The sequence below is a fragment of the Sphingomonas sp. BLCC-B65 genome (assembly GCF_028550675.1).
In the GTDB taxonomy this organism is placed as follows: Bacteria; Actinomycetota; Actinomycetes; order Actinomycetales; family Microbacteriaceae; genus Microbacterium.
The window spans coordinates 1-57375 of the sequence record NZ_JAQQGL010000002.1 but is presented as its reverse complement, the minus strand read 5'-3'; the positions used below and the strand labels follow the sequence as shown (position 1 = coordinate 57375).

Sequence of the window (57375 nt, the reverse complement as noted above, 5' to 3'; positions counted from 1 at the left end):
GCGCATCGTCGACGCGTCGGTAGACGTGGGGGACCGCCGTGTACAGGGTCTCGTCGAAGACCGCCATGATGGCGCGCACCTCGTCGACGGGAGTCGGCTTCTCCGCCCGTAGCGGCGCGGTGCGCCACAGCGTGTCGATCTCTTCGAGCATGCGCCGCTCCGCGCGTCGCTCGTCGGCCCCACCCTCCAGCGAGGCGTCGCGCTCGGTCAGCAGCGTGACCAGGCGTCGGATGCTGGTCGACACCGCGCGGCGGCGGGCCTCGGTGGGATGAGCCGTGAACACGGGGTGGAAGCGCATCGCCTGCAGGCGCGCCAGGGCGGTGTCGTCGCCGACCTCCGCCGCGAGGCGCACGAACGCCGCGGCCACCGAGTCGGCCGCATCTTCACGCTCCGGGCGTCCGTCGCGCTCACGGAGGACACGCACGCGCTGATGTTCTTCGGCGAGGTTGACGAGATGGAAGTAGACCGTGAAGGCGCGGGCGACCTCGTCGGCGCGTTCCACGGAGAAGGACTCGGCGATCTGTGCCGCTCGCTCGAAGGCCTCGGGCGACTCATCGCTGTACGCGGCGATGGTCGCGAGGCGCAGACGCTCGACGTCGTCGTACAGGCCGGGGGAGCCGCTTTCGCGCAGGACGCGACCGAGCAGCGCGCCGAGCATGCGCACGTCGGCACGCAAGCGCTCGGGCAGTTCGTTCTCGGCCTCATCGCGGCCGACGAGGTCGATCGCTTCGGTTCGGGTGAGTTCGCGCATGAGACCACGGTAATGGCACGGTGTTTCACATTTGTCACGGGGTAGTCTGGAAGCTCGGGGTGACGACGTTTTATGACGCCCCGACGTCGACGCGACGGCGTGCTGTGCCCTGCGCGTCGTCGGACGGTGTGCCGGGAAGTCTGGTCGGCGAGTCCCGTTCGTCGATCCCCCGGAGTGACCGTGTCCTTGTTGCGATCCGCCCGTTTCCCCGCCGTCCTGCTGCTCGCCGCCGCCTCGATCGGCCTGATCGTGGCCAATGGCCCGGCCGCGCCGATCGCTTTCGCCGTCGCGGATGCGCATCTCGGCATTCCCGGCATCGTCGACCTGTCCGTACGTCACTGGATCTCCGACGGCCTGCTCGCCGTCTTCTTCTTCATCGCCGCGGTCGAGCTGCAGTTCGAGCTGACCAGCGGTCAGCTGGCCTCCCCACGACGTGCCGTCCTGCCCGCCATCGCCGCGGCCGGCGGCGTGATCGTACCCGTGGTGCTGTACGTGCTGATCGCCGGCGGGGAGGCGACCAGCGCCGGATGGCCCATTCCCACGGCCACCGATATCGCCTTCGCGCTGGGCGTGCTCGCCGTCTTCGGTCGAGGTCTGCCCTCCGGAGTGCGCATCTTCCTCCTTGCGCTGGCCATCTTGGACGACATCGTCGGGATCGTCTTCATCGCGGTGCTGTTCACGGCCGACGTCGACTTCGCCATGATGCTGCTCGCGCTGGTGTTCGTCGTCGTTTTCGCGGCCTGCAGCCGGCTCCTCGACACCCGCGCCCGTCCGGTTGCCGTCGTCGGTCTCGTCGTGAGCGCGATCGGCACCTGGTATGCGGTGCACGAGTCGGGCGTGCACGCGACGATCGCGGGCGTCGTGCTCGGGCTGGCGATGGCCCAGCAGCCCGCTCTGCGGGCACGACACGCACTCGAACCGTGGGTCAACGCGATCGTGCTGCCGCTGTTCGCGCTGTGCGCGGCCCTGGTCGCGATCCCCGCCGTGTCTGCCGGAGAGCTCTCGCCGGCCTTCTGGGGAGTCTTGGTCGCCTTGCCGGTCGGCAAGATCATCGGAATCGCCGTGGCCGGCGGCCTGGCGCAGCGCCTTCTGCGGGTACCGAAGAACGATCGACTCGCCGGTGGTGACCTCCTCGCGGCGGGTGCTCTGGGCGGAATCGGCTTCACGGTGTCGCTGCTGCTCAGCGAACTCGCGTTCTCCGGGGCGCCGGACATCCGCGATCAGGCCACTCTCGGGGTGCTTGCCGGCTCGGCGATCTCGCTCGTGATCGCCGGGATCCTCGTATCGTGGCGGGCATGGCATCATCGACGTCGGAGCACGGCGACCGTCTGAGTCCGATCGACCCGGCGTCGACCTCCACCGGCGACGCCCTGCGACGCGCCGCCGACGTCATGGCAGCAGTGCGGGCGCGATGCGTGTGGTCGGCGCGGATCACGCACGAGGACCTCGTGCCGTACCTCGTGGAAGAGGCGGCCGAACTGATCGACGCCGTCGAAGCCGGCACGCGCGCCGATCTGCGCGAGGAACTCGGTGACCTGCTCTGGCAAGTGCTGTTCCACGCCGCGGTCGCGGCGGACGCGACGGAGGATCCCTTCGACATCGAAGACGTCGCCGACGCGCTCGCCGAGAAGATGATCCGTCGGCACCCGCACGTGTTCGGGGATGCCGTCGCCACCACTCCCGAGGAAGTGCTCGTCCACTGGAACGCAGCCAAGGCCGCCGAGAAGCAGGATCGGCGGTCCGTGCTCGACGGCGTCTCGGCCCACATGCCCTCCCTCGCGCTGGCGCAGAAGCTGCTGGGCCGCGCGGCAGCGCTGCCGTTGTCGTCGCCTCGCCCGGACCACGGGCGGGACGACGGTGACGCGGGTACGCAGAGCGAGGAGCAGCTGGGCGCGGAGCTGCTCGGGCTCGTGGCGCGCGCTCAGCGCCGCGGGTGGGATGCCGAGCGTGCGCTGCGAGGCGCGATCCGCCGACTCGAGGACGAAGTGCGAGCCGTCGAGTCCGCGTCGGCATCCGGCGACCTGGAAGAATGATCGCGTGGCATCCGTGAACCCGCCGCGCGGCATGCGCGACTTCCTCCCCGCCGACAAGACCCGTCGCGAGCGCGTGCTCGCCGTCATCCGCGATCGCTACCGCGCCCATGGATTCGACGAGATCGAGACGCCGGTCATGGAGGACTACGACCGGCTGCACGCGGGCATCGGGGGCGACAACGAGAAGCTCGCCTTCAACGTTCTCAAGCGTGGACTGGATGCCGACGCGATCCGCGCCGCGGCCGACGACGCCGCCGCACTCAGCGACCTCGGCCTGCGCTACGACCTCACCGTTCCCCTCGCGCGCTTCTACGCGACGCACCGCGCCGAGCTGCCGTCGGTCTTCCGCTCCATCCAGATGGCGCCGGTGTGGCGTGCCGAACGGCCGCAGAAGGGCCGCTACCGCCAGTTCGTGCAGTGCGACATCGACATCATCGGTGACCCGACGGGTCGGGCCGAGGCCGAGCTGCTGGTGGCGAGCCTCGATGCGCTCGACGCGCTCGGTCTGGTCGGCGGCAGCATCCGCGTCAACGACCGTCGCGTGCTCGATTGGATGCTCGGAAGCTTCGGCTTCGCCGCGGAAGAGCGTGCCGGGGTGCTGATCACCATCGACAAGCTCGACAAGATCGGGGCCGACGGCATCGTCGCCGAGCTGCGCGAGCGAGGCGCCACGTCCGAAGCCGTCGACGCGTTCGACGCCTTCCTGCGCCGGCCGCAGACGCGCGAATACCGTCCCTACGGTCAGGGGCAGATCCGCGCGGCGCTGCCCGAGGACGTGCCGGACGACATCGTGGCCGATCTCGTGGCCATCGGCGCGGCGGTGTCGGCGGCCCGCGGCGTCTGTGCAGAAGACGCGCAGGGCGCGCCGCTCGTGTTCGACCCGTTCCTCGTGCGCGGCATGGGCTATTACACCGGCACGATCTTCGAGCTCGCCCATCCGAGCGTGCCCTACTCACTCGGCGGCGGTGGTCGCTACGACGGGATGATCGGGCGCTTCTTGGGCCAGCAGGTACCCGCGGTGGGCTTCTCCCTCGGCTTCGAGCGCATCGTCGATCTTCTCGAGGATGCCGACGATGCGGGAACGTCCTCCATCGTCCTCGTGCACGAGCGCGACGTGCCGGTCGGCGAGCTCGTCGCTCTGAAGGCCGCACTGGTCGCGGACGGCTCGCGGGTGCGTCTGGAGCAGCGCACCAAGAACCTCAAGGCGCTGCTTGAGCGTGCTGCCGCCGACGGGTATTCGTCCTTCGCGACGGTGGCGGCGGGTCAAGCGCCGGAGACGCTGGAGATCAAGCCGCTCGGCTGAGAGGTCGCGGGCGACAAACCCGACAGCACCGGCTCCTCGGTGGCGAAGCGGGCGAGGACGTCGAGTCGGCGCGCCGTCGCCGCATCCTGCGGGGAGAACCAGACCACCCGCTGCCCGCCCGCCTCGCCCGTCCAGAGGCTCGTCATCGCCAACTGGAGCACTCCCCAGCGCGGATGAGCGAGGCGCTTCACCGCATTGTGCTCGGCGGCCACGTCGCCGCGGCGCCACAGCTCGGCGAACGGAGGAGACTGCTCCTCGAGCTGGGCGATGAAGCGTTGCCAGCCCGGCTCGTCGTGGTGGCGGCCGTATGCGGCGCGCAGACGCGCCACGATCCGCTGCTGGGCGTTGTCGAGGTCGGTGTGCGCGCGCTGCCATGCCGGATCGGTGAAGATCCGAACCGCACAGTTGCGGCCCTCGGGAGCGATCGTGTCCAGATCCGCGAAGAGAAACCGGTAGGAGCGGTTGTAGGCACGGATGTCGAAGCGAGCCGTCTGCACGGCGGCGGGATACGGCATGAGCTTGGACAGCAGATCGAGGTGCGCCGCGCTCACGCAGGCGTGCTCGTCCCGTTCGGGAGGCGTCGCGCCGGCCAGGGCGAACAGGTGGTCCCGCTCGTCCTCCGTCATGCGCAGCGCCCGCGCGATCGCTCCGAGCACCTGCTCCGACGCCGCGATCGGTCGGCCCTGCTCGAGCCAGGTGTACCAGGTGAGCCCGACCCCCGCGAGCGTGGCGACCTCCTCACGGCGAAGGCCGGCGACGCGCCCGCGGGTGCCCGGAGGAAGGCCGACGTCGTCGGGGCTCAGACGTTCACGGCGCGTGCGCAGGAAGGCGGCGAACTCGTCCCGGCGATCCGTGCGCATGTCTGCCAGCGTAGTGCGCTGGGCACGGGGGCGGCGTGCGCAGCGGGGTGGCGTTGATACCAGGATGAGCGCACTCCTGGTACCAGGATGACGCCGGCCTCAGGATGAACGCTATGACGACGACGGCCTCACTTCCCCTCGTGCCGGCAGGGCACGTGCGCACCCTTCCCATGGCGGTGCCCACCTGGCGCTACATCGGGTTTCTCATCGGCCCCGGGGCGGGATCTTTCGCCTTCAACGCCGTCACCGTGACGATGCCCCAACTTCGCGAGGCATTCACCGCATCCGAGGTCCAGCTCGAGCTCGTCGTCGCCGGCTACGGCATTCCCTTCGCCGTGCTCCTCATCCTTGGCGGGCGCCTCGGCGACCGCTTCGGGCGCCACCTGCTCTACGCCCTCGGAATGGCCCTCTTCCTGTTGTCGGCCGTGGCCTGTGCGGCCAGCCCCACGATCGAGGTCCTCATCGCCGCACGCGTCCTGCAGGGTGTCGGAGCGTCCCTGTGCACACCGCAGGTCCTGGCCACGATCCAAGCCACCTCGGCAGGGGGAGCGCGCGTGCGCGCCATCGCGGCCTTCGGTGCCAGCGGAGGCATCGGTGCCGCCGGCGGGCAGGTGCTGGGGGGCGCGTTGGCGGGCGCCACGCTGGCAGGCCTGGCCGGCTGGCGGGCGATCTACGTCGTGGTGGCGATCGCCGCTCTCGCGGCGATCGCCCTCGCCCCGCTCGCCCCGCGATCGCGCGTTCACGAAGCGGTGACGATCGATGTCGCCGGAACGGTCGAGCTCGGCGCAGGCGTTCTTCTGATCGCCTCCGCGCTCACCTTCGGACCGTCGGCGGGATGGTCATGGCCGACGTTCGTCGCCCTCGCCGCGGGGGCAGCGGCACTCGTCGCGCTCTGGGTGCACCAGGATCGCATCGAGCGCTCCGGTCGGGTGCCCCTGCTGCCGCCGAGCATTCTGCGACTGCGCGCCCTCCAGCTCGGGCTGGTGGCCGCTGCTCTGTTCTTCACCGGCTACGGTGCGGTGCTCTACGTCATCCCGCGCGCGGTCGAGGCCGGCCTCGGGTATGACTCGTTGACGGCGGGCCTGCTTCTGCTGCCGTTCGCGGTGGTGTTCGCGGTCGTGTCGCTCTCGCTGGCGCCGATCCAACGCCGGCTCGGCGTGCGCACACTCGTCTGGGGAGTCGTTCTGCAGCTGATCGCGCTCGTGGGGTTCCTTCTCGTCTCGCTCGTGGCATGGGGGCCGTCGCTGATCTGGTGGGCTCAGCCGGCGCTCGTACTGCTCGGAGCGGGTCAGGCGCTCGTCTTCTCTCCCCTCACCCAGGCGGTGGTTCGTGAGGTCCCCGTCGAAGCGGCGGGTCTGTCGGGCGGCATGTTCAGCACCGTTCAGCAGCTCGCGCTCTCGATCGGCGTCATCGCGATCGGAGCCGTGACGACGGCGACGGGGTGGAGGGGGCGTGATGAGGTGGTCGCGGGCTTCGTGCTGGATGTCGCCCTCGCGTGCGGCGTCCTTGCGCTGGCGCTCGTGCTCACCGCGGCGCTCCGGCGGGGCGCGCACCGCTGAGCCCGGCGTCCGTGGGAAGCACGGCCGGTCACCTTCCGGCCACCCGACGGGAGCGTGCCGTTCACGCAGGGGGAGTGTGATCGGTGCGTGACATCGCGTTCGCATGGTCTGCGTGCTCTCTGCCCGCGCGTGGCGGCGAGTGCGGCGCTGGGAGGTGCGATCGTGGTCGGCGTGATCGCCGCGCGGACTGTGCTGGCGCGCCAGGCCGCCCTGGCGCGGCTCCGTATCGGCAAGCCGCTGGGTGAGATCGCGCTGGATGCCGACCGCGTGTGGCGGCCGAAGCTGTCGGGCGCGCCGCTCGAGCTGCTGGTGCTGGGCGACTCGATCGCAGCCGGTCTCGGCGCACAGCGGCCCAAGGACGTTCTGGGGGCGCGACTGTGCAAGGGGCTCGCCGACTTCCTGCATCGACCCGTGCGCCTTCGCACCGTCGCCGTGGTGGGAGCCGAGTCGAAGGATCTCGCCACGCAACTCGATCGTCTGGCGCCGGACTATCGGGCGGATGCCGCGGTCATCATCGTCGGTGGCAACGACGTGACGCACCGTACCCCCGTCTCGTCGGCGGCGAGCGACCTCGAGGCGGCGGTGCGGCGGTTGCGCGAGTCGGGCGCGGCCGTCGTCGTCGGCACCTGTCCGGACCTGGGCGCGTTGCGCCCCGTGCCGCAGCCGCTGCGGGCGCTGGGTGCGCAGGCGTCGCGGCAGCTCGCCCACGCGCAGGCGGCGGCGGCTCGGCGCGCCGGCGCCCGGGTCGTCTCCCTGCGGCGCGCCGTCGGGGCGATGTTCATCGAGAACCCCGACGACATGTTCAGCGTCGACCGTTTTCACCCCAGTGCGCTCGGCTACCGGCGTACGGCCGATGCCCTGCTGCCGGAGATCGTCGCCGCGCTTGCCCAGGGGGTGCGCACCCGGGCGTGACCCGCGGATCGTCGAGACTCACATCGCGGCAACTGTTCTATTTGTCATAGAATGGATACAGGAGGCGTCATGTTGATCCGCACCGACCCCACGAGCGATGTGCCGTTGTTCACGCAGATCGCGGCGTCGGTGCGAGCGGATGCCGTCGCGGGCCGTCTGCGCCCCGGCGATCGCTTGCCGTCGGCGCGCGCCGTCGCGGCCGCGCTCGACGTCAACCTGCACACGGTTCTCCACGCGTATCAGCAGCTGAGGGAGGAGGGGCTGGTCTCCATGCATCGCGGGCGTGGCGCGGTCCTCACCGATGCCGCCGATCGGCTCGCCGAGCTCCAGCCCGATATTGCCGTCATCGTCACCCGAGCGCGCGAGCGTGGGCTGTCATCACAGGCGCTCGCCGCGCTCATCCATCACCACGGCGAACCGGAGGAATCATCATGACCACGACACGGCCCCGAGCCGTCACCCGCTTCGTCCTGGTCGCCGTCGCGCTGCCCGTGCTGGCGAGCGCGGTCGCTGTCGTGCTCCAGCTCGCCGCCGGCGACGCGCTGCCCGACCCGATCGCCATCCACTGGGGTGCGAACGGAGCACCCGACGGGTTCGGTCCCGCGGGGACCACGGTGCTGGCCACGGCGGCGCTCGGACTCGGGCTGCCCCTGCTGATCGCGGCATCCGCACTGAACGGGCTTCGCCGCGGCGACCGCGGCCCGGTCTACCGGCTGATGGGAGCGTTCGCCGCGGCGATGTCGGTGTTCACCGCGGTGCTGATGACCGCCTCGGTGCGGATGCAGAGCGGCGTGATGGACGCGGCGACCGGACCGTCCGTCCTGCCGTGGCTGGCCGCTGCCGCCGTCGCGGCACTCGTCGCCGGCGTCGCCGCGTGGGCGCTCCAGCCCGACGAGTGGGTCGCCGTCGTCGGAACCACCCCGACGATGAGCCCTCCGTTGAGCGTCGACGAGCGGGCGGTGTGGCTGCGCAGCGTGCGCCTCGCCCGCGGCGGCCTCATCGTGCTCGGCGCTGCGCTCGCGCTCCTCATCGCCGTGGCCGTGGTGAGCATCGCCGTGAGCGGCGGCCCGGTCACCACCACGGTTCTCATCGCGCTGGTCGTGCTGATGGCTGCGGTCATCGCCGCGACGGCGGTCTTCCACGTGCGGGTCGACGAGACGGGGCTGACCGTCATCTCCGCAACCGGCTTTCCCCGCGTGCACATCCCGATCACGGGGGTCGAACGCGTCGAGGTCGTCGACGTCAGCCCGATGGGCGAGTTCGGCGGCTGGGGTCTGCGGTGGGCGCCGGGCGGAGGCTTCGGTGTCGTCCTGCGGGCCGGCCCGGGCATCCGGGTTGTGCGTGCCGATCGTCGCGTGTTCACCGTCACCGTCGATGACGCCCAGACCGGTGCAGCTCTGCTCGCCGCCGAGGTCGCGCGCGCCGCGGGACGTTGACCCCGCATCGGCGACCGGGTTTGCTGGGGCTATGACCGAGCTCTCGCTGCCTGCCGCCCATGAGGTGGACCGTTACCTCGTCGACACCCTCGTCGGTACCGACGACGCCCTCGCGGCAGCGGTGGATGCCCAGCGCGCCGCGGGCATGCCCGCGATCGAGGTGGCGCCTACGGGGGGCAAGCTGCTGTGGCTGCTGGCGCGCCTGAGCGGCGCGCGGCGGGTGCTGGAGGTCGGCACGCTGGGGGGATACTCGACGATCTGGCTGGCCCGCGGCATCCCCGACGACGGTCGGGTGGTGACGATCGAGGCCGAAGCCCGCCACGCGGAGGTGGCCCGTGCCAGCGTCGACCGCGCCGGCGTGGGGGAGCGCGTCGACATCCGCATCGGACGGGGCGCAGACGTGCTGCCGACCCTCGCCTCTGAGGCGCCCTTCGATCTCGTCTTCATCGACGCCGACAAGGAGTCCAACACGCTCTACCTCGACTGGGCGGCGCGGTTGGGTCGGCCCGGCACGGTGATCGTCGTCGACAACGTCGTCCGCAGCGGTCGAGTCGCGGATGCCGAGGATTCCAATCCGCAGGTGCGCGGCGTGCGCGCGGGGTTGGAGATGCTGCGGGACGACCCGCGTTTCACGGCGACGGCGCTGCAGACCCTGGACGCGAAGGGGTGGGACGGCATCGCGCTCGCGCTGGTCGTTTGATCCGGTGCGGGTCATGTGGCGGTGCCGCCCAGGTCACTAGACTCGATGACGGAGCAGGAACACACCCGTGACGCTCCGAGATTCACCCTTCACAAGCAAGGAGTCCCCTGTGGCACTGATCGAGGCTGTAGGCGCACGCGAGATCCTGGATTCGCGTGGCAACCCGACCGTCGAGGTGGAGGTGCTGCTCGACGACGGGATCGTCCAGCGCGCGGCCGTCCCCTCCGGCGCGTCCACCGGCGCTTTCGAGGCGTACGAGCTGCGTGACGGCGACAAGAGCCGTTATGGCGGCAAGGGCGTTCTGAAGGCGGTCGCCGCCGTCATCGACGAGCTCGGTCCGGCCATCGAGGGCGTCGAGGCGAGCGAGCAGCGCGTCATCGACGAGATCCTCATCGCCACCGACGGCACCGAGAACAAGTCGCGCACGGGCGCCAACGCCATTCTCGGCGTCTCGCTCGCGGTGGCCAAGGCAGCGGCCGACAGCGCCGATCTGCCCCTGTTCCGCTACCTCGGCGGACCGAACGCGCACGTGCTGCCCGTTCCGCTGTTCAACGTCATCAACGGTGGAGAGCACGCCGACAACGGCATCGACTTCCAGGAGTACTTCCTCGCGCCGATCGGCGCCGAGACCTACGGAGAGTCGCTGCGTTGGGGCACCGAGGTGTACCACGTCCTCAAGGGCGAGCTGAAGGCGGCGGGCTACAACACCGGCCTCGGCGACGAGGGCGGCTTCGCCCCCGACCTTCCCAGCAACCGCGAGGGTCTCGACTTCCTCATCAAGGCGATCGAGAAGGCCGGGTTCACCCCCGGTACGGACGTCGCCGTCGGCCTGGACGTCGCCGCCACCGAGTTCTACAAGGACGGCGTCTACACGGTCGAGGGCAAGGCCTGGTCGGCCGAGAAGCTCACCGACTACTTCGCCGACCTCGTCGCCAACTACCCGGTCGTCACGATCGAGGACGCGCTCGCCGAGGACGACTGGGAGGCCTGGAAGCACCTCACCGATGCCATCGGCTCGAAGGTCCAGCTCGTCGGTGACGACCTGTTCGTGACGAACCCGGTTCGCCTGCAGAAGGGCATCGACCTGGGCGTCGCGAACGCTCTGCTCGTGAAGGTCAACCAGATCGGCACGCTGTCCGAGACGCTGGACGCGATCTCGCTGGCGACCCAGAACGGCTACCGCTCGATGCTGTCGCACCGTTCCGGTGAGACCGAGGACACGACCATCGCCGACCTCGCCGTCGCCGTCAACGCGGGCCAGATCAAGACGGGCGCCCCCGCCCGCAGCGAGCGCGTCGCGAAGTACAACCAGCTGCTGCGCATCGAGGAGGAGCTCGGCGACGCCGCGGTCTTCGCCGGTCGCGGCGCCTTCCCGCGCTTCAAGGGCTGACGCCGCTGGAGATTCGCTGAGCGATTCGGGGCGCCTCCCGTCGCACGTCCGCGTGCCACGTAGGCTGGTCCCATGACGAGAGAGGGAGCCGAGCGCACTGCGCCGGCTCCCTCTTCCGCGTCCCGCCCGTCGCGCGCGAGCCGAGGCGCGGGCCGCGTCGACGTGAGGGCGTGGGCCGGCGGCATCCGCTTTTCCGCGTTCACCGTGATCATGCTGGGGCTCGTGGTACTCGCCGTCTTCACATTGGTGCCCACGGTCGGCACCTACCTCGGCCAGCGCCAGCAGATCGCGGCTTTGGCGCACTCCGTCCAGGTGAGCGAAGCAGATGTCGCGGCACTGCAGCAGCAGAAGGATCGGTGGAACGACCCTGCCTACGTGAGCTCCCAGGCGCGGGAACGGCTGTATTACGTACGCCCCGGCGAGGTCGTCTATCTCGTCGACAACGACCTTCCGGCAACGGCGATGCCCCCGTCGCAGGCGGCCGTCAGCGCGCAGGTGCAGGAGACCCGCACCGATTGGATGGCGCAGCTCGTGCGCTCGGTGGCCGGCGCCGGGCTCGCCCAGACGGCGGCGGTGCCGCCGGTCGCGCCCACTCGCTGATCAGCAGTCGGTCAGCCCGCCCCGGTACCCTTGACGGGTGCCGCATCCCGCTCTCAGCCCCGCCTCCGCCGCCGACCTCGAGGTCATGCGGGCCCAGTTGGGACGTCCGATGCGTGGCGTCGTCGGCATCGCCGCGCGTTGCGTGTGCGGCAACCCGACGGTGGTCGCCACGGAACCGCGGCTCCCCGACGGCACGCCGTTTCCGACGTTCTACTACCTGACCCACCCCGGCGCGACGGCCGCGATGTCGGCGCTGGAGGCGAACCAGGTGATGCCCGAGTTGGCCGCCCTGCTCGCCGACGACGAGGAGATCGCCGCCGCCTATCTCGCGGCGCACGAGGCCTACCTGTCCGACCGGGCGGTGTACGGCGACGTGCCGGAGATCGCGGGCATCTCCGCGGGCGGGATGCCGACACGCGTCAAGTGTCTGCATGCCCTCGCGGGGCACGCGCTGGCCGCCGGAACCGGGGTTAACCCCATCGGCGACCTCGCGCTCGCGCGCGCCGACTGGTCGCCCGAGCGCTGCACGTGCGCCGACCCGCGGAGCGCGGTGTGAGCGCTCGCCGTCGGCGTCTCGTCGCCGTCGTCACCGCCGTTATGATCGGCCTGGGCGGGCAGGCGGCGGCGGGTGCGGCGAGCATTCCCGCGGTCGCCGTCGCCGCGGGCGACCCTGCCCCGGCGGCCGTCGCCGCTGGCGGCCCTGCCCCGGCGGCTCTCGCCGGGCCGTCGGCCCTCTCCGCGACGGCACCTCCGCCGGGAACGGGCGATCCCGCCCGCGCGGCGGAGTACTGGCTCGACGAGTACGGCATCCGGCAGGCGTGGCAGACCACCCGCGGCAAGGGGGTGACGATCGCTGTCATCGACACCGGCATCGGCCGATCCCCGGTGGAGTTCTCCGGTGCGGTCGTCGGGGGAGCGGACTTCTCCGGAGCCGGGTCGTCGGACGGGCGCACCCCGGTCGGGGCTGTCGATGCCAACCACGGCAGCTGGGTGGCCTCGTTGGCGGCCGCCCGCGGAACCGGTGCCGACACCGGGATGATCGGCGTCGCCCCCGAGGCGAGTCTGCTCTCGCTGTCGATCGGATTCGGCGCGGCATCCTCGGTGCCGTTCGTGCAGCAGGTCGCCGATGCGATGAAGTGGGCCGTCGATCACGGCGCCGACATCATCAACCTCTCGTTCACGACGAACACCCTGACCTGGGACCCGTCGTGGGACGATGCCTTCCAGTACGCGTTCGACCACGACGTTGTGGTCGTGGTGGCCGCCGGAAACAAGGGCAGCGGTACCGAAGAGGTGGGCGCGCCGGCGACCATCCCCGGGGTGCTGACCGTCGGCGGTGTCAACCGTGCCGGCACTGCCAGCGAACAGGCCTCGACGCAGGGCATCACCATCGGCATTTCCGCGCCGAGCGAGCAGCTGCTCGGCGTCTCCGCCGACGGGCAGCTCGTCGTCTGGGACGGGACCAGCGGGGCCGCGCCCATCGTGGCCGGCATCGCGGCGCTCGTGCGTTCGGCTCACCCCGACCTGGATGCCGACAACGTCATCAACCGCATCATCAAGACGGCGCGGCCCGCCGCCGCGGCGACCAAGGTGCCCGACGAGAAGTACGGCTACGGGCTCATCGATGCGAACGCCGCGGTGAGCGCGTCGGTCGCAAGCGTCAACAGCAACCCGATGGGAAGTCTGTCCGACTGGATCCGGCTGTACCGGCGCGCCGACGCCGGTCCCCAGCCCACCCCGACCTCCTCGCCCGTCACCATCGAACAGCTGCCGGCGGCCGAGACGCTGGATCGACGTTCCCCGCTGCTGCCGAGCGTCGACACCCTCCTCTACGGCACCGTGCCGCTCGTGGGGGTCACCCTGACGGCTATACTGGTCGCGCTCGGTGTCACTGCTGCTGCCCGGCGCATCAGATCGGAGCGCGCACCTCGTACTCCGAGCCGTTGATTCAAGGAGTGCTTCCACCTGTGACTCACACAGAGACCAGCACGGCCGCGCGTGCCGTGCCCAAGATCCTCATCGTCGGTGGCGGTTACGCCGGCTTCTACACGGCGTGGAAGCTCGAGAAGCACCTGCGCAAGGGTGAGGCCGAGGTCACGATCGTCGACCCGCTGCCGTACATGACGTACCAGCCCTTCCTGCCCGAGGTCGCGGCCGGTGAGATCGAAGCTCGTCACGTCATCGTGGGCCTGCGTCGGCACCTGAAGAAGACGCGTGTCGTCACCGCCAAGGTCACCGGCATCGACCACGCCACCCGCACGGCCACCATCACGCCGGCCGAGGGCGACGCGTGGCAGGAGAGCTACGACCAGATCGTGGTCACCGCCGGTGCTGTCTCGCGCACCTTCCCGATCCCCGGCATCGCCGAGAACGCGATCGGCCTGAAGACCATCGAAGAGGCCGTCGCCGTCCGCGACCGCATCCTCACCAACTTCGACCGTGCGGCGAACCTTCCCGCCGGTCCCGAGCGCGACCGCCTTCTGACCGTGGTCGTCGTCGGCGGTGGCTTCGCGGGCATCGAGGTGTTCGCGGAGACCCGCGCTCTCGCCTCTTCGCTGCTGAAGGACTACCCGCAGCTGCGCTTCGAGGACACGCACTTCCACCTCGTCGAGGCCATGGGACGCATCATGCCCGAGGTGTCGCTGAAGACGAGCGAGTGGGTGCTCAAGGACCTCGCCAAGCGGGGCGCCAACGTGCACCTCGACACGCAGGTCACCGGCGCCGTGGACGGCAACGTCGAGCTCTCGACCGGCGAGGTCATCCCGACCGATCTCATCATCTGGACCGCCGGCGTCATGGCCAACCCCACCGTCGTGCGCGGCAGCGACCTGCCCGTGGAAGAGCGTGGACGCATCCGCACCCGTGCAGACCTGCGCGTCGGCACGGCGGACGAGGTCGTCGAGGGCGCGTGGGCGGCCGGTGACGTATCCGCCGTCCCGGACCTCACGGGCAAGGGCGTCGGCGGCTATTGCGTGCCCAACGCGCAGCACGCCGTCCGTCAGGCCAAGCTGCTCGCGAAGAACCTCGTGGCCGTCCTCCGCGACGAGCTGCCCCGCGAGTACATCCATCACAACCTCGGTGCCGTCGCCGGCCTGGGACTGTACAACGGTGTCTTCCAGTCGCGAAACATTGCGCTCAAGGGCTTCATCGCGTGGTGCGCGCACCGCGGCTACCACGGCCTGGCCATGCCCTCATGGGAGCGCAAGTGGCGCGTGATCGGCGACTGGTGGCACAACTTCTGGCTCCGCCGCGACAATGTGTCGCTGCAGACCGTCCAGAACCCGCGCTACGTGTTCGAGGAGTTCGCCTCGCGTCCGCGCCCGGCGGCGCCGGCTGCTGCCCCGGCGGCACCGGCGATCGACCCGAAGTCGGTCGCTGCCGACAAGACCGGTTCGACCGAGGCCAAGGTCGAGGAGAAGGCCACGGCCGCCAGCTGAACAGGGCTGCAAGTCTGACGCACGAGACCCCCACACCGCCGCGGCGGTGTGGGGGTCTCGTGTCTCCGGCGTCGCTACCCTGGTAGCGGGCCCCCGTAGCCCAATGGCAGAGGCAGGCGACTTAAAATCGCTTCAGTGTGGGTTCGAGTCCCACCGGGGGTACGCGGACACTCGGCCGAGGAGCGCGACGTGTTTCCAGCGCGGTGCTGTGAGAGATGTCTCCACTTCAGATCTACCCGCCGCACCGACTGATCTTGCAATGCCGTCTGCGTGAAAGGACATGACGATGCGCCGAAGGTTTGAGCTCGACTCATTGCGAGGGATGGCCGCGCTATCCGTCCTTCTATATCACGCACTCGCTCTCAACTCCGATCAACTCACCGCGGCGATCCAGTTGCGCCCGGTGGACGGCGTGTTGCCACAACTTTTGGCGTACTCTCCATTGCATCTGTTCTGGCTCGGCGGCGAGTCCGTGTGGCTCTTCTTCGTCCTTTCAGGGTTCGTGCTGACTCGGTTGGCGCAGACCACTCTCTTCTCCTGGCAGTCTTACTATCCGAGCCGGGTCTTGCGTCTGTATTTACCGGTTGCCGCCGCGATCGTGCTCGCATGGTTGACGTACACGTATCCGCACGTTCTCACACCGACCATGGATCAGCTTCTGCCGACCAGCTATCCTCCTCCGCTCGTGCTTCAAGACCTTCTCCTCGTCGGTGGCACATCCACGTCACTCGGAGTCCTTTGGTCGTTGCAATGGGAGGTCATCTTCTCGTTGGCTTTGCCTCTATATCTGCTCGTGGGTCGTCGCTGGCCCGTGCTTAGTCTCGTGTCGGGACTGATCCTGTGTGTTCTGGGTTGGAAGCTGAACGTGGCTTCAGCTTCGTATTTGCCTATGTTCCTTATCGGCGTGGTGCTGGCGACACACTGGAATCGTGTTGTCAAACATGTCGAACCGGCGTTCGCGAAAAGGTTTGGGGGAGCCATCTTCGGCGCTGCCGCCTTGGTGGTCGGTTGCGCAGGAATGCTGGCGTACTACCTCCTTGGTCCGAGCCTCGGCGAGTGGAGTCGAGCGGTCACCGTTCCCATCACGCTCGCTGCTATCACTCTCCTCATCGTCGTCGTGCAGATGTGGTCCCCACTTTCGCGTGTTCTGTCGATGCCCCCGTTCCGTTTTCTCGGCAGAGCGTCGTATAGCCTGTACCTCGTTCACATGCCTATCGTCGTTCTGTTTCTCTTCGTGCTTAAACCGGGTGTACTCTCCGCGGCTGCCGGGGTTCTCGTCTCATTGCTCGTGGCCGTGGTGTTCTACTATGTCGTGGAGCGCCCGGCGCACCGCTTCGCGCAAAGGACGCGCAAGCAGCTGACTGAAGCGACGTTGCCTCAAGAGTCAGCAGCACGATGACGTCACCGATGCGGTCCGAGGATCATCGGCGATGACACCGCGTGTCACGAGATGGATTTCTTGAGGCGCGAAGAATCCCGATCCCGATGATTATTGCCCTGCTGGATCTGTCCCGAGCCGCTGTGGTCGGAGCCAGCGGCACGCTGGCCGAACGCTCGGCTGCCGTTTCGGTGGTGTCGGGACCTGTTGCCGCCGTCGACCTCGACGCGCTCCGGTCGCCCGCAACGAACCTCGTGGTCCGCACCCCGGAATCACGCGGTCGATTCCCCGGAATCACGCGGACGCTATATATACGCGCAATCGCTTCAGTGCGGGTTCGAGTCCCACCGGCGGTACTGCCGGCGGGAGGTGTCAGCCCACGACACCGCTCGGGTCGGCGACGAAGCGGCCGATGAGTTCGTACGCTTCCCGCGCCTCGCGGGTCCAGTAGGCGCCCGGATAGACGTGGAAGCCGTCCTCAGCGATCATGATGCGCGCAGAGGTGCCGGCGGCGCGGGCCTTCTCGACGAACGCCACCGCATCGTCGTGGAAGACGTCGCGAGCACCCTGAAAGACGAGGAGGGGTGCCAGGCCAGCCAAGGAATCGTCGATCGGGCTGATCTGCGGGTCGTGGAGATCGTGTGTTCCCGACCATGCCTCGGCAGCCGCGCGCAGACCCGCGCAGCGCAGCGTGGGGTCTCGGCGCTCGCGCTGCCATGCGCCCGGCGTGCGCATCGTGGGATCCACCCACGGCGACAGCAGAATCAGGCCGTCCAGGGGGCGCCGGTCGCCGTCGCGGACTCGGAGGGCGAGCGTCGCGGCGACATTGCCGCCGGCGGAGTCTCCCGCGACGAAGAGCGAAGTGGTGCTGGGGCGTCCGGCGACGTCGTCGTAGACGGCGTCGATGAACGCCTGCGCATCATCGACCGTGTGCTCCGGCGTCAGCGGGTACGGGGCGATGGTGATGGCCGCTTGCGTGGCCGTCATGATCCGCTGGATGATCCACCAGTGCTGGCTGACCAGAGGGTTCACGAACCCGCCGCCCGGCAGATAGATCAACTCGCGCCCGGCGACGTGGTCGCGCGGCTGCCAGCGCAGAACCGTCGACCCGCCGATCGCGCCTTCGGTCAGGCGTCCGAAGGCACCGGCGTCCTTGGGCACGGGCGCGAACGTGCGATGCGAGTCGACCCGGGACAGATACTCCGCACTCGAGAGGTCTCGGCGCGTGGCGCCGGCGGTGAGCCACAGTGCACCCACGGTCAGCTTCATCAGCAAGGTCACGCATCGAGAATATCGATGAGTTCCACTGCCGATGACACCGCGTGTCATCTAGGCTGGTGCCCTCACGAGCGAAGGAGCCCGAACCGATGAGCCTGGACCTCCTGAGCCTTCGCCCCCATCGCGGCCGGGACTGGGATGATCCGGCCGCGTTCTGGACGGCACGATCGACCGCCGTCTCGGCGGTGTCCGGACCCGTCGCCTCGATCGACCTCGATGCGCTTCGGTTCAACGCGATGGATCTCGTGGTGCGCTCCGCGGGCGTGCCGATTCGCGTGGCCAGCAAGTCGATCCGCGTGCGAGAGGTGTTGGACGCCACCCTCGCGATCCCGGGCTACCGCGGCATCCTCGCATTCACGCTTCCCGAGGCGATCTGGCTCGCGCGCGATCATGACGACATCGTGCTCGGCTATCCCAGCGTCGACCGCGCCGCGCTGCAGCGCCTCGTCCACGACGACGATCTCGCGCGTCGCATCACGCTCATGGTCGACGACCCCGCCCAGCTGGATGCGGTGGATGCCGTCGCCGCTCCCGCCTCTCGCGCACGCATCCGAGTCGCGATCGATGCGGATGCGTCGTGGCGGGCACCCGTGCTGGGCCACATCGGTGTGCGACGCTCGCCCGTGCATGAGCCGACGGAAGTCCTGCGGCTCGCGCGCTCGATCCTCGCTCGCCCCGGATTCGATCTGGTCGGACTGATGATGTACGAGGCGCAGATCGCCGGCCAGCCGGACCACACCGGCTCCGGCGACGGCGTGATCCGTTGGATGCAGCACCGGTCACGCGAAGAGCTCGTCGCGCGCCGTGGGGCGATCGTGGCGGGGCTGCGTGAGATCGCGGAGTTGGAGTTCGTCAACGGCGGCGGGACCGGCTCCCTCGAGTTCACGGCGGCCGATCCGGCCGTGACCGAGACCACAGCCGGCAGCGGGCTGCTCGCCGGTCACCTCTTCGACGGCTACCGCGCCTTCGCGCCGGCGCCGGCCGCGGCCTTCGCCCTCGAGGTCGTCCGCAAGCCCCTGGACGACATCGCCGTCGTGCTGGGCGGGGGATGGATCGCGTCGGGACCGCCGGTCGCTTCCCGCCAGCCACGCCCGGTGTGGCCGTCCGGGCTGAAGACCCTCGGGCGGGAGGGCGCAGGAGAGGTGCAGACACCCCTGCAGGGTGAGTCGGCGCGCCGGCTTCGCATCGGCGACCGCGTCTGGTTCCGCCACGCGAAGAGCGGCGAGCTGGCCGAGCGGGTGGATCACTACCACCTCACACTCGGCGAGAACCTCGTCGGCGAGGCCGCCACGTACCGCGGCGAAGGGAAGAGCTTCCTGTGACACGACCCGGCGGCACATGGCAGAACTGGGCGCGTACCGAGAGTGTGCGCCCGCAGCTGGTCGAGTACCCCACGACGATCGAGGCGGTGCGCCGTTCCGTTCGCGCCGCCGGCGCTCGCGGGCGCGCACTCAAGGCCGTGGGAGCGGGACACAGCTTCACGGGAATCGCGGCGGCTCCGGGAACCCTGCTGGATCTGAGCGACCTCAGCGGTGTCGTCGCCGTCGATCGCGAGCGGGGGCGTGTGCGGCTCCTGGCCGGTACCCGACTGCATCGCATTCCGACGCTTCTGGCTCCTCACGGCCTCGCCATGGCCAACCTCGGCGACATCGACCGTCAGTCCATCGCCGGCGCCCTGTCGACGGGCACGCATGGCACCGGGCTCGGCTTCGGGGGTCTGGCGACCCAGGTCGTGGCCGCAACTCTCGTCACGGCCGATGGCGAGCTGCTGACCGTAGACGAGGAGAACGAGCCCGAACTCCTGCCCGCCGTCGCACTCGGTCTCGGGGCCCTCGGCATCCTCGTCGATGTGACGCTGCAATGCGTGCCCGCGTTCGTGTTGGACGCGCAGGAGCAGCCCGAGAGACTGGATCTCGTCGTGGGCGCGCTCGATGCTCGCGTCCGCGATGTCGACCACTTCGAGTTCTACTGGTTTCCGCACACCGATGTCGCCCTGACCAAGACGAACACTCGGATGCCGGGCGACGCGCCGACGGCGCCGCTGTCGCCGCTGTCGCGGATCGTCGACGAGCGGATCGTTGGCAACGGCGTGCACCAACTGGTGTGCAGCGCCGGGCGGGTCGCGCCGCCGCTCGTGCCGGCGATCAACAGGTTGTCAGCCCGAGTGTGGGGGGACCGGCGCTTCTCCGACGCGTCGCACCGCGTCTTCACCACGGAGCGCAGCGTGCGCTTCCGCGAGATGGAGTACGCCGTGCCGCTGGACGAGCTCGCCGTGGCGTTCCAAGAGGTGCGCGAGCTGGTCGAACAGTCGGGATGGCGAATCGAGTTTCCGATCGAGGTCCGGGTGGCGCCCGCCGACGATCGGTGGCTCTCCACCGCGTTCGCGCGCGACAGCGGATACATCGCGGTGCACCGGTACTGGCGCGCTGACCACCGTGCCTATTTCGCCGCCGTCGAGGAGATCATGCGGGTCCACGGCGGGCGGCCGCACTGGGGAAAGCTGCACACGCTCGACGCAGAGGCGCTTCGCGGGCGCTACCCGCGATTCAACGACTTCCTGGCGCTGCGTGACCGCCTCGATCCGACGCGCATGTTCCGAAACGACTATCTGGACCGCGTGCTCGGCACCTGAGGGCCCGCCGCGCACACTCCCAGATGGGGAACCGCTGGGAGTGCTCCCAGGGGCGGACGACGAGTGCGCTCGCGCCGATAGGATGAGCCTCAGTCGATGGGAGTCGTATGGAATGGCTGATCCCGGTCCTGATCGTCGTCGCTCTGGTGGTGATCGCCGGAATCTATCTCTGGGCGACGTACAACTCGTTGGTCGCACTCGGTGTGCGCGTCGACGAGGCGTGGAGCGATATCACGGTGCAGTTGAAACGGCGCGCTGATCTGCTGCCCAACCTCATCGAGACGGTCAAGGGCTATGCGGCGCACGAGAAGGCGGTCTTCGAGAACGTCACCCGTGCCCGTGCGGAGACCCTCACCGCCGGCTCGCCCGCCGAGGCCGGCGTGGCGGAGGGACACATGCAGCAGGCGCTGAAGTCGCTGTTCGCTGTCGCCGAGGCCTATCCGCAGCTGCAGGCGAGCCAGAACTTCCTCCAGCTGCAGCAGTCGATCGTCGACACCGAGGACAAGATCCAGGCGTCCCGTCGCTTCTACAACGGCGGCGTGCGTGAGCTGAACACGAAGATCAAGGTGTTCCCGAACAACATGTTCGCGCGCAACCTCGGCTTCCACGAGCGGGAGTTCTTCGAGGTCGTCGACGGCGCCGCCATCGCCGAACCGCCGCGCATCCAGTTCTGATCGGCCGCGCGGCATGTACTCCGCGATCGCCCGCAACAAGCGCAACACCTGGCTGATCCTGGCCGGCTTCATCGTGGTGCTGGGCCTCATCGGGCTGGCGGCGGGGTGGCTCGCGGGTAACAACTGGTGGATCTCGGCTTTCGTCCTCGTCGGTGCGGCCGGCTACGCGACCGTGCAGTATTTCGTCGCCGACCGCGAGGCCCTCGCCCTCTCGGGTGCTCAGGAGGTGACGCGCGAGGAGGCTCCGCGCTATTACCGGATCGTCGAGAACCTGTGTCTGACGACGGGCACCCCCATGCCGCGGCTCTATGTCGTCGAGGATGCCGCGCCCAACGCCTTCGCGACCGGACGCACGCCAGAGCGCGCGGCGATCACGGTGACGACGGGCCTGTTCGAGCTCATGACGGATCGTGAACTCGAGGGGGTGCTCGGGCATGAGCTCGGGCACATCCGCAACTACGACATCCGCGTCACGCTCGTGGTGTTCGGTCTCGTGGTCGCCGTGGGGCTCGTGGCGGACATCCTCTTGCGGATGGCTTTCTTCGGGGGCGGCCGGCGCGGCGGAAACAGCCAGTCCCAGCTCTTCTTCCTCATCTTCGGCCTGGTCGCCGCGATCGTGGCGCCCCTGCTGGCCGCGGTCGTCCAGGCGGCCATCTCGCGCCAGCGCGAGTACCTCGCCGATGCGACCAGTGCTCTCACCACCCGCGACCCCGACGGCCTGGCGTCTGCTCTTGCCAAGCTGGGGGAGTACGGCCGACCGCTCGCCAAGGCGAACACGTCGATGGCTCACCTCTGGATCAGCGACCCGCTTCGACCCGGTGCGATGGAGCGCCTGTTCGCCACGCATCCACCGATCCCGGATCGCATCGCCCGCCTGCAGGAAATGGGCGGACGGTTCTGAGTTCTAGACTGGCGGGATGAGCGGCACCGACGACAGACACGGCGCCGCGCCGCGCGGGTCGTTCCTCGACACTCTGCGCGAGCGCACGGTCGCCTCCGACATCGACCGCGGGCTTCCTCGGGGCCTCAGAGTCGCGACGGCGTATGCGTGGCGGTTCGTGGTCATCGCCATCGCGGCCGGCATCCTGATCTGGCTCGTCATCCAGCTGAAGCTCCTGGTGATCCCGCTCATGGTGGCGATCCTCGTCACCGCGCTGCTGTGGCCGGCCTTCACCTGGATGCTGGCGCGCGGGGTGCCGCGATGGCTCGCGATCGTCCTGGCCGTGCTCGGCACGGTTGCGGTGATCGGAGGGCTGCTGTGGCTGGCGATCTGGCAGATCACCCGTGAGTGGTCGAGCGTGCAGGTGCGCACCACGGAAGCGATCGGCCAGTTCCGTCAATACCTCATCGACGGGCCGCTCCACCTCACGGCGAAGCAGATCGACGATCTGCTGGTGCAGGCGGGCGGCTACCTGCAGCAGCAGGCGGAGGTGCTCTGGTCGGGGGCTCTGGCGGTCGGTTCCACCGTCGGCCACGTCGCCACCGGGGCGGTGCTGGCTCTGTTCATCCTGCTGTGCACCCTCGCCGACGGCGGTGGCATCTGGAGCTGGGTCGTGCGCCTGTTCCCGCGACGCGCGCGCAGCGAGGTCGACGGTGCCGGCCGCGCCGGCTGGCGCACCGTCGTCACGTATGCGCGCACGCAGTTGCTCGTTGCGACGATCGACGCCACCGGCATCGCGCTCGGCGCCTTCCTCCTCGGTGTTCCGCTCGCCATCCCGATCGGCGTGCTCGTGTTCCTCGGCGCGTTCGTGCCTTTCGTCGGCGCCATCGTCACCGGTGCGCTGGCGGTGTTCCTCGCCCTCGTCTACAACGGGCCCTGGATCGCGCTGTGGATGCTGGTGGTCGTCCTGGGCGTCCAACAGCTCGAGGGACACGTGCTGCAGCCGCTGCTGATGGGCTCGGCCGTCAAGGTCCACCCGCTGGCCGTCGTGCTCGTCGTCGCCGGCGGTGCCATGATCGCCGGCATCCCCGGTGCACTCTTCGCCGTCCCGCTGGCGGCGTTCATCAACGTCGTCGCCGTCTACCTCGGACGCCGCGCGAACGATCCCCTGGCCCCACCCGATCGGGCCGATCTCATCTGGAGCACCGTTCCCCGCAGTAGGAAGAAGCCCGCGTGACCCTCCCGACCCTGGCGGAGTTCGAGGACGCCGCCGCCGTCCTGCGCGACGTCATCGTGAAGACGCCGTTCGATGTCTCCGACCACCTCACGGAGGTGCTCGGGGCGCCCGTCTCCCTCAAGCTCGAGAACCTGCAGCGCACCGGCTCGTTCAAGATCCGCGGGGCCACGTACCGTCTGTCCCGTCTCAGCGCGCAGGAGCGCGCGCGCGGTGTGGTCGCCGCTTCTGCCGGCAACCACGCCCAGGGCGTCGCCTCGGCCGCGCAGAAGCTCGGCATCCCCGCCACGATCTTCATGCCGCTGGGTGTTCCGGTGCCCAAGCTGCTCGCGACCCGGGGCTACGGTGCCGAGGTCGTGCTGGAGGGGGCGACCGTCGAAACGCCCCTGCGGCTGGCGGCGGAGTTCGCTGAACGGACCGGCGCCGTCATGATCCACCCCTACGATCACCGCGACATCATCATCGGTCAGGGCACGCTGGGGCTGGAGCTGTGGGACGGCGTGCCCGACCTCGAGACCGTCGTCGTCGGAATCGGCGGCGGCGGGCTGCTCGCGGGCGTCGCCGCCGCCGTGAAGGCGCGGGCTGCCCTCGAGGGAAGACGCGTCCGCATCATCGGGGTACAGGCCGAGAATTCCGCGGCGTACCCGTCCTCGCTCGCCGCCGGCGTTCCGCTGACGGTCGCGACGACGCCGACCATCGCCGACGGCATCGCGGTCGCGCGTCCCGGAGATGCACCCTTCGAGGTGATCAGCGAGCTCGTCGACGCGGTCGTCACCGTGAGCGACGACGACATCGCCAGGGCCCTCCTGGTGCTGCTGGAGCGCGCGAAGCAGGTCGTTGAGCCCGCCGGTGCCGTGGGCGTGGCCGCCATTCTCGCGGGAAAGATCACCGCGAGCGGTCCGACTGCCGTCATCCTCTCCGGGGGCAACATCGACCCGTTGCTGCTGCAACGCGTCGTGGCGCACGGACTGGCGGCATCCGGTCGCTACATGACCCTGCAGATCCCGCTACCGGACCGGCCGGGCCAGCTGGCGCGCGTGTCCGAGCTGCTCGCCATCGCCGGGGCGAACGTCATCGAAGCGCTCCATACGCGCCACGGGCAGGGTCTGCAGATCAGCGAGGTGATCCTGCAGCTCAGCGTGGAGACCCGCGGCGAGGATCACCGGGCGCACGTCATCGCTGTTCTGGAGGAGGCGGGCTTCCGTCCCCGCGTCGCGCAGGACTGACGCGCGCGCTACTGACCGTTGTAGGTCTCGACCTTGACGATCTCCACCGAGATCTCGCGACCGTTCGGCGCGGTGTACGAGGTCTTCTCACCCTCGGCCAGGCCCAGGATCGCCGCACCCAGCGGCGAGGCCTCGCTGTAGACGTCGAGCTCGGAGCCGGCCGCGATCTCACGGCTGCCGAGCAAGAAGACCTCTTCGCCGCCGGCGACGATCGCGGTGACGACGGTTCCGCCCTTGACCGTGCCGTCGGACTCGGGCGCCTCGCCCACCACGGCGTCCTTCAGCAGCGCCTGCAGGGTGCGGATACGCGCCTCCTGCTTGCCCTGCTCGTCCTTGGCGGCGTGGTAACCGCCGTTCTCCTTGAGGTCACCTTCCTCACGAGCGGCTTCGATGCGCTTGGCGATCTCCTCGCGACCCGTCGTCGACAGGTGCTCGAGTTCGGCGGCGAGCCGGTCGTAGGCGTCCTGGGTGAGGAAGGTCTCCGTGTTCTCGGCCACGTCGTCTCCTTGTCGATGGGAATCGGTCGATATGGGTGTGCGGCCCCCGCCGTCGGCACTATGCCAAACGCCCCGGCAGCTGCCAGGGCGCATGTGTCGGATCAGCCTACGGGATCCAGCACGAGGGGACCAAACCGGTCGTCGCTGCGGCGGTCGTCGCGACACGCTCGCTGAACGTGCGGCTGTGAGCGTCGTCGGCCGGGTAGGAGACGACCTTCCATCCGACGATGCCGTGATCCTCGTCCTGGGCCTCCACCACACAACTGACCGCGCTGCCGCGCGTCAGCGTGAGCTGGAAATCGACCGTCACGCTGTGCGGCGCGTCGCTGAGATCGAACCCGGTGACATCGATGTCGACGGACTGCGCGGCCTGTGTGTAGGTGTTCCACCCGAAGTAGCCGATGAGAGCGAGTACGACCAGACCGCCGACGATCCATGCCGAGCGGCGACGACCTGCGCTCCGGACGCGGCCGTAGCGGTCGTCGAGCTCCTGCTGCGTGCGCATCGCGGTCATGACACTTCCCGAGGTTCTAGGCTGGACTTCCAGGCTAGGCGCTCCGCGCGGAACAGAGGAACGATGCACGCACTGACGATCGCGCTCACGGGAATCGCCGACCCGGCGATTCCGACTCCCACCATGACGGTCAACCCTGACGCCGTCACTCCGGGATTCGTGGGCTTCGTCGGCATCGCGGTCGTCGCGGTGGCTGTGATCTTCCTTCTCATCGACATGCTGCGGCGCATCCGTCGTGCCGGCTACCGCGCAGAGATCGCGGAGGAACTCGACGCGAAGACGGCAGCGGATGCCGAGGCCCGCGCCGACGCTCAGGCGGCGGCGGCCGTCGAGGCGAGCGACACCGACGACCAGGACATCGACCCCGCCTCACGCTGACGCCGGTGCCCCGTGGGTCCGACCGGTAGGCGCCGGCTCAGCCCGCGGCGCCCAGAGAGGGCACGAGCGGGTGCAGTGCGATCAGCAGACACGCCGTCCAGTGGCAGAGGAAAGCCAGCACGGTGCACACGTGGAAGATCTCGTGGAACCCGAAGTGGCCCGGCCACGGGTTCGGCTTCTTCAGCGCGTAGACGATCGCTCCGCCGGTGTACAGCAACCCGCCGACGATGACGAGGACCATCATCGCGAGGTTCGCCTGCAGCAGGTCGACGATGTACATCACCGCTGCCCACCCCAGCAGAAGGTAGAGCGCCACGTAGAGCCACCGCGGGGCGTTGATCCAGAAGACGCGGAACAGGATGCCGAGAATGGCGCCCGACCAGACCAGCACGAGCAGGAGGGTGCCCTTGTCGGGTGTCAGCGCCAGCACGGCGATCGGCGTGTAGGTGCCCGCGATCAGCAGCAGGATGTTGGCGTGGTCGATGCGCTTGAGCACCGCCTTGGTCGTCGGCCCCCAGTTGAACCGGTGATACAGCGCGGAGTTGCCGAACAGGAGGAGCGAGGTCACCATGAAGACGACCGCGGCCCACTTCGCGGCCGCACCCTGGGCGAAGACGATGAGCAGGACCCCGGCGGCCACGGCGACTGGGAATGTTCCGGCGTGGATCCAGCCGCGCCACGTGGGCTTCAGGTCGACCTGTGCACGGACGGAGCCGGCTTCGAGAAGCGGGAGCTGGGGCATGTCGGCGCCCTCGGCGGATGCGTGTCGGGTCACGGCACCGAGCCTACGCGCAGCCTCATGCCGTCTTCCGCACATATCCTGTGTGCGGTCGGGGCCGGGGCTCGCGCGGTAGCGTAGGAACGTGACACCCACCGGTTCGGGCGAGGGGCGTGGATTCCTCTATCGCCTCTACAGTTCGCGCCTGCGTCGCGAGTTGACCCCCGACACCGTTCCCCACCACGTCGCGATGATGATCGACGGCAATCGTCGCTGGGCGCGTCAGGCCGGCTTCACGACGGTCGCGCACGGACACCGTGCCGGAGCCGCGAAGATGCACGAGTTCCTGCGCTGGTGCGACGATCTCGGCATCCGTGTGGTGTCGCTCTACCTGCTGTCCACCGACAACCTCACCAAGCGCGACTCGCAGGAGCTCGCCGATCTCATCGAGATCATCGCCGAGCTCGCCGACGAACTCTCGCTCGAGCCCGGCTGGCGCGTGCAGCACGTGGGTCGTGCGGAGATGCTGCCGCCGGACCTGGCCCGCGTGTTACGGACGGCGGAGGAGCGGACGGCCGGAAACACGGGCCTGCACGTGAACCTCGCGGTCGGCTACGGCGGACGAAGCGAGATCGTCGACGCCGTTCGCAGCATCATCGCGCAGCACGACGAGCGCGGCGGCTCGCTCGAAGAGCTCGCCGCCAGCCTCACCCCGGAGCAGATCGGCGAGCACTTGTACACCGGAGGGCAAGCGGATCCCGACCTGGTGATCCGTACCTCGGGCGAACAGCGTCTCAGCGACTTCCTGCTCTGGCAGTCGGCGCATTCCGAGTTCTACTTCGTGGAGGCGCTCGGGCCGGATCTGCGCGAGGTCGACTTCCTCCGCGCCATCCGCGACTACGCCACGCGCGATCGTCGGTACGGCAGCTGACCGGAGCGGTCCGACCCGTAACGACGCGGCGTGGGACAATGGAGGACGTGAACGACCTGCAGCCCTACCTCGATACCTTCGACAGCGCAGCGGGGTATCTGGACTGGGCGGCGTTCGGGCCGCTCTCACCTGCCGTGCGAGCCGAGACCCTGGCCGATGCCGAGCTCCTCGGCAGCGGTCGACGCTCCGGAATCGATCTGGTCTCCGAGAGATCCGACGAGGCGCGCGGCCTCGTCGCACAGGTTCTGGGATGTTCCGTCGACGAGGTCGTGTTGCAGCCGTCGACGACCCACGGATTGCAGCACGCGATGCAGGGTCTTCGGGGCGTGCTCGTCGTGTCGGCTCAGGAGTTTCCCGCCCTGCGGGTGACGGCGCGCCGCGCTCAGGATGCTCGCGGCGTGCTCTCGGTTCGCGAGATCGATCCCTCCGGCGGGATCGTCACGGCGGATGCCGTGGCGGAGGCGCTCGATGACGAGGTGACGGCGGTCGCCGTCAGCCTGGTCGATTTCCGCACGGGAGCTGTCGCCGACCTGGCGGCGATCCGCGACCGGATCGGTGATCGGCTGCTCATCGTCGATGCCGTTCAGGGTTTCGCCGTCGTCGACGCCGACTGGGATGCCGCCGATGTCGTGTGCGGTAACGGGTACAAATGGCTTCGGGCCGGCCGGGGCACCGGCTTCGCGCGGTTCTCCGATCGGGCACGTGAGCACATCGAACCCGTACTCTCGGGGATCTCCGGTATGCAGGGTGACGCGAGCAGCGTGGGGGTTCCCGCGCCGCTGCCGACGGCCGCCGCCTATCAGGTCGCCCCGGCCGACCACCTCGCCGCCGGTCGCCTGGCGGCGGCGCTGCGCGAGGTGCTCGACGCGGGCATCCCGGACGTCGCCGCCGAACTGCGCTCGCGCGCACGGGCCGTGATGGATCTCGCAGATCGCTATGGGATTCCTGTCGTGACCCCGCGCGACCGGCACGCCGGCATCGTGGCCCTGCAGCCGGCGCCCCACGAGGCGGCGCCGTTGGCCGCCGCGCTCGCCAATCACGGCGTCACCGTCACTGCCCGCGGCGCCACGATCCGGGTCGCGCCCCACGTCGGAACGGGTGCGGACAGCTTCGTTCTGCTCGGCGACGCCTTCGCCGAGGTCGCCGCCGCGCGTGTCGTCGTCGAGCCCGCTCCCGCCGCCATCGCACTGCCGGAGCCCGGTTCTTCCGACGATCTTCCGGTCTCTCTCGAGGTCACCGCCGCCCCCGCGCAGGCTCTCGAGGCCTCGCCCGCCGACGACATCACACGTTAACGTCCCCGACACCGATCGGCGGCGTGTCGCGGATGGCGCGAGCGCATCGCGCGCCGTACGGTCATCACATCGGGCAAGGCGCCCGGTCGGGTCGGCCTCCACACGACTCGTGGCCACGGTCGACTCGAAACTGCCGGGTGCTCCACCCGGGGCGGGAGTGAGTTGTGACCACACGGGCTTCACTGCAGCAACGCCGGATCGATGAGAGTGTCGAGGAGGTCGCCGACACCGATCTGCGCACCTACGTCCTCGACACCTCTGTGCTCCTCAGCGATCCGCGCGCGTTCTTCCGGTTCGCGGAGCATTCCGTCATCGTCCCAGTGGTGGTGATCACCGAGCTCGAAGGCAAGCGGCACGACCCGGAGATCGGCTACTTCGCCCGGCAGGCTCTGCGTCACCTCGACGAACTGCGTGTCGAGCACGGGCGCCTGGACTTCGCCGTCCCCGTCGGGGACGGAGGAACGCTGCGCGTCGAGCTGACCAACACGGATCCCTCCGTTCTGCCCGCCGGCATGCGGCTCGGCGACAACGACACACGCATCCTCTCCGTCGCCATGCACCTCGCTTCCGATGGCCAGCGGGTCACGGTCGTCTCCAAGGACCTCCCCATGCGCGTCAAGGCGGCCTCTCTCGGCATCCACGCCGAGGAGTATCTCGCGGAGCAAGCCGTCGACAGTGGGTGGACGGGAATCGCCGACATCGCGATCTCCGGTGACGACATGAGCGACCTCTACGAGGCGGAGGTCGCGACCAGCGAGGAGGTGCACGGCCTCCCGGTGAACACGGGTCTCGTGATCCACTCGGAGCGCGGGTCGGCTCTCGGCCGCGTCACCGGAGACGGCGCGTTCCGCCTCGTCCGCGGCGACCGCGACGTGTTCGGACTCCACGGCCGCAGCGCTGAGCAGCGCATCGCGATCGACCTGCTGCTGGATCCCGAGGTCGGGATCGTGTCCCTCGGTGGGCGCGCCGGAACCGGCAAGTCGGCGCTCGCTCTCTGCGCGGGACTGGACGCTGTTCTCGAGCGTCAGCAGCAGAAGAAGATCATCGTCTTCCGCCCGCTGTTCGCTGTCGGAGGCCAGGAGCTGGGCTACCTGCCGGGCGATCAGTCCGAGAAGATGAATCCGTGGGGGCAGGCGGTCTTCGACACCCTCGGATCCGTGGTCTCCGGAAACGTCCTCGAGGAAGTCGTCGCGCGCGGGATGCTCGAGGTGCTCCCGCTGACCCACATCCGCGGGCGCTCCCTCCACGACGCCTTCGTGATCGTCGATGAGGCGCAGTCTCTCGAGCGCAACGTGCTGCTGACGGTGCTCAGCCGGATCGGGCAGAACTCGCGCGTCGTCCTCACCCACGACGTCGGCCAGCGCGACAACCTCCGTGTCGGCCGCCACGACGGCATCGCCTCGGTGATCGAAACGCTGAAGGGCCACAGCCTCTTCGGTCACGTGACGCTCATGCGCTCCGAGCGTTCGGCGATCGCCGCGCTGGTCACTGACCTGCTGGAGCAGGGCGAGCTGAGCTGACGCTCCCCGTTCGCACCGCGCCGTCCGCGGCGAGGCCTACTCCCAGCGATAGCCCTCGCCGCGGACGGTAGCGATGTGGTCGGCGCCGAGCTTCGCTCGCAGGTACCGCACGTAGACGTCCACGACGTTCGAACCCGGATCGAAGTCGAGGCCCCAGATACGGCTGAGCAGCGTCTCACGCGTGAGGACCTCGCCGGCGTGACGCAGGAACTGTTCGGCGAGTGCGAACTCGCGGGCGGAGAGGTCGACGTCGTGACCGGCCACGGAGCAGCGGCGCGCCAGCAGGTCGAGCGTCACATCTCCGCGGGAGAGCACCATCGTGATGGCTCCCGTGCGCTCCCGAAGACGCGAGCGCACGCGCGCCATGAGCTCCGCGAGCGAGAAGGGCTTCGGAACGTAGTCGCTCGCGCCGGCATCCAGCCCGTCCACGGCGTCGCGGGCCGAACTACGAGCGGTCAACATGATCACCGGGAGCGACTGCCCGTCGCCGCGCAGTCGCCGCAGAACCTCGAAACCGTCCATGCCGGGAAGGCCGACGTCGAGGATCACGAGATCGATGTCACCGCGCGAGGCACGTTCGAGACCGGCCGCGCCATCCTCGCAGGCGGTCGTCTCGTACCCTTCGGCGGACAGGGCGCGCGAGACCATCGAGACGATGTGCGGCTCGTCGTCGACGATGAGGATGCGGGTCATCCGGAGGCCTCCCGTTGTTGGACGACATCCCCCGCGCGCACCGGCGTGGGCAGCGTCGCCTGCGTACCGATGGGGATCTCGATGGTGAAAGTGGCACCGCCACCCGGAGTGTCGGCCACGGTGCAGTGACCGCCGTGCGCCTTGGCGATCGCGTCGACGATGGCGAGGCCCAGGCCCGATCCGCCGACCGACCGCTTGCCGGTGCCCCGGTCGAAGCGACGGAAGATGCGGTGGCGCACCGCGGGCGCGATTCCCGCGCCGTGATCGCGTACCCACAGCTGAGCACCGGAGGGATGCACGGCGCTGCCGATCTCGATCGCCGAGCCGGCGGGGGTGTACTTCGCCGCGTTGTCGGCCAACTGCAGCCACGCCTGCAGGAGGCGATCACGATCGCCGTGGATGATCCCTGCTGCGCGTTGCTCGACCCCCCAGTCGTGGTCCGCGATGACGGCGACCAGCTCCGCGACGCGTCGGGTCAGCGCGTCCAGATCGACATCTCCCATCGTGAAGCTGTCGCTTTCGACGGCGGCCAGCAGGTCGATGTCGCCGATCAAGCGCGTCATGCGATCGAGTTCGGCGATGCCGAGCGCACGCGTCGCCGCGACGTCGGAGGGGTCGGCGGCATCCATGAGCTCCAGGTGTCCGCGCACGATCGTGATCGGCGTCTTCAACTCGTGTCGCACGTCGTCCAGGAGCCGGCGCTGGGCGTCGAAGAGAGCATCGGGGCTCTCGAGGCCGTCAGGCAGCTCTGGCGTCTGGCGTCTCTCGTCCAGGAGCAGCCAGCCCACCAGTGCCGTCACCGCGAGTGTCAGAGCCGCTGCAGCGGCGAAGACGACGACCGAGACCCAGGTGGTCGGCGCGCCGGTCGCGGCGTGGACCGAGAGCAGCGCGACCGCCGTCAGTCCGAATCCCGCCGCGACCACGGCCAGGACGACGCCGAGCCCGCGTGCGCGCCTTGCCGCACGGGGAGGGCGGACGGCGCGATTCACCCTCTGATTATGAACCCGACAGGGGGAGCAGGCGATCAGCCGGGGTGCGTCATCGACAGAAGGTCGAGCTTCGTGTCGAGTTGCTCCTCGGTCAGCTCTCCTCTTTCGACGTAGCCGAGGTCGATCACAGCCTCGCGCACCGTGATGCCCTTGGCGACGGCGTGCTTGGCGATCTTCGCCGCCGCTTCGTAGCCGATGAGCTTGTTGAGCGGGGTCACGATCGACGGCGACATCCCGGCGAAGGCGGCGGCGCGCTCGAGGTTCGCTTCCAGACCGTCGACCGTCTTGTCGGCCAGCACGCGCATCGCGTTCGACAGCAGGCGGATCGACTCCAGCAGGGCCGTGCCCATGACCGGGATCGCGACGTTCAGCTCGAACGAGCCGGATGCGCCCGCCCAGGCCACCGTCGCGTCGTTGCCGATCACGCGCGCGCACACCATGAGGGTCGCCTCGGGGACGACCGGGTTCACCTTTCCGGGCATGATCGAGGACCCGGGCTGCAGGTCGGGGATGTGCAACTCGCCGAGGCCGGTGTTGGGGCCCGATCCCATCCATCGCAGGTCGTTGTTGATCTTCGTCAGCGAGACCGCGATCGTGCGCAGGGCGCCGGATGCCTCGACCAGGCCGTCGCGGTTGGCCTGCGCCTCGAAGTGGTCGTGCGCTTCGGTGATGGGAAGTTCGGTCTCCTCGGCCAGGAGCGCGATGACCTTCTGCGGGAAGCCGAGTGGTGTGTTGATGCCGGTGCCGACGGCCGTGCCGCCCAACGGCACCTCGCCCACGCGGGGAAGCACGGCACGCACCCGCTCGATGCCGAGGCGGATCTGGCGCGCATACCCCCCGAACTCCTGCCCGAGGGTCACGGGAGTCGCATCCATGAGGTGCGTGCGGCCCGACTTCACGGCGTCCTTCCACAGGAGCGCCTTCGCCTCCAGGGCGACAGCGAGGTGGTCGAGGGCGGGGATGAGGTCATCGATGAGCGCCTGTGTGACGGCGATGTGGACGGAGGTCGGGAAGACGTCGTTGGACGACTGCGATGCATTGACGTGATCGTTCGGATGCACCGGCGCGCCGAGCTTCTGAGTGGCGAGCGAGGCGAGTACCTCGTTCATGTTCATGTTCGACGAGGTGCCCGATCCCGTCTGGTATGTGTCCACGGGGAAGTGGGCGTCGTATCGACCGGTGATGACGTCGTCGGCGGCAGCCGCGATCGCATCGGCGATCGCGCCATCAAGGGTTCCGAGTTCCTTGTTGGCCAGCGCCGCGGCCTTCTTGATGCGCGCAAGCGCGGCGATCTGTGTCGACTCCAGCCCGGTGCCGGAGATCGGAAAATTCTCCACGGCGCGCTGGGTCTGTGCGGCGTAGAGAGCGTCCTTCGGCACGCGCACCTCGCCCATCGTGTCGTGTTCGATGCGGTACTCGGTGGTCTCGGTCATTGCGGTCACGTCCTCGTTTCCTCTGCGTCTTCGGTTGTGGTGTCGGGCGGGAGCCCGGCTCAGGCCGTCTGGAGGCCTACGGCGACGTGCGGCACCGCCGTGCCCTCGCTCAGCCGGTAGTTCGCGCCCACGATGCCCAGTCGGCCCTCGGCGACCGCGTCGGCGATGAGCCGCGAGGAGGCGAGCAGATCGTCGACCGTGTTCTTGAGGTGTTCCCGTCCCACGTCTTCGGCGTCCAGCTCGCGAGGATCGACCTCGCCGCCGGCATCGCGGAGCACGGTGCGTGCCGCCGGCACGATGCGCGCGATCAGGCGCCAGATGTGCGGGGGGAGTTCGGGGGAGCCGAGTGCGGTGGAGTCGATCGCGGCGCGCACAGCACCGCACGCGTCGTGTGCGAGCACGATGATGAGCGAGACGTCCAGCGCCGCGACGGCATACTCCAGGCTGGCCACCGCGGAGTCCGAGGCGACCTGGCCGGCGTTACGGACGACGAACAGGTCGCCGAGGCCCTGATCGAAGATGATCTCCGCCGCCAGGCGTGAATCCGCACAGCCGAACAGCGCGGCCCGCGGGGTCTGGGCGGCGGCGAGCTCGTTGCGCCGCTCGACGTCCTGTCGCGGATGGCGCGGCTCACCTGCGACGAAACGGGCGTTGCCCTCGAGCATCTCCTCCCAGACGAGCGAAGGGGTGGGGCGGGCGGTTGCGTTCATCTCTTCTCCTCGCGCATGGTCAGAATCTGATCGGTGACGCCCGACGCCGCGACGGCGGCCGTTGCGGCGTCGGTCGCCCCGTAGATCAGCACCGTGTCGGAGCCGGCCGTCGTCGAGATGGCGTACGAGACCGTGTCGGTGCGGGCGGCGGCAGGGATCGTGTACTCGTCCCAGGCGATCCCGTCGATGGTGACGGTGCCGGAGGGCGCGAACCCGCCCAGCACCTTCGTCGCCCATCCGGCGTCGGCGTCGACGCCCTGTGCCACGCGCACGTAGCCGCTCGGCGGTGCATACACGACGCGCCACATCGAGCCCTCCAGTCGCGCCGAGTTGGCGCGCCAGTTCTCGGGGACGACAGGAACCAGCAGCGGGTGTCCGATGGCTGCCGACGCGCTCTGCGCTGCCGCGGCCACGTCCGCTTCCTCAGGGTCGGGCAGTGAACCGCGCGGCACCCCGAAGTAGACGACGGCGACGACGGCCATGATGACCAGGAGAGCTGCCACCAGGTTGCGGAAGGTCTTACTCTGGCGGTACGCCCGCGAGGCGGCCGCCTTGCGATCGGCGGTCTCCGCGGGCGTCTCGGGTCGGCCGAGCTCCGCGACGATGCGAGGAGCCGATGCCATTACGACTCCGCGTCCGCAGGACGGGCGGCATCGAGAAGCCGCTTCGCGCCGAGCAGCCACTCCTCACAGCGCGCGGCGAGAGCTTCACCGCGGGTCCACAGGGCGAGCGACTGCTCCAGAGTCGGCGCGCCCTGCTCGAGTTCGGCTACAACGCGGACGAGCTCGTCCCGGGCCTGCTCGAATGAGAGATCGGCGACGTCGGTGGCCGTGTCGCTGGTCATGGTGTCCATTCTAGGCCGCCCCGCCGGCTTCTTCTGCGAGCGGACCCGCCGAGCGCGCGCTGAACGAGCCCTCGGCGACGGTGACCGTCACGGAGGTGCCCACCGGAACCTGACGAGCGTCGCGGACGATGACCCCGGCATCCAGATGGGCGATGGCATAGCCGCGTTCGAGTGTCGCGCCGGGGGAGAGGGCGCGCAGCGACGCGCGCAGCTGCGCCGTCGTGCGTTCCGCGGCATCCATCCGTCGGTGCACGATGTCGCGGCCGCGCGAGACGAGGGTCCAGAGCTCGTGGGCGCGGGGCGTGAGCAGAGACTCGGGCGTCCGCAGCACAGGACGCGAGCGCAGCTGCTCGAGCTGGGCGATGTCGTGACCGACCCTTTGCGTGAGGCGCGTGCGCGCGCGCGAGCGCAGCTGGTTCACGAGCGCCCGTTGCTCCGAGACGTCGGGGACGACCCGCTTGGCGGCATCCGTCGGTGTCGATGCCCGTACGTCCGCGACGTCGTCGAGCAGCGGATGGTCGTTCTCGTGGCCGATGGCGGAGACGACCGGCGTGGATGCCGCGGCCACCGCACGCACCAGGCGTTCATCGCTGAAGCCGAGCAGGGTCTGCGGATCGCCGCCGCCGCGGGCGATGATGATGACGTCGACGTTCGGGTCGGCATCGAGCGCCGTGAGCGCGGCGATCGTCTCGGGAACGCAGCGCTCGCCCTGGACAGCGGCATGGATCGTGCGGAAGCGGACCCCCGGCCAGCGCAGTTCGGCGTTGCGGTGCACATCCTTCTCCGCGTCGCTGCGCTCACCGGTGACGAGGCCGACGAGCTGGGGAAGGAACGGAAGGCGCTTCTTGCGGGCAGGGTCGAACAGTCCCTCTGCACGCAACTGGGCGCGCAGTTTCTCGAGCCGCTCGAGCTGATCGCCGAGGCCCGTATGGCGCATCGAGGAGACGGTGAAGGTGAAGTCTCCGGTCTTCACGAAGAAGTCGCTCTTCACGCACGCCACCACGAGGTCGCCGACCTTGAGGTCATCGGGCAGGCGCTGAAGGGTCGAAGACCACAGACGGAACGAGAGCATCGCGTCACCGTTCGCGTCCTTCAGGCGCCCGAAGACGTGGCCGCCGCGGAGGTTCCACGCGGTGATCTCACCTTCGACCCAGACGGACCCCCAGGTCGAGACGAACCCGCGGATGGTCTCGTTCAGCCGTGACACCGACGTCGGGGCATCGGCGCGTGAGTCGCGCGGAGCGACCGCATCGGGAGGAGGGACGTGCCCGGGGGCGGACGCGAACGATGCCATCGATGCCTCTCCGCCGCGCGCATGCGGCCCTCACTCAGCCCGCTCTCCCTAGAATCAAGGGGTGAGCAGCACAGCCATCCGTCTTCCGACGCCCCACATTCCAGGCCCGCGCGGACGGCTTCAGGATAACCCGGTCCCCGGACACAAGCGGGTCCTCCTCGCGTCACCGCGAGGGTACTGCGCCGGCGTCGATCGCGCCGTGATCGCCGTCGAGAAGGCGCTGGAGCGCTACGGTGCACCCGTGTACGTGCGCAAGCAGATCGTGCACAACATCCACGTCGTCACCGAGCTCGAGGCGAAGGGAGCCGTGTTCGTCGAGGAGGTCGACGAAGTGCCCGAAGGCGCCCATGTCGTCTTCAGCGCGCACGGTGTGTCGCCGGCCGTTGTGAACGCGGCCTCCGAGCGGGGCCTCCAGGCGATCGACGCCACTTGTCCTCTCGTGACGAAGGTGCACCGCGAGGCGGTGCGCTTCGCCCGCGACGACTTCGAGATCCTCCTCATCGGCCACGACGGTCACGAAGAGGTCGAGGGGACGGCCGGAGAGGCCCCGGACCACGTCACCGTCGTCAACTCGCCCGAGGAAGCCGATCGGGTCGTCGTGAAAGATCCGGCGAAGGTCGTCTGGCTGTCGCAGACGACGCTCTCGGTCGATGAGACCATGGAGACGGTTCGCCGTCTGCGCGAGCGTTTTCCCGAGCTTCAGGATCCGCCGTCTGACGACATCTGTTACGCGACGCAGAACCGCCAGGTCGCCATCAAGAAGGTCGCCAAGGACGCCGACCTCGTCATCGTCGTCGGCTCGGCAAACTCCTCCAACTCCGTGCGCCTGGTCGAGGTGGCGCTGGAATACGGCGCGAAAGCGGCCTACCGCGTCGACTACGCCCACGAGATCCAGCAGGAATGGCTCGACGGCGTCGAGACCGTCGGGGTCACCAGCGGAGCCTCGGTGCCCGAGGTGCTCGTGCAGGAGGTTCTCGCCGACCTCGCCGGCGCCGGCTACGCCGACGTCGAGCAGGTGCGCACGGCCGAGGAGGATCTGATGTTCTCGCTTCCCAAGGAGCTCCGCCAGGATGCGAGCGGGCGCCGGGACGACCGTGCACTGGGTGGGCGGTCGCGCGGATGAGCGACCCGACCGGATCGTCCACACACGCGCAGACGCCGCGTCCGCGTCCGCAGTACGGCGAGTATGCGAGCCCCGAGGAGCAGCGGGCGCGGATCCAGCAGCCCGAACCGGCCTCCGTCTCGCCCCACCCCGCGCTGCCGCACACGGCACCCAGCCGAGTCCACCCGCCCACCGCTCCGGCGACGACCGCCGCCGCGCGCCCGACGCGCACCGCGGACCGCATCATCACCTTCGCCCTGCTCGTGTACGGTCTCGTGACCGTCGTCAGTGCGGTGCCGCAGCTGTGGGACTTCTCCGGCTTCGCGCAGACGTGGATGCAGGTGGCGGGTATCGACGCGACGTTCACGAATACCGCGCAGGGCGAGCTGTGGGGCCGCATCGGAGCCTTCGTCTTCATCGGTGGGTGGATGCTCACCGCGTTGCTGTCGTGGGTGTCGCTGCGTGCGCGTCGCCTGTCGTGGTGGATTCCCCTCGTCGGGGCGATCGTGACCTTCATCCTCGCCACGGTGTGCTTGACGGTGCCGCTGCTCGGCGACCCTGCGATCGTCACCCACTTCGCCCGATGAGCGACACGGGGCGCCTTCTCGCCGTCTGCGTCGTACGGGCGCTGCGTCCCGACGCCGGATCACTCGGTGTGACAGCGATCGATAAGGCCGCGGTCGACGGGGCGGTGCGCCTCGGACGCTACGGCGCGTATGCCGATGTGCAGGCGAATCGGAAGCACCATGGTGGCCTGGACAAGGCTCTGTATGCGTACGCGCAGGAGGACGCCGAGTTCTGGGAGACGCAGCTGCGGGCGCCTCTCCCGCCCGGATGGTTCGGCGAGAACCTCCGTGTCGAGGGGCTCGACGTCAATCGTGCCCGTATCGGCGAGCAGTGGCGGATCGGGGAGACGGCCGTCGTCGAGGTGACGATGCCGCGGACACCGTGCCAGACCTTCGCCCGCTGGGTGCGCACCGTCGACCGGTCGGCGGAACGCGGCTGGGTGCGGCGGTTCTCGGCAGAACGGCGGCTCGGTCCGTACCTGCGCGTCGTGCGTACGGGCTCCGTCCGCGCGGGCGATCCCATCCGGGTGATCCACGTGCCCGACGGTGCTCCGGGACTGCTCGACGCGTACGTCGACCCTGCCTGATCGCAGCGACCGCACCCGCCTTCAGCGCGGCGCGGCACCGCACATCGCGGCACCGGATACCGACGAGAAACGCCCCCGGAGACGTGAGCTCCGGGGGCGTTTCTCGATGCGGATCAGAGGCTGATCGAATGCCCCGCCGAGCCGAGCTGCTGTGTCGCCTCGACGACGCGAGCGGCCATGGCCGTCTCGGCCACCTTGCCCCAGGCACGCGGGTCGTAGGCCTTCTTGTTGCCCACCTCGCCGTCGACCTTCAACACGCCGTCGTAGTTGCTGAACATGAAGCCGGCGACCGAACGCGTGAAGGCGTACTGCGTGTCGGTGTCGATGTTCATCTTGACGACACCGTTGGCCACGGCGGTCGCGATCTCCTCCGGCGTCGAGCCGCTGCCACCGTGGAAGACCAGGTCGAGGGGCTTCGCGTCGGTGCCGAAGCGCTCCGCGATGCCCGCCTGGATCTCGCCGAGCAGCTCGGGGCGCAGCTTCACGTTGCCGGGCTTGTAGACGCCGTGCACATTGCCGAACGTCAGAGCGGCGATATAGCGGCCGTTCTCGCCGAGGCCAAGGGCCTCGACGAATCGAGACACGTCGGCGGTGGTCGTGTAGAGCGCCTCGTTGGAGCCCTCGTGCTTGACGCCGTCCTCTTCGCCGCCGACCACGCCGATCTCGACCTCGAGAATCGCGTTGATGTTCTTCATGCGAGGCAGCAACTCCTTCGCGATGGCGATGTTCTCGTCGAGCGCAACAGCCGACCCGTCCCACATGTGCGACTGGAAGATGGGGTTGCGACCGGCGCGGACCTCTTCCTCGGATGCCGCGATCAGCGGGAGCACGAAGTCCTCGAGGGCGGGCTTGGGGCAGTGGTCGGTGTGCAGCGCCACCGTGATCGGGTAGTTCTTGGCGACCTCGGTCGCGAACTTCGCGAACGCGAGCGCACCGGTGGCGCGACCCTTCACGGTGTGGCCAGCGAAATAGTCGGCTCCGCCGGTGGTCACCTGGATGATGCCGTCGGATCCGGCTTCGGTCAGACCCTGCAGGATCGCGTTGATCGACTGCGAGCTGGCGGCGTTGATCGCGGGGAACGCGTAGCCACCGGCCTTCGCGCGGTCCAGCATCTCGGCGTATTGCTCAGGGGTGGCGACAGGCATTTCTGCTCCTCAGTTCTGCGGGGATTCCTGGCTCAGCCTACCGAAGCACCAGCGACGTCGGTGAGGCCCCCGCCGGGCAAAAGCGCCGGGTCGAGCTTGCCGCAGTGATAAGAAGTGCAGTTCCTTCCTCAGGCATTGGCTGAAAACACCGCACCCGCGGGGTGCGGCCGCCTAGGCTGACGTCATGGTGAGCCTGACCGCGGACATGAGCCCTTTGCACCCCGACCGGAACCTGGCGATGGAGTTGGTGCGCGCGACGGAGGCGGCGGCCATTCGCTCCGTACCGTTCATCGGACGGGGCCAGAAGGAGAAGGCCGACGGTGCGGCCGTCGACGCGATGCGGGCGTTTCTCACCACGGTGAACTTCGACGGAGTCATCGTTATCGGGGAGGGCGAGAAGGACAACGCTCCCATGCTTTTCAACGGTGAACACGTGGGAACGGGTCGCGGGCCCCAGTGCGACGTCGCCGTCGATCCGATCGACGGAACATCGCTGACCGCCGAGGGGCGCAACAACGCGCTTTCGGTTCTCGCGGTCTCCGATCGCGGCTCCATGCTCGACGCGTCGAGTGTGTTCTACATGGACAAGATCGTCACCGGTCCGGCCGGCGTCGGTGTCGTGGACATCCGCCTGCCCGTCGGCGAGAACATCCGTCTTCTGGCGAAGGCACTGGGCAAGCCCGTCGACGAGCTCGTGGTCTCGGTGCTCAACCGTCCCCGCCACGCCCGACTGATCGAGGAGATCCGCGACGCCGGCGCCGGAACGCGGCTGATGAGCGACGGTGACGTCGCCGGTGGAATCAACGCGGCACGGCACAACGCCCGTACCGACATGTGCATCGGCATCGGAGGCAGCCCCGAAGGTGTCGCGACCACGTGCGCGATCAAGGCGCTCGGAGGCCACATCCAAGGACGTCTGTGGCCGCGCGACGACGACGAGAAGCAGCGCGGGATCGATGCAGGTCTGAAAGTCGACGGCTACGTGTACGAGGCCGACGAACTGGTCACCGGCCGCAACACCATCTTCGTGGCCACGGGCGTCACGAACGGTGAACTGGTTGCCGGTGTTCGGCGTGACGGCGACTTCGTCTATACGGAGAGCGTCGTGCTGCGGGGGGCGTCGGGCACGCTGCGGCGTATTTCGTCGGAACACCTCACGTCGAAGTGGCTCTGAACGCGGACTGTAGCATCGGCGCGGCGCGCGCGGTATGGGGGACGTGAGAGCCTCCCCTCTGGCAGAATGGACAGCGGTGTCACCGGCGACACAGACGTTTCCACGCAGTCCGGGGGTCACATGTCCGCAGCATCCAGCAGTCCCAGAACGGGTCAGGTGAGCGTCACCGTCGACCCCGCACGTCGACCCGACGTGCTCTTGCGTCGCCGGATGCCGGAGGGTCACCAGGTCAGTGCCTGGTGGATGATCGGCGCGTTCGTCGCGGTCTCCGTTTCCGTCGTCGCACTCCTCAACCTGTTCCCGGCCTGAGCGCCCCTCGACTCACAGCCGGTCCCGGACAGAGCCAAGGTCGGCGGAGATGCCCGGTTCGGGATCATCGGCACCGGCTGCGTTCGGGATCAGTTCCGGGGCGAGCATCTTGCGGGGCGTCTTCTCAATGGATGCGGGCGCCGTCGCGGCATCCAGCTTCGTATCGTCGATCCCGGGAAACTTCCGCGCCGTCACGAGCACACGCGACTCGAGGGATCCGGTGAAGCGGTTGTAGCTGTCGACCGTGCGCTCGATGGCCCGACGGAGATCCTCGGCGTGTCCGGCGAGTCCGCCCAGCCGCTGGTACAGTTCGGTGCCCAGCTCGAACAGGCGGCGGGCCTCCGTGGATACCTCCTGCTGGGTCCAGGTGTAGGCCACCGTCTTCAGAACGGCCCAGAGGTTCACCGGTGACGCGAGTGCCACGCGCTGACGGAAGGCGTGATCGAGCAAGGTGGGATCCTCTTCGAGCGCGGTCGAGAGAAGCGCCTCGTTCGGCAGGAAGCACACGACGAACTCGGGGCTCGCGTCCAGTCCCGACCAATACGACTTCTTCGCGAGGGCATCGACATGCGCGCGGACGGCTCGGACATGACGTTGGAGCAGCGCTGCGCGCCGGACGGCCTCCTCGCCGGTCGCCGTGATCGCGATCGCCGACGCCTCGAGGTAGGCATCCAACGGCACCTTCGCGTCGACGGCCAGTGACATGCCGCCGGGGAGGCGAACGATCATGTCGGGTCTGCCGTCGCCGGCGTGGGAGGTCACCGACGCCTGCAGATCGAAATCCACATAGCGGGTGAGGCCCGCCGATTCGACCACGCGCCGCAACTGCGTCTCGCCCCAGACGCCGCGTGTGGCGTTCGAACGCAGCGCGCCCGCCAGGGACTCGGTGGTCGCTCGCAGGGCCTCATCGCTCGCGCGCGCGGCGCGCAGCTGCTCGGCGAGCGAACCGTACTGATTCTGGCGGTCGCGCTCGAGCTCGGTCACCTTCTGCTGCATCAGCTGGAGGGACTCCTGCACCGGCGCGAGCGCTCGGAGGACGAGCTGGTCACGTCGTTCACGTTCCTGCTGAGCGCTGAGATCGGCGCGGGCCTGGGCTCCGAGGTCGCGAGTGATCGTGCGCTCATGTTCCAGCTGCGCGCCCAGCGCGCGAGCCGACGTCTCCGCCGCCGCCAGGCGTGCCGACAGGTCTGCGGTCTCGCGTGCCGTGCGCTCCGCGGCGCGCGAGACCCCGGTGATCCAGCCGCCGGCGGTGCCGACGACCAGGCACAGCGCTCCGACGACGATGAGGGTGAAGGCGTCCATGCCTCCAGGGTGGCGCACGCCACCGACATCCGTGGGCGCCGCGCGGTGCGGTCTGCGGCCGTTCAACCGACCGCCGAGGCGACGGGCGCGAGCCGGTCGCTGCCGGCGAGCCGCGGGACGCGCACACCGAGCAGCATGGCGAGTTCGACGACGTCGTGCGCACCGGCGCGCGCCGCGGCGTCGATCATGATGTGCGCGCAGGCGAGCGCATCGGACGCGGCGTCGTGGTGGGCGAAGTCGAGGAATCCCGCGGCAGCGGCCACCGACGGCAGTCGATACGACGAGAGGTCGTAGGTCTTGCGGGCGACCTGGAGACTGCACAGGTAGCGGTACGACGGGCACGCGGCATCCGTCGCCTCGCACGCGCGCCGCAGGACGCTCATGTCGAAACCGGCGTTGTGGGCCACGACGACGTCGTCGCCCACGAACCGGTCGAGGGCCGAAAGCTGGTCGATCCACGTCGGAGCATCCACGACGTCCTCCGGGCGGATGCCGTGGATGCCGATGTTCAGCTCGAAGAAGCGGTCGTGACCGGCCGGGGGCTTGATGAGCCAGCCCGCCGTCTCCACGACACGACCATCGCGCACACGAGTGAGACCGACCGCGCACGCCGAGGCGCTCGACGAGTTCGCGGTTTCGAAGTCGATCGCGGTGAAGTCGAGGGCCACCACTCAACTGTGCGCGTCGAGGCCACCCGGCATCGGCAGGCGCGCCGGGGGAGCGCGTTGCGGACCCCGGCGCACGGCGGGGAGCGAACCTGCTGCGTGCGCTCCCCGCCGGACGTCGTGCCCGGGTCAGTAGCGCATGACGATCCGACCGTCGATCTGGCCCTTCTCCATCCGCTCGAAGATGTCGTTGACGTCCTCGAGGCTCTCCACGTGCACGGTGGGGTGGATCTGACCGCGGGCATAGAAGTCGAGCGCTTCGATCATGTCCTGGCGCGTGCCGACGATCGATCCGCGGATCGTGATCGCGCGCAGGACGATGTCGAAGATGTCGGCGTCGAAGGTCCCGGGCGGCAGGCCGTTGAAGACGATGGTGGCTCCCCGCCGCACGACGCTGAGCGCCTGGTCGAAGGCCCGGGGATGCACCGCGGTGACCAGGACACCGTGCGTTCCGCCCGTGTGCTCTTGGATCGCGATGCCGGGATCCGCGTCCCTGGCGTTGACCGTCACCTCCGCGCCGTGGCGACGAGCCAGTTCCAGCTTGGCGTCGTCGACATCGACGGCGGCCACACGCATGCCCATGGCCCGCGCGTACTGCACCGCGATGTGGCCGAGTCCGCCGATGCCGGAGATCGTCACCCACTCGCCCGGTCGCACGCCGGTCATCTTCAGCCCCTTGTACACGGTGACCCCGGCGCAGAGGATCGGCGCGACCTCGACCGGGTCGGCTCCGTCGGGAATCCGCGCGGCGTACTTCTCGTCGACGAGCATGAACTCGCCGAAGCTGCCGTCGACCGAGTAGCCGCCGTTCTGCTGAGCAGGGCACAGCGTCTCCCACCCGGTGCGGCAGTACTCGCACGTTCCGCAGGCGGACCACAGCCAGGCGTTGCCGACCTTCTGGCCGACGGTGAGTGTCGTGACGCCGGCCCCGAGGGCGACGACCTCGCCGTAGCCTTCGTGGCCGGGGATCAGATCGCCCTTCGGTGCGACCGGCCAGTCGCCGCGCGCGGCGTGGAGGTCGGTGTGGCAGACGCCGCTGGTGATCACGCGCACGAGCGCCTGGCCGGGCCCGGGCCGTGGCACGGGGACCTCGGAGACGGTCAGTGGCTCGCCGGGCGCGGTGACCACCGCGGCGCGCATCGTCGTGGCGATCGCGTCGGTCGCCGCGGCAGCAGGGGTGTCGGTCAGAGTCGTCATTGACATCACTTCCTCTCGGCGGAGCCGTTCCGCCCGATGCCTCGACGGTAGGAACGTCGAGGTTGCAAGAGGTTGCGGGCGTAGGGTCGGCTCATGGCGACGCGTGACGAGATGGCTGCGAGCTTCGGCTCGGCGGCCAAGGAGTACGAGGCGGGCCGGCCGACCTACCCGGCGGCGGCCGTGAGGTGGTTGCTGGCTCCGATCGGCCCGCGCCCGCGGGTCGCAGACGTCGGGGCGGGTACCGGCAAGCTCACCGCCGCGCTGGTCGATGCCGGTGCCGACGTGATCGCGGTGGAGCCGGATGCCGCGATGCTGGCCACCCTGCGCGAGACCCTTCCTGCCGTGGAGACGCTGATCGGCTCGGCGGAGCGCATGAACCTTCCGGACGAGAGCGTCGATGCCGTCGCCTTCGGTCAGGCGTGGCACTGGGTCGACGTGGCCGCGGCATCCGTCGAGGTCGGACGCGTCCTGAAGCCGGGTGGCGTCCTCGGTCTGGTCTGGAACATCCGCGACGAGACCACGCCGTGGGTTGCCCGCCTCGGCGCCATCATGAAGGGCAGCCACGCCGAAGAGCTGCTCGCCGGTGCGGGGCCGACCGTCGCCGCGCCCTTCGGGACGCTCGAGCGGAGGACCTGGCGGTGGTCGCGACGGCTGACCCGGTCAGAACTCGCGGCGATGGTGCGATCGCGCAGCTATGTCATCACGGCGGCATCGGGCGAGCGGGACCGCATCCTCGCGGAGGTCGACGAGCTCTTCGCCGCATCGTGTCACCCGGTCGAGGACGGCGTCGACGTCGTCGACCTGCCGTACCGCACGGAGGTGTTCCGCAGCATCCGCGGATGAGCGCGCGAAGGCCGCTCCCAGGGGCGGATGCCGCGCCGAGACCTCAGGCCGCGTAGAGGACGGCGCCGCCGTCGACCGTGACGCGGACCTGGTCGCCGAGAGCCGGGATCGGTGTGCCGATGGCACGCAACGGCACGGCGACGGTCGTGCCGTCGGCGCAGGCGAGGGTCGCGGTGGCCGTCGCGCCCACGAGCGCGATGGCGGTCACACGGGCGGGCGCCGCCTCGGCATCCGTCGTCAGCCTGAGCTGTGTCGGGCGCACCATGGCGACGCTCGTCGAGGCGCCGCCGGAGAAGTCGGCATCGATGGCGAGCGTGCCGATGGGACACCGGAATCCGCCGGCCGCGGTCTTCTCGCCCGCCAACAGGACGATGTCACCGAGCAGACGCGCCACGGCTGCCGACACCGGGCGTGCGAACACGTCGGCGCACGGGCCGGCCTGCTGCAGCCGTCCGCCGTCGAGCACCGCGACGGCCTGCCCGAAGGCGAGAGCCTCTTCGGGATCGTGGGTCACCAGCACGCTGGTCACCTGCGCCCGCGTCAGCGCTTCGACGACCTGTGCGCGCACCTGCGTGCGCAACTCGGTGTCGAGCGCACTGAAAGGCTCGTCGAGCAGCAGGACGCGCGGGTGCGGCGCGAGGGCTCGAGCGAGAGAGACGCGCTGCTGCTGACCTCCGGAGATCTCGTGGGGATAGCGCTCGAGCAGCTCCGGTTCGATACCGGCGAGCGTGGCGGCGGCCGCAACCGCGCCGGTGCGTTCGCCGCGCACGGAGCCTCGAAGCCCGAAGGCGATGTTCCGCCGTGCGGTGAGGTGAGGGAAGAGGGCGCCGTCCTGTGCGACGTAGCCGATCCGTCGCCGATGCGGCGCCAGATGGCGCGTGGCCGTGGCGGCGATCTCCTCACCCAGACGGATCTCGCCGCCTGTGATCCGTTCGAACCCGGCGATCGCACGCAGAAGCGTGGACTTGCCGCTTCCCGACGGCCCCACGATCGCGAGCCGTTCGCCGTCGGCGACGGCCAGCTGCACGCCATCGAGCACGAGGTCCGCGCCGAGGCGCACGGCGGCATCCGTCACGGTCAACGAGGTCATCGATCGCTCCGTCGTCGGGCGTCGGCGAGGAGGAGAGCGACGCTCGGAACCGACAGCACGATGAGCATGATCGCATACGGCGCACCGGCGACGAAGTCGGCGTTCGAGGTCTCAGACCAGAACTGCGTGGCGAGGGTGCGCGTCCCGCTCGGCGCCAGCAGGAGGGTCGCCGTCAGCTCGTTCGCGCAGCCGAGTCCGACGAGGGCCAACGCCGCGCCGAATGACGATGCCATGAGCGGAGCCGTCACCTGGACCGTCGCTGCGAACCGCGTCCGCCCGAGGATCTGTGCCGCTTCCTCGAGGCGCGGAGGCACCTGCGCCAAACCGCTGCGAAGGCTCACCAGGGCGCGGGGGAGGAAAACGATGACGTAGGCCGCGATGACGGTCGCGGGGGTCTGATACAGCCCCGGCACGACGCGAAGGGTCACCGTGACCAGGGCGAGAGCGACGATGATCGTCGGGAGGCTGCTGGCCAGGTACATCGCGCCCTCGATGCTGCGGGCGAGTCGGCTGGGGTGTCGCACACTCAACCAGGCGCAGGGGAGGGCGACGACGGTCGCGGCGAGCGCTCCGGCTCCGGACAGCACGAGGGTCTGCGCGAGCGCAGGCAGGAGATGAATGCTCTGCCAGCCCTCCGGGCGCAGTGCCCATCGCAGCAGGCTCGCGCCCGGGATGCACACGGCGAGGATGAGGATGCCGCTGAGCGCGGCCATGACGGGGATCGCTGCCCGTCCCAGCCGATGGGGGACGGCGGGGCGTGCGGCGCCGCGTCCGACCCTCGCGTACCGCAGTCGACCGCGTGCGCTCGCCTCGCCGACGAGCAGCACGAGACAGAGGGCCGCGAGGACGACGCCCAGCGCATTGGCTGCGGGACCGGCGAAGCTGGACTGGAACTGACTGACGATCGCCGTGGTGAAGGTGTCGAAGCGCAGCAGCGCGAACGCGCCGTACTCGGCGAGCAGGTGAAGTGCGACCACGAGGCCGCCACCCAGGATCGCCACGCGCAGTTGGGGAAGGACGACTCGTCCGAAGGTGGCGAGCGGGCCCAGTCCGAGCGCACGCGCCGACTCTTCGAGCGACGGATCGAGGCGGCGGAGTGTCGCCAGTGCCGGAAGGTAGACGAGCGGGTAGTAGGCGCCGACGGCGATCAGCAGTCCGCCGCCGAGTCCCTGCAGAGAGGGAACCGCGGAGATCCATCCGTATCCGCTGACGAAGGCGGGCATGGCCAGCGGGGAGGCCAGCGCGATCGCCCAGGCTTTTCGGCCGGGCAGTGTCGTGCGTTCCACGGTCCATGCCGCCCCGACCCCCACCACGACGCACAGCGGTACGGCGAGAACGAGCAGGCCGGCGGTGTTGGCGAGCAGTTCGCCCACCCGGGGGCGGAACACCTGAGCGCTCAGTTGCGACCAGCCCTCGGAGACGGCCACCCAGACGACGAAGCCGACCGGAATGAGCAGCACCGCTGCCGCGATCAGGGCGAGCACCAGCAGCGGCACCGGCGCGGTGAACGCGCGGTGCCGCTGCGTGGGTCCGCTGACCCTGGAAGGGTCGGCGGTGGCGAGGCTCAGATGAGCCCCGCGGCGGTCATGAGGTCCGTGACCTTCTTGCTGTTCAGCGTCGACGGGTCGATCGCCGGCGGCTGCAGCGAACTCAGCGGCGGCAGGGCGGGGTTGGAGGCGACGTCGCTGCCGATCGCGTACTCGAAGCTTGTCCCGTCGCGAAGAATCTGCTGCCCGTCGGGGCCGGTGATGAAAGCGAGGAACTGCTGGGCGGCAGCCGCGTTCTTGCTGGAGGCCAGCACTCCTCCGCCCGACACGCTGACGAAGGCCCCCGGATCCTGGGCGCCGAAGTAGGCCAGCTTCGTGTTGGCGCTGTTCTCCTTCGTCTTGGCCTGATCGATGAACCAGTAGTAGTGGTAGATCACGCCGAGCGGAATCTCTCCGGCGTTGACGGCCTTCATGACGGTGCTGTTGCCCTTGTACGCGGACGCGTTCTCTTTCATGGCGGCGAGCCACGCCGCCGTGGCGTCCTCGCCCTTCTCCTGCAGGATGGCCGAAACGATCGCCTGGAAGTCCGCTCCGGTGGGCGACGCGGCCCATCGTCCCTTCCACTCCGGCTTCTGCAGATCCATGATCGAGGTGGGCAGCTGGTCGGCGGCGATGAGTGCGGGGTTGTAGACCATCACGGTGGACCGTGCGGCGATGCCCGTCCAGTCGCCGCTCGCCGGACGGTACTGCGCGGGGACGGCGGCCAGGGTCGCGGCGTCGATGGGGGCGAGCAGCCCCGCGTTCTCGACCAGGGACATCGCGGGGGAGTTCTCGGTGAGGAAGACGTCCGCCGGTGAGGCAGCTCCCTCCTGAACGATCTGGTTGCCGAGCTCGGAGTCGCTGCCGTTTCGCAGGACCACGTCGATGCCGGTCTTCTTCGTGAAGGCGTCGGCCCACGCCTGCGTCAGTTCCTCGTGCTGCGCGTTGTAGACGGTGATCGAGGTGCCGCTCAGGGAGGACGGATCCGTGGATGAGGAGGCGCCGGGGGCGGCGGAACCCGCGCAGGCGGAGAGACCGAGCGCGGCGATGATGAGAACGGATGCCGCCGCGAGGCGGCGAGGGACGGACACAGGCATGACAGCACTCTCTTTTGAAGATAGGTAACCCTTACTTTAGTCGCGCGTCAGGGATGGTGAGGAACCACGCGGTCGCGGCGGGGACGGCCTGATCGCCCCCGTAGACTTGACGCCCGTGGCTCTTACCATCGGAATCGTGGGTCTTCCCAACGTCGGCAAGTCGACCCTGTTCAACGCGCTGACGAAGAACCAGGTGCTCGCGGCGAACTACCCGTTCGCGACGATCGAACCGAACGTCGGGGTCGTGAACCTCCCCGATCCGCGGTTGGGCGCGCTCGCCAAGGTCTTCGGCAGTGAGCGCATCCTTCCCGCCGCGGTCTCGTTCGTCGACATCGCCGGCATCGTGCGCGGAGCGAGCGAGGGCGAGGGCCTCGGCAACAAGTTCCTGGCGAACATCCGCGAGGCCGATGCGATCGCTCAGGTCGTGCGCGGATTCGCCGATTCCGACGTCGTGCACGTCGACGGCAAGGTCGACCCGGCATCCGACATGGAGACGATCAACGCGGAGCTTCAGCTCGCCGACCTCGAGACGCTCGAGAAGGCGATCACGCGGTATGAGAAGGAAGTGCGCGGCAAGAAGCTCGACCCGGCCGTTCTCGATGCTGCCGTCGCCGCGCGCGACGCGCTGCAGCGGGGAGTGCTGCTCTCGGCATCCGGGATCGACCTGGCTCCCATCAAGGAGCTTGGCCTTCTCACCGCGAAGCCCTTCATCTTCGTCTTCAACGTCGATGAGGCGGTGTTGACCGATGCCGCCCGCAAGGCGGAGCTGGCGGCGCTCGTGGCACCCGCCACCGCAGTGTTCCTCGACGCGAAGATCGAGTCGGAGCTGATCGACCTCGATCCTGAGGAGGCGGCGGAGCTGCTCGCCTCGACCGGTCAGGACGAGTCCGGTCTCGATCAGCTCGCGCGCATCGGCTTCGACACGCTGGGTCTTCAGACGTACTTGACGGCGGGCCCGAAGGAAGCGCGGGCCTGGACCATCGGCAAGGGATGGAAGGCTCCGCAGGCCGCTGGCGTGATCCACACCGATTTCGAGAAGGGCTTCATCAAGGCCGAGGTGATCTCGTTCGACGACCTCGTCGCGCTCGGGTCGGTCGCCGAGGCGCGTGCAAAGGGCAAGGCGCGCCTGGAGGGCAAGGACTACGTCATGCAGGATGGCGACGTGGTGGAGTTCCGCTTTCAAGCAACATCTGGACAGAAGTAGTCCGAACTTTCTCGAAAATCGCTGCAAACATCCCAGTCACAGGCGTATAGGAGTCCATGCCCCGCAGCGGGCAGGCTCCTCCGTCCGATGCGCACTGGGCAGAGTTCACAACTCAACAGCAGCGGCGATAGCGCACACCCTGGCGGGCATACATAGACGCAGGCGTGCGTGAATCTCGCGGCATGGACTCAGCTACCCGTGCGTGACCTCTCCAGCGCTGCCTCGAAAAAGCGTCAATCGCCAATGGTTAAGGAGAACTCTGCCCAAAATCAGGCCTACGGCACGAAATCAGGGCCAGGCGGTTCCTAGGTAGCAAGTCCGCGCCGACCGGCCGGACCGATGACGCGGTTCGTCCGGGCACCGTTCCTCGTGTCGGCACTCTTCGATAGATTCTTCGTACTAACAGTCTCGTTCGGGGGGAACATCAATGAAGCTTGTGTCTGCTGCCCTGCGGCGTTACCGGAGTATCGAGGACGCGGCAACCTTCGCTATCCAGCCGGACGTGACCTGCCTAGTTGGCAAGAACGAGTCTGGGAAGACCGCCGTCCTCCAGGGGCTTTACAAGTCCGCTCCTGTTGACGCCGCGAAGTTTGACGAAGGGTTGGACTACCCGAGCCGGCTCACGCGGGAGCGGAAGACGCAGGACAAGATAAAGGTCAGCACACTCACCTACGCGTTGGATGACGAGGATGTTGCCGCTATCGAGGAGCGCTTCGGGGTTGGTGTAGTCGCTGACCGCGAAGTCGTCGTCACGACGGGGTACCGGTACGACGCCACCTTGTGGACGGTGCATACGAATGAGCAGGCGGCCGTCAAACACTTGCTGTCCCCGCTTGACCTGCCCGCGGGTGTACAGAAGTCTGCAAGCGCCGCTTCTTCTGTCGCCGGGTTGGTCGCGGTGCTGTCCGCGATGGAAACGCCCACGCCTGCGGTGACATCGGCCTTGGCCACTGTGAGTGGATGGCGGGGAAGCGACCTCGACCTCGCGGTCATCAGCTTCCTGGGGAGGCGCCGCCCAAAGTTCGTATACTTCGGTGACTACGACTCGATGCCAGGCAAAGTGTCCATCCCGGACCTCATCCGGAAGCAGGCCGCCGAGACTCTCTCCCGCGGAGAGCAAGCTGTCCTGGCGCTGCTGGATATGGCCGGGGTCAAGTTGGAGGACTTCCAGGACCCAGAGTCCCACGAGCACTTGGTTCGTGACCTTGAGAACGCGTCGAACAGTATCAGCGATGAAGTGTTCGAGTACTGGACGCAGAATAAGAACCTCGCCGTGCGGCTGGACATCATCGCGAAGCCTGAGGCAGGTGCACTCGCGCCGCTCAATGAGGGACCACTACTTCAGATTCGAGTGGTCAATCAGCGCCACAACGTGTCCGTCCCTTTCGATGAACGCTCACGCGGTTTCGTATGGTTCTTCTCGTTCCTTGCTTACTTCACTCACCTGGAAGAGAACGAGTCTCAGCCTCTCATCCTGCTTCTCGATGAGCCTGGATTGAATCTGCACGCAACAGCCCAGGCAGACTTGTTGCGGTTTATTGACGAACGCCTCGCGCCGTCCCATCAGGTCATCTTCTCGACCCACTCGCCCTTCATGGTGGACGCGCACCGGTTCGAGCGCGTTCGCACCGTTGTGGATGACGAGAAGCGCGGAACGCTCGTGTCGAGCGATGTCTTGGAGGCGGACGAGGAGACGGCGTTCCCACTGCACGCAGCGCTCGGAGTGGAGCTTTCCCAAACGTTGTTCGTCGGTCCCCACGTGCTGCTTGTGGAGGGACCCGGCGATGTGCTCTATCTAGAGGTACTGTCCGCGGCGTTGAAGAAAGCAAATCGGACTGGACTCGATGAGCGACTAGTCGTGACTCCTGCTGGCGGCATCGCGAAGCTACCCGCGTTTGTCGCCCTTCTGGGCGCCAACAAGCTGAATACGGTGGTGCTCGTTGATTCCTCGGGAGGGGAAAAAGCGACCTTCGACAAGCTTCGGCAAGCAGGGCGGCTGAACGGGGGAGGCCTGGTCCAGATTGCGGATGTTCTCTCCGGCGAGAAGGCAGACATCGAGGACCTGTTCGAACCGGGCTTCTTCGTGGAGCTTGTGAATGACGCGTACCAGGGATTGTTGAAAGCCAAGAAGCTGACGGTCAAAGAGTTGCCAGACGATACACGGCTCATCCGTAGGGTGGAGCGCGCGTTCGAAGCTCGCGGTTTGAACGAGGGCCGCATCAATCACTTCTCTCCAGCCGCAGCGCTAACGAGAGGTCAGGCGACTTACATCGACAAGATTCCGGCCGTCACTCTCGACCGAGCGGAGGAACTGTTCAAGCTCATCAACGCGCACGTTTCAGATTGAAGCGGCGTGACAGCGCGCTACCGCACACGACCCCAGGTCAAGTTCAAGGCCTTTAGGGAGCTGGAACGCCGCCGCGTGCAGGCGAGTGACACCGTCTGGGCCGTCCTCGTGGGTTCCAAACTGGCCGCATCTACGATGGCGAGCGAGCCGAATCAGAAGGCGTTGCTAGCCGACCAGTACCCGGACATCCCGCACGTCGAGCGCATGAATCAGCGACTCGACCGGGCGAGCGCACTTCTTCACGCCGCCGAAGCCGAGGTTTGTACGATGGCGCTCAACTACACCTTCGGGCTACACGAAGAGTTCTTGCGGGCATGTCTTCGCTTCCTCGCTCCTCAGGGACTCATCACGCTCGCGAGGGTGGAGAAGTTGAACGCCGTGGAACTGCACGAGACGATAGAACGCAAGACCGGTTCGACCGTGGACCCGGACGCCCTAGCTCTCTTCCACCTGACCCGGCACATCAGGAACGCGCACACACACGCCGCAGGGTTTGTCCGTGAAACGCTGGTCGACTATTTCGCTCGCTTGACGTCGGACCAACGTGCGCTGTGGGAGTCCGTGACGTCGGAGCCATTTCGCGTGCCGACCGTGGGCGACTCGGCTACCGTCGGCGTGAATGGGCTGGTTGGGTCGCTGGCGATTCAGAAGAGGCTGGCCTACGACGTTAACCTGGCACTCCAGAACGTCGTCACACGGTCACGGTGGGCAGACATTGCGGCCGAAGAGTACTTCGCTGAGAGCGGGAAGTCGCTGAAATACCCCACCGCTGTGCGGAGTCTGCGTGGCTACGCGCGGCCCACGTTTGGTGTCCTGAAACTGACGGACGACGAATTGAGCGCTGCTATCGAGCGGAGAAGATAAAAGTGGGATGCTCTGCCATTGAGCTACAGCGCCGCGAAGCGCCGCCGGGAATCGAACCCAGGTCTCCCAACTCTGTGCACGGCTCAGTCGTGAACTGAATGTGAACCTAGCGTTCTACGTGCTTGGAGCAGGATAGCAGCACCCTCGCGGGCATCATCGCAGTTGCCCCTGTGCTCGTCCGGCAACCGCCACCGCGCCCTTGAAGGGCATAGCGTCTGGCCTTCACTCCGGTTTCCCGAAGTACTCGTAGTGAGCTTCGCCCGCCTCGTAGTTGGCGTCCTCAAGCTGGTAGATGCCGCCCTCCCACATGAGGTTCTGCGGGTAGTAACCATCATCAGGGATAGCCAGTGACGAAGAACCATTGTTGTGGTTGTTGCGCTTGTAGTACGCGGTGAACAGCTTCTCCATGATGCGGATGCTATCGCTACGCAGCCATCGGCCCTTCCAGGAGGGTGAGAGATTTCCGGCTGAGCGTGGGCGCGAAGCTACCGTCCGCCTGTGCCACCAAGCGCCGGAAGTGGATTCCCACACTGTCATCTTGAAATCCGCGCTGACCCTGCCTGACCGGATTCAGCCGAACAAGAATCATGGCGTCGATGACAGCCCGCTTCACGTCCAGGGATGCGGCCTCGAATCGCGCAGCAGGGTCAGCAGCGGTGACGATGCTTCCTAGGGTGCGGTCGCCCTGAAGGGCCATCCGCCGAGCATCAATTTCGCGTAGTCGTGCCTGTGCTTTTGAGGTCGCCACACGGTAGCGCTGGCCATCAATCAGGCCGTTGTCGTAGTCGGCTTCGATGACCGCCAGTCGGCTTCTCTGCCGCTTAGCTTCTTCGTCAAGCTTTTTACCGGCGTCGGTGTCACTGGGAGCCACCAGCGTGACAACCTCAGGCAGGGAGAGCACTGTGCGGACGAACGTCAGTACCTTCTCGTCAATGGGTGCCATCGTGCGGATGAGGCACCCGTTCGACTTGCACCAGTAGCGCTTACCGTTCGTCTGCACAGGCTGTAGGCACACGTTGCAGACGAAAACGCCAGAGCCTAGATGCTTCCTAGCGGTACCCTCTCGGTTCGTGATTCGTCGCGGGTCGGTGAGCCTGGCCTGTATCGCGTCGAACAGTTCGCCGGTGACGATGGGTTCCCAGTTGCCCGCTTGTCCCGTGGCCTTGCCCCGGTAGACGGCCCGACCGGCGTACCTGGGATTCTGAAGCATCGTACGTACCGTGCTGGAAGACCACTTCTCACCACGTGCCGGTACACCGTCAGCGTTCAACTGAGCAGCGATGGAGTACAAGCTGTCGGAGTTGTCGAAGCGCTCGAAGATTCGCCGCACCACAGCCGCCTCTGTCGGATTAACAGACCCGTCTTGGTTGTACCCGGTGAGGCGAACGCCGAGAGGATGCTTCCCAAGCTGGGAGCGCTGGAGGAGGGCGCGGGCCTGGCGTTCGGATTTCCGGTCTACCTCTGCGCGAGCCACAGCAGCCTTGACGCGCGCGTACATTCTGCCGCCGTCTGTGCTCAGGTCTGCCTCTCCGTTGAGGGTGACCAGCTTCAGCCCCTTCTCCTCAGCCCACTCAATCCAGTCTTCAAGCTGGCGAGGTTGGCGGGTGAGGCGGTCCAGGTCGTAACAGATGATGGCCTCGAACCTGCCCGCGAGGTAGTCGCTCACCATACGGTCGTACTCAGGACGACGTACCTTACGTTTGCTCGCACTGATGCTGTTGTCCTGGTAGATGTCCACGACATCCCAGCCCTTGAGGTTGGCCAGGTCCAGCGCATCCTCACGCTGACGGGCGACGGCAAGACCCTCCCCGGTCTGGTCCAGGGAGATTCTGAGATAGATGGCTGTGCGGGTCATGATGTCCTATACGCCTCTGAACGGCAGATGTTTAACGGGGTCATCATGTCGTGGAGTTCCGCTTCAACGTCTGACCCGGGACGGATCAACCGCGACGACACCGCCGCTGCCGGTCTGCCCCGAGGGAGGCGAAGAAGCGTGCGTCGCCCGGATGGCCTCAAAGCTCTACAGTGAGCGCATGAACTCCGCCGCACCGGCGCCCGATGTCGGTCAGTCGCGCGCGGGAGTGACCTGGGCGCTCCTCGGCGGGTCCTTCCCGAACCTCGTGCAGTGGTACAACCTGTACGCCTTCGCGGTGTTCGCGCCGTTCTTCCGGACCGAGTTCTTCGACCCCTCGGACGGCGGTTCGCTGATCTACGTCTACGCGATCTTCGCGCTTACGTTCGTCATGCGTCCGATCGGATCGTGGATCTTCGGGCGTATCGCCGGGCGCCGCGGCCTGCGATTCGCGCTCGTGTCGAGCGTGCTCCTCATGTCTGCCGGCTCCGCCGTCCTGGCGATCAGTCCGACGCAGTCCCACGTCGGCGCCTGGTCCGCCGGCATTCTGCTGCTCGTCGGCGCGGTCCAGGGGATCGCGACCGGCGGTGAGTATGGAGCCTCGGCGGTGTACCTGGCGGACGTCGCGGCCCTCGGCCGTCGTGGCTTCTCATCGTCGTTCCAGACGGCGACGATCGTTGCGGGCCAGGTCCTTGCGCAGGCGACACTGCTCATCCTGCTCTCGGTCGTGGATCGCGCGCAGATTTCGGCGTGGGGGTGGCGGGTCGCGTTCGGGCTGGGTGCGCTCGCAGGGGTCATGACGTTGGTCCTCGCCCGACGGATGCCGAGCGAGCGAACGCGTCCTGCGGCGACGGGGCTCGCGGATCTCTTTCGTGACGGCTGGCGACCGTTGTTGTGGGTCGTGCTGATGACGTCGGGTGGCACGGCGGCGTTCTACACGTTCACGGTGACGGTGCCGTCCGTGTCGCGTGAAGCGGCGTTCGCTGCCGGAGGGTTGGATGCCGAGCGCGCGAGCACGACGGCCATCCTCATCGCGATGATCGTCCTGATGCTGCTCCAGCCCGTGGGTGGCGCCATGAGCGACCGCATCGGGCGAAAGCCTCTGCTGGTGTTCTTCGGGGCCGCCGGCGTCGTCGTGATCGGACCCGCTGTCATGATCGCCCCCGGGCTCACGGCGCCGTCGACGCTGTTCGCAGTGCTGCTCGTCGTCTTCGTCGTGCTCACCGGATATCTGGCGACCAACACGATCGCCAAGGCCGAGGCGTTCCCACCGGGGTTGCGGACTCTGGGCGTCGGGTTCGGTTATGCGGTGTCCAACTCGCTGTTCGGCGGAACGGCGCCGCTTCTGTATCACGCGACGGCCACGGTGCCGTGGCTCTTCTCGGCGTATGTGACAGTGCTGGTGGCGGTCACCCTGGCTGCGGCGCTCGTCATGCGAACCCGTGCTCCGAGCACGGAGGTCTAGGACTCGGAGCTACGCGGGTTCCGTCGTGCGGATGGCGCCGCAGGTCACACACGACCATGCGACGAGGAATCGCTCGTCGTCCAGAATCTCGAAGCCGAGGCGATCGCCGCACAGAGGGCACCGTGGGCCTGCATCGGGGAGCATGCGCATGGAGCCAGTATCTCGCCGGAAGGAGGGAGGTGGTCAGGTGGCCTGGCAGCGCGACACGCCCGGGATGTGGGTGTGATTTGCCGGATGGTGGTGTGCCGCGTAAGTTATTACTTGTTCGCCCCACAGGGAAGAGCGAAGGACCGGAAGGCCTCGCCCCCTCAAGCGGAGAACCGAATCCCATCCCAAACCTCTCGCTAGAGAGAACAGGACTTCTGGTCTAGGATGGGAATCCCCTCGCGAAGGACGTCGTCGGTCGCCACTGTGGATCTGAGATCCCGAAGCGCCGACTTGACAAGCTGCGCGAGAGGGATAAGATTGTGAAGTTGCCCTGCGGGCGAGGCTGGAAGGCCGAGCTGCGGGAGCGTCCGATCCTTGAGAACTCAACAGCGTGCACTTGTCAAATGCCAAATTACCTCGTCCCTGCCTTTTGGTGGGGTGAGATTCCTTTGGATCAAAGTCCGGTATTTCGGTGCCGGCATTATGGATTGTCAGTGATGGCATCCTTTTTGGTCAGTTTCGAACTCGCTGCATTGTCGTTTTCCCGATGGTGTATGCATTTTTTCTTTTTGGAGAGTTTGATCCTGGCTCAGGATGAACGCTGGCGGCGTGCTTAACACATGCAAGTCGAACGGTGAAGCCCAGCTTGCTGGGTGGATCAGTGGCGAACGGGTGAGTAACACGTGAGCAATCTGCCCCTGACTCTGGGATAAGCGCTGGAAACGGCGTCTAATACTGGATACGAACCGTGGAGGCATCTTCAACGGTTGGAAAGATTTTTTGGTCAGGGATGAGCT

At 68.3% G+C, this 57375-nt stretch carries 56 protein-coding genes, 1 tRNA gene and 1 rRNA gene (1 of these 58 only partly in view); 36 read left to right on the top strand and 22 right to left on the bottom strand.

Going from position 1 to position 57375, the window contains the following annotated elements; genetic code table 11:
- Positions 1-751, bottom strand: the 5' end (the start) of a protein-coding gene (locus tag PP359_RS13645; protein ID WP_039412269.1) for a phosphoenolpyruvate carboxylase. Its footprint begins 1922 nt before the window's first position; only the first 751 of its 2673 coding nucleotides appear in the window; it begins with the start codon at positions 749-751; its stop codon lies beyond the left edge, outside the window.
- A gap of 189 nt (positions 752-940) precedes the next feature.
- Between PP359_RS13645 and PP359_RS13640 the strand changes: the two genes are divergently transcribed.
- Genes PP359_RS13640 through hisS form a run of 3 tightly spaced genes read left to right on the top strand, consistent with a single transcriptional unit; the run spans position 941 to position 4087 of the window.
- Positions 941-2083, top strand: a complete 1143-nt coding sequence (locus tag PP359_RS13640) for a Na+/H+ antiporter NhaA (protein ID WP_499250845.1) — start codon at positions 941-943, stop codon at positions 2081-2083.
- Positions 2047-2784, top strand: coding sequence for a nucleoside triphosphate pyrophosphohydrolase (locus tag PP359_RS13635; protein ID WP_499250844.1), 738 nt, complete (start codon positions 2047-2049; stop codon positions 2782-2784). Before PP359_RS13640 ends, PP359_RS13635 begins: the two co-directional genes overlap by 37 nt.
- 4 nt (positions 2785-2788) lie before the next feature.
- Entirely contained in the window at positions 2789-4087 is a 1299-nt protein-coding gene (gene hisS / locus PP359_RS13630; protein WP_112931157.1) for a histidine--tRNA ligase, read from the top strand.
- On the opposite strand, the gene PP359_RS13625 is transcribed toward hisS, so the two are convergent.
- Entirely contained in the window at positions 4048-4947 is a 900-nt protein-coding gene (locus tag PP359_RS13625; protein ID WP_499250843.1) for a helix-turn-helix transcriptional regulator, read from the bottom strand. The genes hisS and PP359_RS13625 overlap by 40 nt on opposite strands.
- 113 nt (positions 4948-5060) lie before the next feature.
- Here PP359_RS13625 and PP359_RS13620 point away from each other — a divergent pair, with 113 nt between their 5' ends.
- The 12 genes from PP359_RS13620 (at position 5061) to PP359_RS13565 (ending at position 16380) form a co-directional block, all read left to right on the top strand.
- Positions 5061-6506 (top strand): MFS transporter, encoded by a 1446-nt coding sequence (locus PP359_RS13620; protein WP_112931158.1) that lies wholly within the window; start codon positions 5061-5063, stop codon positions 6504-6506.
- An 87-nt stretch (positions 6507-6593) separates the two neighbouring features.
- Positions 6594-7418, top strand: a complete 825-nt coding sequence (locus PP359_RS13615) for an SGNH/GDSL hydrolase family protein (RefSeq protein WP_499250842.1) — start codon at positions 6594-6596, stop codon at positions 7416-7418.
- A gap of 69 nt (positions 7419-7487) precedes the next feature.
- On the top strand, positions 7488-7853 hold the full coding sequence (locus tag PP359_RS13610; RefSeq protein ID WP_499250841.1) for a GntR family transcriptional regulator: 366 nt from the start codon (positions 7488-7490) through the stop codon (positions 7851-7853).
- Positions 7850-8854, top strand: coding sequence for a DUF1648 domain-containing protein (locus PP359_RS13605; protein WP_499250840.1), 1005 nt, complete (start codon positions 7850-7852; stop codon positions 8852-8854). Before PP359_RS13610 ends, PP359_RS13605 begins: the two co-directional genes overlap by 4 nt.
- 31 nt (positions 8855-8885) lie before the next feature.
- Positions 8886-9554, top strand: a complete 669-nt coding sequence (locus PP359_RS13600; protein ID WP_036318169.1) for an O-methyltransferase — start codon at positions 8886-8888, stop codon at positions 9552-9554.
- Between the two features lie 109 nt (positions 9555-9663).
- A complete protein-coding gene (gene eno / locus PP359_RS13595; RefSeq protein WP_036318168.1) occupies positions 9664-10944 on the top strand; it encodes a phosphopyruvate hydratase in 1281 nt (426 codons plus the stop codon).
- 72 nt (positions 10945-11016) lie between these two features.
- Positions 11017-11544, top strand: a complete 528-nt coding sequence (locus tag PP359_RS13590; protein ID WP_036318167.1) for an FtsB family cell division protein — start codon at positions 11017-11019, stop codon at positions 11542-11544.
- Positions 11545-11581: 37 nt separating this feature from the next.
- Entirely contained in the window at positions 11582-12100 is a 519-nt protein-coding gene (locus PP359_RS13585) for a DUF501 domain-containing protein (RefSeq protein ID WP_499250839.1), read from the top strand.
- Positions 12097-13491 carry a S8 family peptidase gene (locus PP359_RS13580; protein ID WP_499250838.1) on the top strand — a complete coding sequence of 465 codons (1395 nt, stop codon included), beginning with the start codon at positions 12097-12099 and terminating at the stop codon, positions 13489-13491. Before PP359_RS13585 ends, PP359_RS13580 begins: the two co-directional genes overlap by 4 nt.
- A 20-nt stretch (positions 13492-13511) precedes the next feature.
- Positions 13512-14981, top strand: coding sequence for an NAD(P)/FAD-dependent oxidoreductase (locus tag PP359_RS13575; protein WP_499250837.1), 1470 nt, complete (start codon positions 13512-13514; stop codon positions 14979-14981).
- 89 nt (positions 14982-15070) lie between these two features.
- Positions 15071-15143 (top strand) — tRNA-Leu (locus tag PP359_RS13570).
- Between the two features lie 118 nt (positions 15144-15261).
- Entirely contained in the window at positions 15262-16380 is a 1119-nt protein-coding gene (locus PP359_RS13565) for an acyltransferase family protein (RefSeq protein WP_112931228.1), read from the top strand.
- A gap of 351 nt (positions 16381-16731) precedes the next feature.
- Here the strand turns inward: PP359_RS13565 and PP359_RS13560 are convergent, their stop codons facing one another.
- On the bottom strand, positions 16732-17640 hold the full coding sequence (locus PP359_RS13560; RefSeq protein ID WP_499250836.1) for an alpha/beta hydrolase: 909 nt from the start codon (positions 17638-17640) through the stop codon (positions 16732-16734).
- Positions 17641-17726: 86 nt separating this feature from the next.
- On the opposite strand from PP359_RS13560, the gene PP359_RS13555 reads away from it, so the two are divergent.
- The 6 genes from PP359_RS13555 to ilvA all read left to right on the top strand — a co-directional run bounded on the left by PP359_RS13555 (position 17727) and on the right by ilvA (position 24283).
- Positions 17727-18959: an alanine racemase gene (locus tag PP359_RS13555; protein ID WP_499250835.1), complete on the top strand. Its 1233-nt coding sequence runs from the start codon at positions 17727-17729 to the stop codon at positions 18957-18959.
- Positions 18956-20269: a D-arabinono-1,4-lactone oxidase gene (locus tag PP359_RS13550; RefSeq protein ID WP_499250834.1), complete on the top strand. Its 1314-nt coding sequence runs from the start codon at positions 18956-18958 to the stop codon at positions 20267-20269. The genes PP359_RS13555 and PP359_RS13550 overlap by 4 nt, the downstream gene beginning before the upstream one ends.
- A gap of 107 nt (positions 20270-20376) precedes the next feature.
- Entirely contained in the window at positions 20377-20943 is a 567-nt protein-coding gene (locus PP359_RS13545; RefSeq protein WP_005052555.1) for a LemA family protein, read from the top strand.
- A gap of 13 nt (positions 20944-20956) precedes the next feature.
- Complete coding sequence (locus PP359_RS13540; RefSeq protein WP_112931232.1) at positions 20957-21844, top strand: M48 family metalloprotease; 888 nt, start codon at positions 20957-20959, stop codon at positions 21842-21844.
- A gap of 16 nt (positions 21845-21860) precedes the next feature.
- Complete coding sequence (locus tag PP359_RS13535) at positions 21861-23060, top strand: AI-2E family transporter (RefSeq protein ID WP_112931233.1); 1200 nt, start codon at positions 21861-21863, stop codon at positions 23058-23060.
- Positions 23057-24283: a threonine ammonia-lyase gene (gene ilvA, locus PP359_RS13530; RefSeq protein ID WP_499250833.1), complete on the top strand. Its 1227-nt coding sequence runs from the start codon at positions 23057-23059 to the stop codon at positions 24281-24283. The genes PP359_RS13535 and ilvA overlap by 4 nt, the downstream gene beginning before the upstream one ends.
- Positions 24284-24291: 8 nt before the next feature.
- Here the strand turns inward: ilvA and greA are convergent, their stop codons facing one another.
- Positions 24292-24780 carry a transcription elongation factor GreA gene (gene greA, locus PP359_RS13525; RefSeq protein WP_005052563.1) on the bottom strand — a complete coding sequence of 163 codons (489 nt, stop codon included), beginning with the start codon at positions 24778-24780 and terminating at the stop codon, positions 24292-24294.
- A gap of 106 nt (positions 24781-24886) precedes the next feature.
- The gene (locus PP359_RS13520) at positions 24887-25294 is read right to left on the bottom strand and encodes a DUF4307 domain-containing protein (RefSeq protein WP_499250832.1); all 408 of its coding nucleotides are present in this window, start codon (positions 25292-25294) and stop codon (positions 24887-24889) included.
- A 63-nt stretch (positions 25295-25357) separates the two neighbouring features.
- Between PP359_RS13520 and PP359_RS13515 the strand changes: the two genes are divergently transcribed.
- Complete coding sequence (locus PP359_RS13515; RefSeq protein WP_036318412.1) at positions 25358-25672, top strand: hypothetical protein; 315 nt, start codon at positions 25358-25360, stop codon at positions 25670-25672.
- A 37-nt stretch (positions 25673-25709) separates the two neighbouring features.
- Here the strand turns inward: PP359_RS13515 and trhA are convergent, their stop codons facing one another.
- Positions 25710-26447 carry a PAQR family membrane homeostasis protein TrhA gene (gene trhA / locus PP359_RS13510; protein WP_499250831.1) on the bottom strand — a complete coding sequence of 246 codons (738 nt, stop codon included), beginning with the start codon at positions 26445-26447 and terminating at the stop codon, positions 25710-25712.
- Between the two features lie 88 nt (positions 26448-26535).
- On the opposite strand from trhA, the gene PP359_RS13505 reads away from it, so the two are divergent.
- From PP359_RS13505 to phoH2, 3 genes are all read left to right on the top strand, one after another.
- Complete coding sequence (locus PP359_RS13505) at positions 26536-27321, top strand: isoprenyl transferase (RefSeq protein WP_005052573.1); 786 nt, start codon at positions 26536-26538, stop codon at positions 27319-27321.
- Positions 27322-27368: 47 nt separating this feature from the next.
- A complete protein-coding gene (locus PP359_RS13500) occupies positions 27369-28613 on the top strand; it encodes an aminotransferase class V-fold PLP-dependent enzyme (RefSeq protein WP_499250830.1) in 1245 nt (414 codons plus the stop codon).
- A 164-nt stretch (positions 28614-28777) separates the two neighbouring features.
- Complete coding sequence (gene phoH2 / locus PP359_RS13495) at positions 28778-30133, top strand: RNA 5'-3' helicase PhoH2 (protein ID WP_039412305.1); 1356 nt, start codon at positions 28778-28780, stop codon at positions 30131-30133.
- A gap of 36 nt (positions 30134-30169) precedes the next feature.
- Here the strand turns inward: phoH2 and PP359_RS13490 are convergent, their stop codons facing one another.
- Genes PP359_RS13490 through xseA form a run of 7 tightly spaced genes read right to left on the bottom strand, consistent with a single transcriptional unit; the run spans position 30170 to position 36096 of the window.
- Positions 30170-30826: a response regulator transcription factor gene (locus PP359_RS13490; protein ID WP_112931238.1), complete on the bottom strand. Its 657-nt coding sequence runs from the start codon at positions 30824-30826 to the stop codon at positions 30170-30172.
- Complete coding sequence (locus PP359_RS13485; RefSeq protein ID WP_499250829.1) at positions 30823-31815, bottom strand: sensor histidine kinase; 993 nt, start codon at positions 31813-31815, stop codon at positions 30823-30825. Before PP359_RS13485 ends, PP359_RS13490 begins: the two co-directional genes overlap by 4 nt.
- A 35-nt stretch (positions 31816-31850) precedes the next feature.
- A complete protein-coding gene (locus PP359_RS13480; protein WP_039412314.1) occupies positions 31851-33248 on the bottom strand; it encodes a class II fumarate hydratase in 1398 nt (465 codons plus the stop codon).
- Positions 33249-33307: 59 nt separating this feature from the next.
- On the bottom strand, positions 33308-33958 hold the full coding sequence (locus PP359_RS13475; protein WP_036318403.1) for a carbonic anhydrase: 651 nt from the start codon (positions 33956-33958) through the stop codon (positions 33308-33310).
- Positions 33955-34581, bottom strand: coding sequence for a DUF4245 family protein (locus PP359_RS13470; protein ID WP_499250828.1), 627 nt, complete (start codon positions 34579-34581; stop codon positions 33955-33957). Before PP359_RS13470 ends, PP359_RS13475 begins: the two co-directional genes overlap by 4 nt.
- Complete coding sequence (locus PP359_RS13465; protein ID WP_036318407.1) at positions 34581-34802, bottom strand: exodeoxyribonuclease VII small subunit; 222 nt, start codon at positions 34800-34802, stop codon at positions 34581-34583. Before PP359_RS13465 ends, PP359_RS13470 begins: the two co-directional genes overlap by 1 nt.
- Before the next feature lie 10 nt (positions 34803-34812).
- The gene (gene xseA / locus PP359_RS13460; protein WP_499250827.1) at positions 34813-36096 is read right to left on the bottom strand and encodes an exodeoxyribonuclease VII large subunit; all 1284 of its coding nucleotides are present in this window, start codon (positions 36094-36096) and stop codon (positions 34813-34815) included.
- Between the two features lie 61 nt (positions 36097-36157).
- On the opposite strand from xseA, the gene PP359_RS13455 reads away from it, so the two are divergent.
- Genes PP359_RS13455 through PP359_RS13445 form a run of 3 tightly spaced genes read left to right on the top strand, consistent with a single transcriptional unit; the run spans position 36158 to position 38351 of the window.
- The gene (locus PP359_RS13455) at positions 36158-37219 is read left to right on the top strand and encodes a 4-hydroxy-3-methylbut-2-enyl diphosphate reductase (RefSeq protein ID WP_231560218.1); all 1062 of its coding nucleotides are present in this window, start codon (positions 36158-36160) and stop codon (positions 37217-37219) included.
- A complete protein-coding gene (locus PP359_RS13450; RefSeq protein ID WP_036318400.1) occupies positions 37216-37785 on the top strand; it encodes a DUF6264 family protein in 570 nt (189 codons plus the stop codon). Before PP359_RS13455 ends, PP359_RS13450 begins: the two co-directional genes overlap by 4 nt.
- A complete protein-coding gene (locus PP359_RS13445; RefSeq protein ID WP_036318399.1) occupies positions 37782-38351 on the top strand; it encodes an MOSC domain-containing protein in 570 nt (189 codons plus the stop codon). Before PP359_RS13450 ends, PP359_RS13445 begins: the two co-directional genes overlap by 4 nt.
- 113 nt (positions 38352-38464) lie before the next feature.
- On the opposite strand, the gene fbaA is transcribed toward PP359_RS13445, so the two are convergent.
- Entirely contained in the window at positions 38465-39496 is a 1032-nt protein-coding gene (gene fbaA / locus PP359_RS13440; RefSeq protein WP_039412325.1) for a class II fructose-bisphosphate aldolase, read from the bottom strand.
- A gap of 184 nt (positions 39497-39680) precedes the next feature.
- On the opposite strand from fbaA, the gene glpX reads away from it, so the two are divergent.
- Together glpX and PP359_RS13430 are read left to right on the top strand one after the other, a co-directional pair.
- Positions 39681-40670 (top strand): class II fructose-bisphosphatase, encoded by a 990-nt coding sequence (gene glpX, locus PP359_RS13435; RefSeq protein ID WP_112931245.1) that lies wholly within the window; start codon positions 39681-39683, stop codon positions 40668-40670.
- 156 nt (positions 40671-40826) lie between these two features.
- Positions 40827-40979: a hypothetical protein gene (locus tag PP359_RS13430; protein WP_231560220.1), complete on the top strand. Its 153-nt coding sequence runs from the start codon at positions 40827-40829 to the stop codon at positions 40977-40979.
- A 12-nt stretch (positions 40980-40991) separates the two neighbouring features.
- Here PP359_RS13430 and PP359_RS13425 read toward each other — a convergent pair whose 3' ends face one another.
- The 3 genes from PP359_RS13425 to adhP all read right to left on the bottom strand — a co-directional run bounded on the left by PP359_RS13425 (position 40992) and on the right by adhP (position 44098).
- Positions 40992-42281: a DNA recombination protein RmuC gene (locus PP359_RS13425; protein ID WP_499250826.1), complete on the bottom strand. Its 1290-nt coding sequence runs from the start codon at positions 42279-42281 to the stop codon at positions 40992-40994.
- Positions 42282-42343: 62 nt separating this feature from the next.
- Positions 42344-42949 (bottom strand): 3'-5' exonuclease, encoded by a 606-nt coding sequence (locus PP359_RS13420; protein ID WP_499250825.1) that lies wholly within the window; start codon positions 42947-42949, stop codon positions 42344-42346.
- A gap of 126 nt (positions 42950-43075) precedes the next feature.
- Positions 43076-44098, bottom strand: coding sequence for an alcohol dehydrogenase AdhP (gene adhP / locus PP359_RS13415; protein WP_499250958.1), 1023 nt, complete (start codon positions 44096-44098; stop codon positions 43076-43078).
- Positions 44099-44236: 138 nt separating this feature from the next.
- Here adhP and PP359_RS13410 point away from each other — a divergent pair, with 138 nt between their 5' ends.
- A complete protein-coding gene (locus PP359_RS13410; protein WP_499250824.1) occupies positions 44237-44986 on the top strand; it encodes a class I SAM-dependent methyltransferase in 750 nt (249 codons plus the stop codon).
- 43 nt (positions 44987-45029) lie between these two features.
- On the opposite strand, the gene PP359_RS13405 is transcribed toward PP359_RS13410, so the two are convergent.
- From PP359_RS13405 to PP359_RS13395, 3 genes are all read right to left on the bottom strand, one after another.
- Positions 45030-46076 carry an ABC transporter ATP-binding protein gene (locus PP359_RS13405; RefSeq protein ID WP_295817406.1) on the bottom strand — a complete coding sequence of 349 codons (1047 nt, stop codon included), beginning with the start codon at positions 46074-46076 and terminating at the stop codon, positions 45030-45032.
- The gene (locus tag PP359_RS13400; RefSeq protein WP_294942949.1) at positions 46073-47572 is read right to left on the bottom strand and encodes an ABC transporter permease; all 1500 of its coding nucleotides are present in this window, start codon (positions 47570-47572) and stop codon (positions 46073-46075) included. The genes PP359_RS13405 and PP359_RS13400 overlap by 4 nt, the downstream gene beginning before the upstream one ends.
- Positions 47573-47640: 68 nt before the next feature.
- The gene (locus PP359_RS13395; protein ID WP_499250823.1) at positions 47641-48699 is read right to left on the bottom strand and encodes an iron ABC transporter substrate-binding protein; all 1059 of its coding nucleotides are present in this window, start codon (positions 48697-48699) and stop codon (positions 47641-47643) included.
- A gap of 115 nt (positions 48700-48814) precedes the next feature.
- On the opposite strand from PP359_RS13395, the gene ychF reads away from it, so the two are divergent.
- The 3 genes from ychF to PP359_RS13380 all read left to right on the top strand — a co-directional run bounded on the left by ychF (position 48815) and on the right by PP359_RS13380 (position 53114).
- Positions 48815-49903, top strand: a complete 1089-nt coding sequence (gene ychF / locus PP359_RS13390) for a redox-regulated ATPase YchF (RefSeq protein ID WP_499250822.1) — start codon at positions 48815-48817, stop codon at positions 49901-49903.
- A 427-nt stretch (positions 49904-50330) separates the two neighbouring features.
- On the top strand, positions 50331-52250 hold the full coding sequence (locus PP359_RS13385; protein WP_499250821.1) for an AAA family ATPase: 1920 nt from the start codon (positions 50331-50333) through the stop codon (positions 52248-52250).
- Between the two features lie 6 nt (positions 52251-52256).
- The gene (locus tag PP359_RS13380; protein WP_499250820.1) at positions 52257-53114 is read left to right on the top strand and encodes a hypothetical protein; all 858 of its coding nucleotides are present in this window, start codon (positions 52257-52259) and stop codon (positions 53112-53114) included.
- A gap of 222 nt (positions 53115-53336) precedes the next feature.
- Here PP359_RS13380 and PP359_RS13375 read toward each other — a convergent pair whose 3' ends face one another.
- Entirely contained in the window at positions 53337-53522 is a 186-nt protein-coding gene (locus PP359_RS13375; RefSeq protein WP_499250819.1) for a hypothetical protein, read from the bottom strand.
- 16 nt (positions 53523-53538) lie between these two features.
- Positions 53539-54969, bottom strand: a complete 1431-nt coding sequence (locus PP359_RS13370) for a recombinase family protein (protein ID WP_499250818.1) — start codon at positions 54967-54969, stop codon at positions 53539-53541.
- 178 nt (positions 54970-55147) lie between these two features.
- Between PP359_RS13370 and PP359_RS13365 the strand changes: the two genes are divergently transcribed.
- Entirely contained in the window at positions 55148-56431 is a 1284-nt protein-coding gene (locus tag PP359_RS13365) for an MFS transporter (protein ID WP_499250817.1), read from the top strand.
- 713 nt (positions 56432-57144) lie between these two features.
- A 16S ribosomal RNA gene (locus PP359_RS13360) occupies positions 57145-57375 on the top strand; the annotation flags it as partial.

Bases quoted from the DNA above. Each gene is read 5' to 3' on its own strand.
- PP359_RS13635 (WP_499250844.1), top strand. From the start codon at position 2,047: ATGGCATCATCGACGTCGGAGCACGGCGACCGTCTGAGTCCGATCGAC.
- PP359_RS13625 (WP_499250843.1), bottom strand. From the start codon at position 4,947: ATGCGCACGGATCGCCGGGACGAGTTCGCCGCCTTCCTGCGCACGCGC.
- PP359_RS13620 (WP_112931158.1), top strand. From the start codon at position 5,061: ATGACGACGACGGCCTCACTTCCCCTCGTGCCGGCAGGGCACGTGCGC.
- PP359_RS13610 (WP_499250841.1), top strand. From the start codon at position 7,488: ATGTTGATCCGCACCGACCCCACGAGCGATGTGCCGTTGTTCACGCAG.
- PP359_RS13605 (WP_499250840.1), top strand. From the start codon at position 7,850: ATGACCACGACACGGCCCCGAGCCGTCACCCGCTTCGTCCTGGTCGCC.
- PP359_RS13600 (WP_036318169.1), top strand. From the start codon at position 8,886: ATGACCGAGCTCTCGCTGCCTGCCGCCCATGAGGTGGACCGTTACCTC.
- PP359_RS13590 (WP_036318167.1), top strand. From the start codon at position 11,017: ATGACGAGAGAGGGAGCCGAGCGCACTGCGCCGGCTCCCTCTTCCGCG.
- PP359_RS13565 (WP_112931228.1), top strand. From the start codon at position 15,262: ATGACGATGCGCCGAAGGTTTGAGCTCGACTCATTGCGAGGGATGGCC.
- PP359_RS13555 (WP_499250835.1), top strand. From the start codon at position 17,727: ATGAGCCTGGACCTCCTGAGCCTTCGCCCCCATCGCGGCCGGGACTGG.
- PP359_RS13545 (WP_005052555.1), top strand. From the start codon at position 20,377: ATGGAATGGCTGATCCCGGTCCTGATCGTCGTCGCTCTGGTGGTGATC.
- PP359_RS13540 (WP_112931232.1), top strand. From the start codon at position 20,957: ATGTACTCCGCGATCGCCCGCAACAAGCGCAACACCTGGCTGATCCTG.
- PP359_RS13535 (WP_112931233.1), top strand. From the start codon at position 21,861: ATGAGCGGCACCGACGACAGACACGGCGCCGCGCCGCGCGGGTCGTTC.
- PP359_RS13520 (WP_499250832.1), bottom strand. From the start codon at position 25,294: ATGACCGCGATGCGCACGCAGCAGGAGCTCGACGACCGCTACGGCCGC.
- PP359_RS13515 (WP_036318412.1), top strand. From the start codon at position 25,358: ATGCACGCACTGACGATCGCGCTCACGGGAATCGCCGACCCGGCGATT.
- PP359_RS13490 (WP_112931238.1), bottom strand. From the start codon at position 30,826: ATGACCCGCATCCTCATCGTCGACGACGAGCCGCACATCGTCTCGATG.
- PP359_RS13480 (WP_039412314.1), bottom strand. From the start codon at position 33,248: ATGACCGAGACCACCGAGTACCGCATCGAACACGACACGATGGGCGAG.
- PP359_RS13475 (WP_036318403.1), bottom strand. From the start codon at position 33,958: ATGAACGCAACCGCCCGCCCCACCCCTTCGCTCGTCTGGGAGGAGATG.
- PP359_RS13470 (WP_499250828.1), bottom strand. From the start codon at position 34,581: ATGGCATCGGCTCCTCGCATCGTCGCGGAGCTCGGCCGACCCGAGACG.
- PP359_RS13465 (WP_036318407.1), bottom strand. From the start codon at position 34,802: ATGACCAGCGACACGGCCACCGACGTCGCCGATCTCTCATTCGAGCAG.
- xseA (WP_499250827.1), bottom strand. From the start codon at position 36,096: ATGGCATCGTTCGCGTCCGCCCCCGGGCACGTCCCTCCTCCCGATGCG.
- PP359_RS13450 (WP_036318400.1), top strand. From the start codon at position 37,216: ATGAGCGACCCGACCGGATCGTCCACACACGCGCAGACGCCGCGTCCG.
- PP359_RS13445 (WP_036318399.1), top strand. From the start codon at position 37,782: ATGAGCGACACGGGGCGCCTTCTCGCCGTCTGCGTCGTACGGGCGCTG.
- fbaA (WP_039412325.1), bottom strand. From the start codon at position 39,496: ATGCCTGTCGCCACCCCTGAGCAATACGCCGAGATGCTGGACCGCGCG.
- glpX (WP_112931245.1), top strand. From the start codon at position 39,681: ATGGTGAGCCTGACCGCGGACATGAGCCCTTTGCACCCCGACCGGAAC.
- PP359_RS13425 (WP_499250826.1), bottom strand. From the start codon at position 42,281: ATGGACGCCTTCACCCTCATCGTCGTCGGAGCGCTGTGCCTGGTCGTC.
- PP359_RS13410 (WP_499250824.1), top strand. From the start codon at position 44,237: ATGGCGACGCGTGACGAGATGGCTGCGAGCTTCGGCTCGGCGGCCAAG.
- PP359_RS13405 (WP_295817406.1), bottom strand. From the start codon at position 46,076: ATGACCTCGTTGACCGTGACGGATGCCGCCGTGCGCCTCGGCGCGGAC.
- PP359_RS13395 (WP_499250823.1), bottom strand. From the start codon at position 48,699: ATGCCTGTGTCCGTCCCTCGCCGCCTCGCGGCGGCATCCGTTCTCATC.
- PP359_RS13385 (WP_499250821.1), top strand. From the start codon at position 50,331: ATGAAGCTTGTGTCTGCTGCCCTGCGGCGTTACCGGAGTATCGAGGAC.
- PP359_RS13375 (WP_499250819.1), bottom strand. From the start codon at position 53,522: ATGGAGAAGCTGTTCACCGCGTACTACAAGCGCAACAACCACAACAAT.
- PP359_RS13370 (WP_499250818.1), bottom strand. From the start codon at position 54,969: ATGACCCGCACAGCCATCTATCTCAGAATCTCCCTGGACCAGACCGGG.
- PP359_RS13365 (WP_499250817.1), top strand. From the start codon at position 55,148: ATGAACTCCGCCGCACCGGCGCCCGATGTCGGTCAGTCGCGCGCGGGA.